This is a genomic window from Citricoccus zhacaiensis (assembly GCF_014645315.1).
In the GTDB taxonomy this organism is placed as follows: domain Bacteria; phylum Actinomycetota; class Actinomycetes; order Actinomycetales; family Micrococcaceae; genus Citricoccus; species Citricoccus zhacaiensis.
Window position 1 is genome coordinate 173,014 of record NZ_BMLQ01000004.1, and the last position, 57,671, is coordinate 230,684.

General features: G+C 69.2%; 45 protein-coding genes, 1 tRNA gene and 2 pseudogenes (2 of these 48 only partly in view). 15 read left to right on the forward strand and 33 right to left on the reverse strand.

Annotated features, from left to right (window positions below; genetic code table 11):
• The 10 genes from IEX49_RS08120 to IEX49_RS08165 form a co-directional block, all read right to left on the reverse strand.
• Positions 1–646, reverse strand: the 5' portion of a protein-coding gene (locus IEX49_RS08120) for an HTTM domain-containing protein (protein ID WP_229672421.1). The gene continues 275 nt to the left of window position 1, outside the view; 646 of the gene's 921 nt are visible here — the first part of the coding sequence; its start codon is at positions 644–646; the stop codon falls past the left edge of the window.
• Positions 643–1,440 carry a hypothetical protein gene (locus IEX49_RS08125; RefSeq protein WP_188805668.1) on the reverse strand — a complete coding sequence of 266 codons (798 nt, stop codon included), beginning with the start codon at positions 1,438–1,440 and terminating at the stop codon, positions 643–645. The genes IEX49_RS08120 and IEX49_RS08125 overlap by 4 nt, the downstream gene beginning before the upstream one ends.
• Positions 1,441–1,586: 146 nt before the next feature.
• Positions 1,587–3,080 carry a phytoene desaturase family protein gene (locus tag IEX49_RS08130; RefSeq protein WP_188805669.1) on the reverse strand — a complete coding sequence of 498 codons (1,494 nt, stop codon included), beginning with the start codon at positions 3,078–3,080 and terminating at the stop codon, positions 1,587–1,589.
• 97 nt (positions 3,081–3,177) lie between these two features.
• Positions 3,178–3,609, reverse strand: a complete 432-nt coding sequence (locus IEX49_RS08135; protein WP_188805670.1) for a cation:proton antiporter — start codon at positions 3,607–3,609, stop codon at positions 3,178–3,180.
• Positions 3,609–3,887 carry a monovalent cation/H+ antiporter complex subunit F gene (locus tag IEX49_RS08140; protein ID WP_188805671.1) on the reverse strand — a complete coding sequence of 93 codons (279 nt, stop codon included), beginning with the start codon at positions 3,885–3,887 and terminating at the stop codon, positions 3,609–3,611. The genes IEX49_RS08135 and IEX49_RS08140 overlap by 1 nt, the downstream gene beginning before the upstream one ends.
• Complete coding sequence (locus tag IEX49_RS08145; RefSeq protein ID WP_188805672.1) at positions 3,884–4,354, reverse strand: Na+/H+ antiporter subunit E; 471 nt, start codon at positions 4,352–4,354, stop codon at positions 3,884–3,886. Before IEX49_RS08145 ends, IEX49_RS08140 begins: the two co-directional genes overlap by 4 nt.
• A complete protein-coding gene (locus tag IEX49_RS08150) occupies positions 4,351–5,970 on the reverse strand; it encodes a proton-conducting transporter transmembrane domain-containing protein (RefSeq protein ID WP_188805673.1) in 1,620 nt (539 codons plus the stop codon). The genes IEX49_RS08145 and IEX49_RS08150 overlap by 4 nt, the downstream gene beginning before the upstream one ends.
• Positions 5,967–6,425, reverse strand: coding sequence for a sodium:proton antiporter (locus tag IEX49_RS08155; RefSeq protein ID WP_188805674.1), 459 nt, complete (start codon positions 6,423–6,425; stop codon positions 5,967–5,969). Before IEX49_RS08155 ends, IEX49_RS08150 begins: the two co-directional genes overlap by 4 nt.
• Position 6,426: 1 nt before the next feature.
• A complete protein-coding gene (locus IEX49_RS08160) occupies positions 6,427–9,558 on the reverse strand; it encodes a DUF4040 family protein (RefSeq protein WP_188805675.1) in 3,132 nt (1,043 codons plus the stop codon).
• A gap of 87 nt (positions 9,559–9,645) precedes the next feature.
• The gene (locus IEX49_RS08165; RefSeq protein ID WP_188805676.1) at positions 9,646–10,731 is read right to left on the reverse strand and encodes a serine hydrolase domain-containing protein; all 1,086 of its coding nucleotides are present in this window, start codon (positions 10,729–10,731) and stop codon (positions 9,646–9,648) included.
• 74 nt (positions 10,732–10,805) lie between these two features.
• Between IEX49_RS08165 and zupT the strand changes: the two genes are divergently transcribed.
• A complete protein-coding gene (gene zupT / locus IEX49_RS08170) occupies positions 10,806–11,609 on the forward strand; it encodes a zinc transporter ZupT (RefSeq protein WP_188805677.1) in 804 nt (267 codons plus the stop codon).
• 9 nt (positions 11,610–11,618) lie between these two features.
• Positions 11,619–13,031 carry an MFS transporter gene (locus IEX49_RS08175; protein WP_188805678.1) on the forward strand — a complete coding sequence of 471 codons (1,413 nt, stop codon included), beginning with the start codon at positions 11,619–11,621 and terminating at the stop codon, positions 13,029–13,031.
• Between the two features lie 107 nt (positions 13,032–13,138).
• Here the strand turns inward: IEX49_RS08175 and IEX49_RS08180 are convergent, their stop codons facing one another.
• Together IEX49_RS08180 and tpx are read right to left on the reverse strand one after the other, a co-directional pair.
• Complete coding sequence (locus IEX49_RS08180; RefSeq protein WP_229672422.1) at positions 13,139–14,458, reverse strand: S1C family serine protease; 1,320 nt, start codon at positions 14,456–14,458, stop codon at positions 13,139–13,141.
• 48 nt (positions 14,459–14,506) lie between these two features.
• Positions 14,507–15,007, reverse strand: a complete 501-nt coding sequence (gene tpx, locus IEX49_RS08185) for a thiol peroxidase (RefSeq protein ID WP_115931671.1) — start codon at positions 15,005–15,007, stop codon at positions 14,507–14,509.
• A gap of 31 nt (positions 15,008–15,038) precedes the next feature.
• On the opposite strand from tpx, the gene IEX49_RS08190 reads away from it, so the two are divergent.
• Entirely contained in the window at positions 15,039–15,932 is an 894-nt protein-coding gene (locus IEX49_RS08190; RefSeq protein WP_188805679.1) for a patatin-like phospholipase family protein, read from the forward strand.
• Between the two features lie 31 nt (positions 15,933–15,963).
• On the opposite strand, the gene IEX49_RS08195 is transcribed toward IEX49_RS08190, so the two are convergent.
• Positions 15,964–16,521: a PACE efflux transporter gene (locus tag IEX49_RS08195; protein WP_229672424.1), complete on the reverse strand. Its 558-nt coding sequence runs from the start codon at positions 16,519–16,521 to the stop codon at positions 15,964–15,966.
• A gap of 381 nt (positions 16,522–16,902) precedes the next feature.
• On the opposite strand from IEX49_RS08195, the gene IEX49_RS08200 reads away from it, so the two are divergent.
• Positions 16,903–17,877: a diaminopimelate dehydrogenase gene (locus tag IEX49_RS08200; protein WP_373286700.1), complete on the forward strand. Its 975-nt coding sequence runs from the start codon at positions 16,903–16,905 to the stop codon at positions 17,875–17,877.
• A 381-nt stretch (positions 17,878–18,258) separates the two neighbouring features.
• Complete coding sequence (locus IEX49_RS08205) at positions 18,259–19,332, forward strand: DUF808 domain-containing protein (RefSeq protein ID WP_188805680.1); 1,074 nt, start codon at positions 18,259–18,261, stop codon at positions 19,330–19,332.
• Between the two features lie 14 nt (positions 19,333–19,346).
• Here the strand turns inward: IEX49_RS08205 and IEX49_RS08210 are convergent, their stop codons facing one another.
• The gene (locus IEX49_RS08210) at positions 19,347–19,796 is read right to left on the reverse strand and encodes a VOC family protein (protein WP_188805681.1); all 450 of its coding nucleotides are present in this window, start codon (positions 19,794–19,796) and stop codon (positions 19,347–19,349) included.
• A gap of 239 nt (positions 19,797–20,035) precedes the next feature.
• Here IEX49_RS08210 and IEX49_RS08215 point away from each other — a divergent pair, with 239 nt between their 5' ends.
• Together IEX49_RS08215 and IEX49_RS08220 are read left to right on the forward strand one after the other, a co-directional pair.
• Positions 20,036–20,884, forward strand: coding sequence for a patatin-like phospholipase family protein (locus IEX49_RS08215; RefSeq protein ID WP_188805682.1), 849 nt, complete (start codon positions 20,036–20,038; stop codon positions 20,882–20,884).
• 129 nt (positions 20,885–21,013) lie between these two features.
• Positions 21,014–21,949: a macrolide 2'-phosphotransferase gene (locus tag IEX49_RS08220; protein ID WP_188805683.1), complete on the forward strand. Its 936-nt coding sequence runs from the start codon at positions 21,014–21,016 to the stop codon at positions 21,947–21,949.
• 107 nt (positions 21,950–22,056) lie between these two features.
• Here the strand turns inward: IEX49_RS08220 and IEX49_RS08225 are convergent, their stop codons facing one another.
• The gene (locus IEX49_RS08225) at positions 22,057–22,869 is read right to left on the reverse strand and encodes an alpha/beta fold hydrolase (protein ID WP_188805684.1); all 813 of its coding nucleotides are present in this window, start codon (positions 22,867–22,869) and stop codon (positions 22,057–22,059) included.
• Between the two features lie 67 nt (positions 22,870–22,936).
• Between IEX49_RS08225 and IEX49_RS08230 the strand changes: the two genes are divergently transcribed.
• Positions 22,937–24,832 (forward strand): BCCT family transporter, encoded by a 1,896-nt coding sequence (locus IEX49_RS08230; RefSeq protein WP_188805685.1) that lies wholly within the window; start codon positions 22,937–22,939, stop codon positions 24,830–24,832.
• On the opposite strand, the gene IEX49_RS08235 is transcribed toward IEX49_RS08230, so the two are convergent.
• Positions 24,796–25,770 (reverse strand): SRPBCC family protein, encoded by a 975-nt coding sequence (locus IEX49_RS08235; protein ID WP_188805686.1) that lies wholly within the window; start codon positions 25,768–25,770, stop codon positions 24,796–24,798. The genes IEX49_RS08230 and IEX49_RS08235 overlap by 37 nt on opposite strands.
• A gap of 2 nt (positions 25,771–25,772) precedes the next feature.
• Positions 25,773–26,183 (reverse strand): ArsR/SmtB family transcription factor, encoded by a 411-nt coding sequence (locus IEX49_RS08240; protein ID WP_188805687.1) that lies wholly within the window; start codon positions 26,181–26,183, stop codon positions 25,773–25,775.
• A 160-nt stretch (positions 26,184–26,343) separates the two neighbouring features.
• Between IEX49_RS08240 and IEX49_RS08245 the strand changes: the two genes are divergently transcribed.
• Complete coding sequence (locus IEX49_RS08245) at positions 26,344–27,210, forward strand: SurA N-terminal domain-containing protein (RefSeq protein WP_188805688.1); 867 nt, start codon at positions 26,344–26,346, stop codon at positions 27,208–27,210.
• A gap of 28 nt (positions 27,211–27,238) precedes the next feature.
• Here the strand turns inward: IEX49_RS08245 and IEX49_RS08250 are convergent, their stop codons facing one another.
• Together IEX49_RS08250 and IEX49_RS08255 are read right to left on the reverse strand one after the other, a co-directional pair.
• On the reverse strand, positions 27,239–28,021 hold the full coding sequence (locus IEX49_RS08250) for an SCO1664 family protein (RefSeq protein WP_229672426.1): 783 nt from the start codon (positions 28,019–28,021) through the stop codon (positions 27,239–27,241).
• Between the two features lie 27 nt (positions 28,022–28,048).
• On the reverse strand, positions 28,049–28,711 hold the full coding sequence (locus IEX49_RS08255) for a histidine phosphatase family protein (protein ID WP_188805689.1): 663 nt from the start codon (positions 28,709–28,711) through the stop codon (positions 28,049–28,051).
• Positions 28,712–28,912: 201 nt separating this feature from the next.
• Here IEX49_RS08255 and IEX49_RS08260 point away from each other — a divergent pair, with 201 nt between their 5' ends.
• Positions 28,913–30,514 carry a sigma 54-interacting transcriptional regulator gene (locus tag IEX49_RS08260; protein WP_229672427.1) on the forward strand — a complete coding sequence of 534 codons (1,602 nt, stop codon included), beginning with the start codon at positions 28,913–28,915 and terminating at the stop codon, positions 30,512–30,514.
• Positions 30,515–30,549: 35 nt separating this feature from the next.
• Here IEX49_RS08260 and IEX49_RS08265 read toward each other — a convergent pair whose 3' ends face one another.
• Positions 30,550–32,469 (reverse strand): HNH endonuclease signature motif containing protein, encoded by a 1,920-nt coding sequence (locus tag IEX49_RS08265; protein ID WP_188805690.1) that lies wholly within the window; start codon positions 32,467–32,469, stop codon positions 30,550–30,552.
• Between the two features lie 449 nt (positions 32,470–32,918).
• Here IEX49_RS08265 and IEX49_RS08270 point away from each other — a divergent pair, with 449 nt between their 5' ends.
• Together IEX49_RS08270 and IEX49_RS08275 are read left to right on the forward strand one after the other, a co-directional pair.
• The gene (locus IEX49_RS08270) at positions 32,919–34,925 is read left to right on the forward strand and encodes a vWA domain-containing protein (protein WP_188805691.1); all 2,007 of its coding nucleotides are present in this window, start codon (positions 32,919–32,921) and stop codon (positions 34,923–34,925) included.
• A 98-nt stretch (positions 34,926–35,023) separates the two neighbouring features.
• Positions 35,024–36,898, forward strand: coding sequence for a bifunctional 3'-5' exonuclease/DNA polymerase (locus tag IEX49_RS08275; protein ID WP_188805692.1), 1,875 nt, complete (start codon positions 35,024–35,026; stop codon positions 36,896–36,898).
• Positions 36,899–37,014: 116 nt separating this feature from the next.
• On the opposite strand, the gene IEX49_RS08280 is transcribed toward IEX49_RS08275, so the two are convergent.
• The 5 genes from IEX49_RS08280 to IEX49_RS08300 form a co-directional block, all read right to left on the reverse strand.
• Positions 37,015–38,160 carry an acyl-CoA dehydrogenase family protein gene (locus IEX49_RS08280; protein ID WP_188805693.1) on the reverse strand — a complete coding sequence of 382 codons (1,146 nt, stop codon included), beginning with the start codon at positions 38,158–38,160 and terminating at the stop codon, positions 37,015–37,017.
• Between the two features lie 60 nt (positions 38,161–38,220).
• A complete protein-coding gene (locus IEX49_RS08285; RefSeq protein ID WP_373286707.1) occupies positions 38,221–39,447 on the reverse strand; it encodes a tellurite resistance/C4-dicarboxylate transporter family protein in 1,227 nt (408 codons plus the stop codon).
• A gap of 19 nt (positions 39,448–39,466) precedes the next feature.
• Positions 39,467–41,815 carry a transglycosylase domain-containing protein gene (locus IEX49_RS08290; RefSeq protein ID WP_188805694.1) on the reverse strand — a complete coding sequence of 783 codons (2,349 nt, stop codon included), beginning with the start codon at positions 41,813–41,815 and terminating at the stop codon, positions 39,467–39,469.
• Positions 41,816–41,929: 114 nt separating this feature from the next.
• Complete coding sequence (locus IEX49_RS08295; protein WP_188805695.1) at positions 41,930–42,658, reverse strand: thymidine kinase; 729 nt, start codon at positions 42,656–42,658, stop codon at positions 41,930–41,932.
• On the reverse strand, positions 42,655–42,816 hold the full coding sequence (locus IEX49_RS08300; protein WP_188805696.1) for a hypothetical protein: 162 nt from the start codon (positions 42,814–42,816) through the stop codon (positions 42,655–42,657). Before IEX49_RS08300 ends, IEX49_RS08295 begins: the two co-directional genes overlap by 4 nt.
• 167 nt (positions 42,817–42,983) lie before the next feature.
• Here IEX49_RS08300 and IEX49_RS08305 point away from each other — a divergent pair, with 167 nt between their 5' ends.
• Positions 42,984–43,592, forward strand: a complete 609-nt coding sequence (locus IEX49_RS08305) for a GNAT family N-acetyltransferase (RefSeq protein WP_188805697.1) — start codon at positions 42,984–42,986, stop codon at positions 43,590–43,592.
• A gap of 22 nt (positions 43,593–43,614) precedes the next feature.
• Here IEX49_RS08305 and IEX49_RS08310 read toward each other — a convergent pair whose 3' ends face one another.
• The gene (locus tag IEX49_RS08310; protein WP_229672430.1) at positions 43,615–44,937 is read right to left on the reverse strand and encodes a Na+/H+ antiporter family protein; all 1,323 of its coding nucleotides are present in this window, start codon (positions 44,935–44,937) and stop codon (positions 43,615–43,617) included.
• 160 nt (positions 44,938–45,097) lie between these two features.
• Here IEX49_RS08310 and IEX49_RS08315 point away from each other — a divergent pair, with 160 nt between their 5' ends.
• Positions 45,098–45,811 (forward strand): hypothetical protein, encoded by a 714-nt coding sequence (locus tag IEX49_RS08315; RefSeq protein WP_188805699.1) that lies wholly within the window; start codon positions 45,098–45,100, stop codon positions 45,809–45,811.
• 2 nt (positions 45,812–45,813) lie between these two features.
• Here the strand turns inward: IEX49_RS08315 and selB are convergent, their stop codons facing one another.
• From selB to IEX49_RS08330, 3 genes are all read right to left on the reverse strand, one after another.
• Positions 45,814–47,628: a selenocysteine-specific translation elongation factor gene (gene selB / locus IEX49_RS08320; RefSeq protein WP_188805852.1), complete on the reverse strand. Its 1,815-nt coding sequence runs from the start codon at positions 47,626–47,628 to the stop codon at positions 45,814–45,816.
• 1 nt (position 47,629) lies between these two features.
• Positions 47,630–49,105 (reverse strand): L-seryl-tRNA(Sec) selenium transferase, encoded by a 1,476-nt coding sequence (gene selA / locus IEX49_RS08325; RefSeq protein WP_188805700.1) that lies wholly within the window; start codon positions 49,103–49,105, stop codon positions 47,630–47,632.
• Between the two features lie 85 nt (positions 49,106–49,190).
• Positions 49,191–49,285 (reverse strand) — tRNA-Sec (locus IEX49_RS08330).
• A gap of 81 nt (positions 49,286–49,366) precedes the next feature.
• On the opposite strand from IEX49_RS08330, the gene selD reads away from it, so the two are divergent.
• Positions 49,367–50,377, forward strand: a complete 1,011-nt coding sequence (gene selD / locus IEX49_RS08335) for a selenide, water dikinase SelD (protein WP_188805701.1) — start codon at positions 49,367–49,369, stop codon at positions 50,375–50,377.
• On the opposite strand, the pseudogene IEX49_RS08340 reads toward selD, so the two are convergent.
• The 4 genes and pseudogenes from IEX49_RS08340 to fdh all read right to left on the reverse strand — a co-directional run.
• Positions 50,334–51,793: pseudogene (locus IEX49_RS08340) on the reverse strand (sugar porter family MFS transporter). The gene selD and the pseudogene IEX49_RS08340 overlap by 44 nt on opposite strands.
• 82 nt (positions 51,794–51,875) lie before the next feature.
• Positions 51,876–53,030 carry an NrfD/PsrC family molybdoenzyme membrane anchor subunit gene (gene nrfD, locus IEX49_RS08345; protein ID WP_188805702.1) on the reverse strand — a complete coding sequence of 385 codons (1,155 nt, stop codon included), beginning with the start codon at positions 53,028–53,030 and terminating at the stop codon, positions 51,876–51,878.
• Entirely contained in the window at positions 53,027–54,259 is a 1,233-nt protein-coding gene (locus IEX49_RS08350) for a 4Fe-4S dicluster domain-containing protein (protein ID WP_188805703.1), read from the reverse strand. Before IEX49_RS08350 ends, nrfD begins: the two co-directional genes overlap by 4 nt.
• Before the next feature lie 129 nt (positions 54,260–54,388).
• Positions 54,389–57,671, reverse strand: a pseudogene (gene fdh, locus IEX49_RS08355) (formate dehydrogenase); its annotated part runs 101 nt beyond the window's last position; the annotation flags it as partial.

The window sequence follows — 57,671 nt, forward strand, 5'->3', positions numbered from 1 at the left end:
TCCCGTCCACGGCGATCTGGCCGCGCAACACGTCTCCCCCGGCCCACTTCAGTCCGAGCGGTCCACGGACCTTCGCCATGCCGGAGATGAAGTACACGGCCACGGTGGCCACGTTCATGGCCGTCGGCACAGCCCCATAGGCACGGTCGAAGCGCTGGGGGAAGAGGGTACCCTCCCGCAGCAGTGAGTCGATGCTGAGGGCGTCCGCAGACCGCGTGGCGCCCAGGACCATCTGGTGCATCGTGAGCATGTTGTCGCTGTGCAGCAGCATGGTCCAGGAGTTGCGATAACTGATGGTCCACAGCTGCAGGGCCGCATTGAGCGGTCCGGTGATCCTGTGGCCGATGCCGAGGGTGGCGGCGATGTTCACGGCCTGGGCCGCGTCGAAGATCCCGTCGGCCACCCGCGGTGGCAGGGGCTTCCTGAGGATCTTGACCACCCCCACCGGGGTGAACTGCGAGGCGTCCTGGGCGTGGAGCGTGCGGAACATGGTCCGCCGCCTGATGTTGTGGGCGGCCGAGAAGATGCCGGTGGCCACCCGCAGCACCGCGGGGCGGATCGGCTGGGCCGCGGGCCGCAACAGGTCGACGGCCTTCTGGAACGCCGGTGATGCGAAGGACGGGAAGGGGTGCTCGGTGCCGGTCACTGGGATGCCTCCTGCTCGGTTGCGGGCTGTGCGATCGGGGATGTGTTCCGGGGTGCGGACTGGGAAGCGGCCACGGACGCGTTCTGGATAGTGTTCTCGGTGACATAGTCGCCCGCGGTGTTGCCGGTGCCGAGCGGCCGCGGCGGGATGTTGCCCAACTCGGAGCGGGCCATGGGTCCGGTGGGCGGCCCCTGCGCATCCTGCGCGTCGTCATGACGAGTCTCGGACACGGCCGTCGCGGTCCCGCCGACGTCGGCCCGCGCATGGACGGTCTCCATCTGCGGTGTGGTGTTGCCGGCAAAGTAGGTGTCGAAGAAATACCGCGACCGCACGATCTCCACGCGGACGATGCCGGCCTCCTTGCGCCGCCGCAGGGCCGCAGGGCTCTTGCCCTGGCCTGCGGATCGGCGTTGCTGTTCGGCCAGGGCGTCGGCGTAGCGCTGGGCGACTTCCACGGCGCGGCCTTGGCGGACCATGCGGGTGATCTGTTTGCGGACCTGGTTCAGCCCGCCGGCACCGAAGTGGCTGTAGTGCGGAACGATCCGCTCGCCGCCGGCGGTGAAGCCGGCCACATGCGGGATCCGGGTCCGGTCCTTGCGGTCGTCGGAGAACATCGGATAGGTGGACAGCGGGAAGGAGTCCTGCTCGTTCTTGTCCTTGCCGTTGAAGTAGTGGCGGACGGGAGAGAGCAGCACGGCCGCGAAGGCGACGCCGGCCGCCAGCGCCCAGAGGTCGCGCTCCGTCGCGCGAGGCGAGGGAGCGATGGCCAGGTGGTACGAGAGGTCGATGGTCACGATCGATCCTTCCGGTGTGGGTGCGAGTGGAAACGGATACGGGTGGGTACGGATACGGGTGGGTACGGATACGGGTGGGTACGGCTGAGCCGGTGTGGGTGTGGCGAGCAACGGGTCTCGGGCGGCACGGCGCGGCCCGGACCGCGTCAGCGGTGTGCGGCGGCGTCGGCCATGGCGGCCCGGGCAGCGTGCAGTCCGGCCATGCCGTGGACTCCTCCACCGGGTGGCGTGGAGGAGGAGGCCAGGTACAGGCCGGGCGTGGAGGTGCGGTGTGGGCTGAGGACCGGGGCGGGGCGCAGGATCTGCTGCAGCCCGCCCATGGACCCTCCGGCCACGTCTCCGCCGATGAGGTTGGGGTTCCAGGACTCGAGGGCCGACGGCGGAGTGGCCACCTGGTGGACGATGCGATCCCGGAAACCGGGGGCGAACCGCTCGATCTGCGCCTCGATCAGGTCATCGACCGGGGCGTCGTAGCCGCCGGGCACGTGGGCATAGGTCCACAGCACGGTCTTGCCGGCGGCCTCACCGGTGGCCCGGGACGGATCCGCGCCCTGCTGCTGGCAGACCATGACGAAGGGCTTCTCCGGGATCCGTCCGGCCTTGGCCTCGCGCTCGGCGTGCTCCATCTCGGCGAGCGACCCGCCCACGTGGACGGTGCCGGCACCACCGACCCGCGGGTCCGTCCACGGGACCGGTCCGTCGAGCAGATAGTCGATCTTGGACACCCCGGTGCCGTATCTCCACCGCTTGAGATGGCCGGCGTACCGATCGGTGAGGTCGGCGCCCTTGAGCTGCAGCAGCTGCCGAGGTGTGAGGTCGAGCAGGACCGCATCGGCACCAGCGAACTCACCGAGGTCGGTGACCTCGTGGTTCAGGTGGATGCGGCCCCCGTGGGTGTGCAGGACGGAAACCAGCGCGTCCACGATTCCCTGGGAGCCGCCCCGGGCGACGGGCCAGCCGCGGGTCATGCCGAGGGCCCCGAAGATCAGGCCGAAGGCCGAGGTCAACAGGTGTGAGGGCGGCAGGATGGCATGGATGGAGGATCCCGCGAACAGGGCCCGGGCCGGCTCGTCCCGGAAGATCGTGCGGCCGAGGGCTCCGGACGGCCAGAGCGCACGCGCTCCGAACCGAACCATGCTGAGCAGGTGCGGAGGCAGGCGGACCAGGGAGGGCCCGAGGATGTTCTCCAGGTGGGCGTCGATGTTGCCGACCAGGGGCGCGTGCAGTCGCTGCCAGGCCGCTCCGTCACGGCCCAGCCCGCTGACCGTCGCGTCCATCGAGTCCTGAAGGAGAGCTGCGGGCTGTCCGTCGAGCGGGTGCGCCATCGGGTATTCGGGGTGGAGCCATTCCAGGCCGTGGTCGGTCAGCCCCAGGTCGCGGAAGACGGGACTGGCCACGCCGAAAGAGTGCCCGGCGGCCCCCAGGTCCACGATCGTTCCCGGGCCCAAGAGGTCTGTCGAGGCGGAGGCGCCGCCGTAGGCTGAGTGGCGCTCATAGACGTCCACCGCCCAGCCGGCCCGGGCCAGCACGGCGGCCGCGGTGAGCCCGTTGGGCCCGGAGCCGACGACGACGGCTCGCCGGCCGCCGCTGGTACGCGCCGCCTGCGCACCTGCACTGTTCTGCGGTGTGTGCTGAGCCATGGAGTCTGCTTCCGTCCTTTGAAGATCCTGTGAATATCCTGCAGGGCCGGAATGAGACGTGGATGAGCCGTGGATGAGATATCGATGAATGCCGCGCTCAATCGTCAGTTGCCGCCCAGCCTGTCCTCTCTGCTGGCTCTCCTGCCTCCGCTGACTCGGCTGACTCTTGCGGACCCGTGCCGGCGTCGGCCAGGTCCTGCGGACGGGTGGCCGGGTCCAGGGGCGCCCCGGACTGGTAGACGGCACGCGCCAGGGTGTTCGAGGCCAGGGAGGACACGATCACCAGGGCGCAGATCGTCACAGCCGCCATCAGCAGCGTCCACCACTCGAAACGGTCCCGGCCGGTCAGGTGGACGAAGATCCCGATGACCACCAGGGGCAGTCCCATCCCGGTGGCCGGGGAGAAGACGTTCATCATCTGCAGCGCGTCGTTCGCCCGGAGCATGGACACGGCGGAGAGCAGCACCAACAGGGCCCCGCCGAGGATGAGCACGGAGGCGATCAACTCATAGACTTCGAATCCAGCCATCAGCGTTCCCCCCTCGTCAGGATGCGGGCCAGTGCCACGGTCGCCAGGATGCCCAGGAAGGCTGCCAGCATGGCGGCGTCCTGGATGATGGCCGAGCCGGTCTGGATGCCGATGATCATCAGGATGCCGATGGCCGCGAAGTAGACGAGGTCACCGACCACCGCCCGTTCGGCGGCCGAGGTGGCGGAATAGATCCGAAACAGTCCCAGCACCACCGCGGCGGCGAGGACGCCCATGGCCAGGACCAGCAGGAGGTCAGGGACGGAGTCGATGCTCATGGGCGCCGCCCCCTTTGTGCTCCGGGCCCTGCTCCGGGCCCTACTCTGTGCCCTGCTCCGGGCCCTGCTCCGGGCCCTGATCCGGAGCCCCCTCCGGATCGGCCTTCCCAACCGCTGCCCCGAGTCATCCTCAGCAACCGGTCCTCCATCTCCTGCAGCCCATCACGCACGGAATCCCGGTCCGAGTCGAACACGGAGTGCACGAAAACCGTGGCCGGTTCGGTGTCCGTGCCGTGCGCCGTGCCGACCACCAGGGTGCCCGGGGTGATGGTGATGGACGAGGCCATCCACGTCACCTCGAGGTCCGTGGCGCAGCGCAGGGGGAATCCGACGATCGATGGTTCGGCGAACGTTCCGGGCGTGAGGGCCCGCCGCGCGACCTGCAGCGAACCTGAGATGACCTGCCCGATCAGCCAGACCAGATAGCGCACCATGTTCCAGATGCTGAAGCGCCAACGGTCACTCATTCGATGCCACCTCCCAGGACAGCCTCCACATAGGGGCCGGTCTCGAACAGGCCGGCCGCGGCCGTCTCGATGAACGGCATCAGCGTACCGGCGAAGACGAAGAGCAGCACGGAGACCCCGATCATCACGACACCGGGAGCCAACAGTCGGCCGGGGATCCGAACGGAGTCCGGCACCGCTTCCTCGGGGCCCCGATCCCGGCTGCCGTCGGCCAGGACCGGCCGATACATGCGCAGCGGCTCGCCAGCGAAGGACCTCCCCCACAAGCGTTGCAGGGCCACCAGGGTCGCCACGGAGGCCAGCACGATCGCGGTCAGGAAGACCGGGGCATACCACGCGGGGTTGCCGCCACCACCCTCGGGATCCACCACGGAGAGTGCGAGCCCCAGCTTGGCCCACAGGCCCGAGGTCGGCGGGAGACCGGCCAGGGACAGCAGGCCGAGGGCGACCACGACGGCGGCCAGCCGGTCCCGGTGCAGCAGTCCGGAGAGTCTGCCGAGGATTCCGGTGCCGTAGGTCTGCTCGACGGCGCCGGCCGTGGTCAGCAGTGACGCCATGGTCACCACGTGGTGGATGAGGTAGAACAGGCCGGCGGCCACGGCAGCGGGTGAGGCGATGGCCACGCCGATGAGGATGTGGCCGACCCCGGCGATCATCTGGAAGGCCATGACCCCGCGGAAGCGGCTCTCGCCGAGGGAACCGAGGGCCCCCAGCACCATGGTGGCGAGCACGACGACGGCGATCACCACCGCGACCGTGGTCGCGGTGCCGTGGGGGGCCGGCGTCGTGACCGTGCTTCCGGCCGTGCCGGCCGCGCCCCCGGGAGCGAACGCGGTGAAGTAGATCCGGAAGATCGCGTACAGCGCGACCTTGGTGTGGAGTGCGGAGAACAGCGCCATGATGCCGGCCGACGTGCCCGGATAGGCGCGCGGCATCCAGCCGTGGACGGGGACCACGCCGGCCTTGATGGCCAGGGCCAGCAACACGACCGTGACGGCCAGCGCCACCTGCGGGTCCTCGCCGGCGCGCCCGGCCAGGGCGGCCAGGTTCACGGTGCCGGCTGAGCCGTAGACGAGGCCGACGCCCATCACCAGGATCGCGCTCGTGACGAGGTTGACGATCACGAACATGCGGCTGATCCCCAGCCGGCGCCAGGTGCCGGTCACGGCGATGAGCGCATAGGAGGGCAGCAGCATGACCTCGACGAACACGAAGAGGTTGAACAGGTCCCCGGTCAGCAGGGCGCCGTTGACGCCGGACATCAGCATCAGGGCCAGGGCGGGGACGAACCGCAGGCGGTCCTCGCCGGAAGCGGTCAGGAACCAGCACGAGGCGGCGGTGGCCAGGCCGGTGGTCGCCAGCATCACCGCCGTCAGGGTGTCCGAGACGAACGGGATGGCGATCCCGCCCTCATAGCTGCCGATCGCGCTGGCCAGGACCGGGGTGTCCCGGTGGTGGACCATCAACGCGACGGCGGCGGCCAGCACCAGCACCGGAACGGCGATGATGAGGACGCGGTCCAGCATGCGGCGGCGCAGGATCACCGAGACGCCGGCGAACAGGAGTGGCACGGCCACGAAGAGCGGCAGCAGGGAACCGATGAACTGGTCGGTCATGCGTGGTCCACCCCCTGCTGGCCCCTGGACAGGCTGGCGGCCTGGTCATCTGGCTGGCTCTCGTGCTGGCTGTCTGGCTGAGCGTCTGGCTGAGCGTCTGGCCGGTTGTCCGGCTGGTCGTTGTCGCTGACGGTGGGCGCGCTCTCCTGGTCGTCGTTCCGGCCGATGACCGCCAGGGCGAGCATGAGGATGGTGGTGGCCATGGCGATGACGATGGCCGTCAGCACGAAGGCCTGCGGCAAGGGGTCGGCGGCCTCGGCTGCGGTGGTGCCGTCCATGAGCGGCTCGTGGCGCCAGCCGGGCACCCCGCTGGCAAGCAGGAGCAGGTTCGCGGAGTGGGAGATCAGGGTGAGCCCGAAGATGGCGCGCACCATGTCCCGCTGCTGCAGCAGCCAGACCCCGGCGGTGGTCAGCACGCCGACCGTGATGGCAAGGACGAAGGTGGAGTCGAACATGTCACCGCCCCCATTCTTCGGGCGGGACACCCGAGGAGATGTGCTGTGTCTGGGGCCGGACGGGGATGGAGCTGGTCACGGGTTCGGCTTCCTCCGGGGTGTCCGGTGCCGGGGTGTCCATCTCCCCCAGGAATGCCTCGTCCACCCGCTCCCGGGTGCTCTCGCCGCCCTCCTGCTCAGCGGAGGCCGACGCTGTGCCGAGGACGTTGAAGGCGAGCATGACCAGCCCGATCACGGCGAGGTAGACGCCGGCGTCGAAGATCATGGACGTGGTCACATGCTGCCCCAGGAGATAACCGTGCTGGGGCTCCATGTAGGTCCCCGTGAAGGCCATGTTCACCAGGCCGATGGCCACGGCCATCACCACACCGCCGCCGATGAGGTACAACGGGGCGCGCGGCGGGCCGATCTGACGGTCCTTCGAGGTCGAGAGGTACAACAGCCCGACCACGGCCGAGCCGACCAATGCCGCGATGAACCCGCCGCCGGGCTCGTTGTGGCCGCGCAGGAAGAGGATGGCGGAGACGACGGCCAGGATCGGCAGGATGACCTTGAGCATCAGCTGCAGCTGGCTGGTGTTGCCCCACGAGTCCAGGATGGCGCGCCGGGCGGTCGGGGTGCCAAGGTCGGGACCCTCCGGGGCGTCGGAGCCGTCGTCCTCGCCGGGGGTTGCCGGGATCAGTTCCGGGTCCAGGTGGCGGTTGCGGATGGTGGAGAGGATGGCGGCGATGGCCACCCCGGTCATGCCCAGTACGGAGAGTTCCCCGAGGGTGTCCAAGGCGCGGAACTCCACCAGGATGACGTTGACAATGTTGACCCCGCCGGTGATGTCCTGGCCGTTCTCCAGCAGGTACGTGCCGACCTCCGACTTGTCCCGGCGGCTGGTCAGCCCCCAGACGGCGAGGCCGGTCGCCAGACCGGCGCTCACGGCGATGAGGGCGGCCGGCACCGCGCGCCGGGCGCGGACGCGCCGGAAGGTCCGTGGCAGCTTCTGCAGGACCAGCATGATCACGATGACGGTCAGGGACTCCACCAGCAGCTGGGTGAGGGCCACGTCCGGTGCGCCGAGGGAGACGATCTGCACGGTCACCAGGATCCCGACGGCGGACAGTGCCACGGTGGCGCCGAGGCGGGAGCGGGCCATGGCCACGCCCAGCGCCGAGATGGCCAGCAGGATCAGCAGCACGACGTCGGACGCCCGGTTGAGGTTCGACTGCAGCGGAGGCAGGTCTCCGCCGGCGTTCAGCAGGAGCACGCCGGGCACCACGATCGCGGCCAGGGAGAGCACCATCATGGCCGCGTGGGAGGCGGCGGCGTCCCGGGCGGTGAGGCGGTTGACGCCCGATCCGAGCGCCGTCAGCGCCGAGGTGGCGGACTCGATCAGCCCGGCCCCGCTGAACGGCAGTTGGGTGCGTTCCAGTGCGGGCCAGAGACGGTGGCGGATCGCCAGGGTGCCCAGGCCCACAGCCAGTACCGCCACGGTGGTCAGCAGTTCCGGGGTGACGCCGTGCCACAGGACGAAATGCGGGTGCACCTCCGCTCCGGGCAGTGCCGCCGTGGCCGCCGCGCCGACGGCGGTGTCCAGCAACGGGAGGACGAAGAGGGCGGCCACGGAGGCCAGGATCGGCAGTGCGGTGGCACCGACGAGGATCGCACCGGGTGCGTGGCCGGCGTCGTGCTGGCCGTCCGCGGCCGCTTCGAGAGCCGGCTCAGGAGTCCGCGCTGGGTCCCAGAATCCGCCCACCACGATCTTGGCGCAGTAGGCCACCGTCAGCACGGAGCCGAGGGCCGCGCCGGCCAGGGCCACCGGGCCCGCCCAGGCGGGCAGGGTTCCGGCGGCACCGCTGGCGGCTCCCCCGGCCGCACCTCCGGCTGCCACCCAGTCCGTGGCCCAGGCGTTGAGCGCGGTGAAGATGGACTCCTTGGAGACAAAGCCGATCAGCGGCGGGATGCCGGCCATGGCCCCGGCGCCGAGCACCGTCACCGCGAAGGTGCCGGGCAGGGCGCGGCGCAGCACGGGCATCTGACGGAGGTCGCGAGTGCCGGTGGCGTGGTCCACCACCCCGATCATCATGAACAGCCCGGACTTGAACAGTGCGTGCGCGATGGTGTGGATCAGGGCGGCGGCGATGCCGGCCTCGGTGCCGGTGCCGATGGCCGCGACGATGAGCCCGAGCTGGCTCACCGTCGAATAGGCCATCAGCTTCTTGAGGTCGTGCTGCTGCAAGGCGCGCCAGCCGCCGACGAGCGCGGTGACGAGGCCGGCGATGACGAGCAGGACGGACCACAGCGCGTTGTCATGGAACGCCGGGGAGAACCGCAGGAGCAGGAAGATGCCCGCCTTGACCACCGCGGCGGCGTGCAGGTAGGCGGACACCGGCGTGATGGCGGCCATGGCGTCCGGCAGCCAGGAGTGGAACGGGAACTGGGCGGACTTGGTCATGGCCGCGAGAGCGATGAGCAGCCCGATGGTGGTGGTGAACGCCGGATCGGATGTCCACAGGCCACCAGCAGCCTCAGGGTCCAGGATCACCGAGAGGTCGGTGGTGCCGGCGCGCACGGCCACCAGGACGACCGCCACGAGCAGGGCCAGCCCGCCGAGGAATGTCACCAGCAGGGTGCGCATGGACGGGGCGAAGGCGGCGCGTCCGGAGCGGGCGATGAGCAGGAACGAGGCCAGCGAGGTCAGCTCCCAGCACAGGAACAGCACCATCAGGTCATCGGCCGTGACCAGGCCGACCATGGACACCGTGAACAGGGTCATGCCGAGGTAGAAACTCAGGTAGGCCGAGGGCGGCATCCCGGCGTCGAGGTACCGGGTCGAGTACACCAGCACGACGGCGCCGATGAGCAGGGAGATCAGCGTGAAGACGCTCGAGATGGGGTCAGCGGCGAAGGACAGGTCGATCCCCCACGCCGGGATCCAGGGGATGGACCACGCGTTGGCAGCCGACTCGGCTTCGCTCCCCGTTCCGGCGGGTCCGCCGGCCTGCAGGGCCGGAAGGTAGAGCACCGCGGCACCCAGGTAAACGGCGGCCAGCGGCCAACCGGCGTTGCGTCCCAGCCAGCGGCAGAACAGCGGAGTGAGGATGAGTCCGACCGCCAGCAGAGCAAGCGTGAGGGCGATGGACATGCAGTTCACCCTACCCAAGCAGGGTGGCCGGCGCGGCCCATGTGGGCACCGTCCGGCCGGATTCGGCGGTGGCCGGCGCGACGCCCTTTAAGCAGTCACGATTCTGGGACGCCCCTCGGGCCTGTTCGCTGCCAGCGAACGAATGGCGTCGGAGGCCTCCACCAGGAGCCTCCGATCTGCCGGGTGGCCGCTGGCCCGGTCGGTCACCAGACCGACGGCCAAGTCCAGGTCCGGGTCCGCCCACCCCAGGCAGACATCCGATCCGTTGTGCCCGAAGGTCCGTTCGGTGCTGGTCTCCCCCAGCGGACATCCCGCTCCGGTGCCGCCCAGCTGCACCCCGGTCCCCCAGCGGGTGGGCAGTCGCGTCCAGCCGTCGGGGCCCCCATCCGAACTCGGCGTACACAGCGCCTCCCGCTCCGGGACGTGGAGCAGGTACCGGTAGAACCGTGCCAGCTCCAGCGCGGTCGTGGAGATCCCGGCCGCCGGGATGTGGGCCTGTCGGACGACCCGGCGGTTCAGCAGGGCAGCAACCACCGGCCCGCCCGGGGCAGCGCGGAGGGAACCGTCGAATGGCAGGCAGCGGCGCAGGTCGGCATCCGGCACGCCAGGATGGACATCCTGGAGTCCGGCCGGCTCGAGGACCAGTTCTCGCAGCAGCCCGGCCCAGCCCAGGTCTCCGTCCCCTCCGGCGGCCCGCCGGGCCACCTCCGCGAGGATGAACCCGAAGTCCAAGGGCTGGTAGGCGGGTCCGGCACCGTATCTCCGGTCCCGACGGCGGCCTCTCGCCACCCGCTGCAGGGAGACCTCGGTGCGGTGCATGGCCACCACGGCGGCCGGATAGGGTCCGGCCGAGGGGACGGCGGAGCGGTGGGTCAGCACGTCCCGGACGGTAGTCCCGGCCTTCGAGGTCCTCTCGCTCCGCGGCCACCGGCGGCCGGCGCCGTAGTCGGGCCAGTACGTGGCGACGGGCGCGTCGAGGTCCAGCAGGCCTTCGCCGGCGAGCCGGTGCACCAGCAGGGACGTGAAGGGCTTGGACGCGGAGAACAGCCAGCCCAGGGCGTCGGGCCGGCAGCGGACGGCCCCGTCCACCACGGTCTGCCCGCGGTGGATCACCGCCAGCTGCACCGAGGCCCCACGGGAAGCCGCCAGCTCGAGGAGATCGGAAGCATGCACGGGCCCAGCGTAATGAAGCCCATCGCCCCATGTCCCGCACCGGCATCGGGGCCTGGCCGCCCTAAACTCGGCTGGTGGAGAACTTCTGGCTGGCCTTCGGGCTGACACTGCTCGCCGGCCTCTGCACCGGTATCGGTGGGCTGATCTCAGTGGTCCCGCGGCGCGCGTCCGGCGCGTTCCTGTCCGTCTCGCTCGGCTTCTCGGCCGGCGTCATGCTCTATGTCTCCTTCATGGAGATCATGCCCAAGGCCCTGGATTCCTTGACCGCGGCCAATGGACCGGCTGCCGGACCATGGGCGGCCGGAGCCGCGTTCTTCGCCGGAATCCTGCTGATCGGCGTCATCGACCGCCTCGTCCCGGAGCAGATCAATCCGCACGAGCCCGGGCTGGTCCACGATCCGGCCGCGGCCGTGAAGCGCCGCCGGATGATGAAGACCGGCACCGTGACCGCCTTGGCCATCGGCGTGCACAACTTCCCTGAGGGCTTCGCCACGTTCATCGCCGGACTGACCGACCTGCAGGTGGCACTGCCCGTGGCCCTGGCGATTGCCCTGCACAACATCCCGGAGGGCGTGGCCGTGGCCGTGCCGATCCGCGAGGCGACCGGGTCCCGCCGCAAGGCCGTGCGGTGGTCCTTCCTCTCCGGCCTGGCTGAACCTGCCGGGGCGTTGATCGGCTTCGCCCTGCTGATGCCCTTCATGAACGACTTCACCCTGGGACTCACCTTCGCCCTGGTGGCCGGCATCATGGTGTTCATCTCCCTCGATGAGCTGCTGCCCACTGCCCGCGAGTACGGCAAGCACCACCTGGCCATGTACGGGCTCGTGGCCGGCATGGCCGTCATGGCCGTTTCGCTGTTGCTGTTCGCGACGCTGTAGAACTGACCCATGACCACCGACCCCGGCACCAACCCCAGCACCAACCCCAGCACCAATCCCGGCACCGCCGCCGAGCGAACCCCCGGCGATTCCCGCGTCCCCACAGCCGGACCGGGTGGACCGGCTGGAAAGGATGGGAAGGGCGGACAGGGTGGACGGGGTCGGCCGGGTCAACAGGCGATCACCGGCCGCCGGGCCGTCGGTTTCACCCTGGCTGTACTGGCCGTGGTGTTCATCGCCCTCAACCTGCGTCCGGGGGCCACCGCCCTCGGACCGGTCCTGGCCGAGGTGTCCGCCTCCCTGCAGATCAACGGCACCGTTGCCGGGGTCATCACGGCACTGCCGGGGCTGATGTTCGGGCTCGTGGGATTCGTGGCCGTGAGCCTGGGTCGCCGGGCCGGGCTGTCCCTGACCATCGCCCTCAGCCTTATCGTGATGGTCCTTGGCCTGCTGTTGCGCCCCTTCGCCCCGTCCATCTGGGTCTTCATCCCGTTCACCGCCCTGGCCCTGGCCGGGATGGCCGTGGGCAACGTCCTGGTCCCCGCCTGGATCAAGCGGCACGGAGGCGCCCGCACGGTGGCCCTGATGACCCTGTACAGCATGTTCCTCACCGTGGGCGGATCCGCAGGCTCGGGCCTCGCCGCACCCCTGGCCGAGGCGGCCGGGACCACGCTGTCCGCCGGTGACCCGGCCGAGGGCTGGAGGTGGTCGCTCGGATTCTGGGGGCTGGCCGCCGTCGTCCCCCTGGTGTTGTGGTTGCTGGTGGCCCGCCGTACGGGGCACGACTTCCCGGGGACCCCGCCTCAGGATGAACCGGACCGGCCCCTGCGGTCCTCCCCCACGGCCGTGTTCCTCATGGTGCTGTTCGGAGTCCAGTCCATGAATGCCTATGTACAGTTCGGCTGGCTGCCACAGATGTACCGGGACGCCGGGCTGGACGCCAACCTGGCCGGGGCCCTGCTGTCCGTGGTCGCGGCGCTGGGCGTGGTCGGCGGGCTCGTGATGCCCACCGTGATCGACCGGTCCCGGACGCTCGCACCGTGGATGATCGGCTTCGGCATCGCCACCGCCGGCGGATGGGCCGGGATGCTGCTGGCCCCGGCCGAGGGTGGCCTGTGGTGGGCCATCCTGCTGGGCCTGGGCGGCTTCGCCTTCCCGACGGCGATCGCCCTGATCCCCGCCCGCAGCCGGCAGCCGCATGTCACCGCACGGCTGTCCGGATTCGTCCAGCCGTACGGTTACATCGTGGCCGCGATCGGCCCGATGACCGTCGGGTTGATCCATGCGGCCACCGGGAACTGGACCCTGGTGCTCATCCTGCTGGCCTGCTCCGGACTCGTCATGGCCCTGGCCGGACTCCGCGTCTCCGCCCGCGTCTATGTGGACGACGAGATCACGGTGCAACGGGTTGATCAGAGCTGACATTGGCTGAGCTGCTGACACTGGCTGGGCTGATGCGGGCTGCCGCGCCGGTCAACAGGTCAACAGGTCAACAGGTCAACAGGTCAACAGGTCAACAGGTCAACAGGTCAGTAGACGACGGCCTCCTGCAGGGTGGCCTCACCCGAGCGGTCCTCGCCCGCCTCGGTGGTCCACTCGACCATGATGACGTCCCCCACGTTGTGGTCGTTGACGATCTGTGAGAGTTCGGCGGCCGAAGTCACGGGCTGGCCGTCCACGGTGCGGACGATGTCCCGTTCCCGGAGACCGAGTTGTTCGGCCGAGGAGCCCGGCGTCACCTCGATCACGACCGCCTGCTCCTGCTCGGTGCCCACCACGATGCCCAGGGCGCCGTCCACCCCGATGCTGACGGAGTCCGTCTCCTCACCGGAGAGGACCTGCTCCACCACATCCAGGGCTACGGTCACCGGAATCGCATACCCGTCCACCTCCTCGGCCGTCTCCCCTTGGGACGCAGCCGTGGTGATGCCGATGACCTGACCGTCCCCGTCCACCAAGGGGCCACCCGAGTAGCCCGGAATCACGTCCGCGCTGGTCTCGATGAGTCCCGACAGCCGGGACATGTCATCGGGAGCACCGGAGGAGGCCACGATCGACTCGTCCAGTCCCGTCAGCTCACCGGTCACGGCGGTGAGGTAGCCCTGCCCACCACCATTGCCGACGGACGCCGTGGGCTCGCCCCGGTCCGGGAGCTCGGTATTGATGGAGGCCGTGGCCAGGGAGGGTGCGTCCTCGATCTGCAGCACGGCGACATCGTGCAGGGAATCGCGCCCCAGCACCGTGGCCGTGTAGACCTCACCGGAATCCGCGACGGTCACCGAGACCTCGGAGGCGTCCTCGACAACGTGGTAGTTGGTGATGGCCAACCCGTCGCCGGTGAGGACGACGCCCGTGCCGGTGCCCATGCCACTCATCAACTGGGTGTCCACCATGAGCACCCCCGGGGCGTCCGTGACCCGGGAGCCCTGGTCCAGGCCGGCATCGTCCAGGTTCGGGCCGGCCGCCCAATCCACCTGGATCCCGTCGTGGCTGTGCTGCAGGGCCTCGCCGAGGGGAACGCCGCCGGTGGCCGGTAGCGCCGGCCCGTGGTCCTGCGCCGCCACGATGTCCTGGATCTCCTCGAAGATCAGCAGGCCCACGCCACCGGCGAGGATGGCTGCGGCCAGGAAACCCGAGGCGACGATCAGGCGGTAGGCGGGGCTCCGGCGTCGGCGGCGTGGCTGGAGGTGCGGGGGCAGGTACCGCTGCGGGGACTGGTACTGCTGTGGGGACTGAAACTGCTGCTGGGGCACCCCATAGATCGGGCCGACCGCGGGGGGCCGGTCCGGAAGGGGCGGGATCCCGACCGGCGGACGGTCGGGATCCCCCGGGTTCTCAGGGTCGTTCACGGTACTCCGGTGATCAGGACAGGACGTGGTGGACCGGGCGGAACCAGATCAGCCGCGGACTGCGGCCAGTGCGGAGTCGTAGTCCGGTTCGGTCGTGATCTCAGGGACCACCTCGGTGTAGGTCACGGTGCCCTGCGGGTCGATCACGATGACGGCGCGGGCCAGGAGCCCGACCATGGGACCGTCAGCCAGGGTGACCCCGTAGTCCTCGCCGAAGGTGGAGCGGAACACCGAACCGGTGGTGACGTGGTCGATGCCCTCGGCAGTGCAGAAGCGGCCGGCGGCGAAGGGCAGGTCGGCGGAGACGGCCACCACGGTGGTGTTCTCCAGGTCCGCAGCCGCCTTGTTGAACGTGCGGACGGACTGGGCGCAGACGCCGGTGTCCATGGAGGGGAAGATGTTCAGCACGATCGTGCGTCCGGCCAGGGACTCCAGAGTGACCGGAGCCAGGTCGGACCCGGTGAGGGTGAAGGCGGGGGCGGGGGTGCCCTCGGCGGGCAGCTCCCCGACGGTGTTGACGGGGCTGGACTTGAATGCGGTGGTTGCCATGCGCTCCAACCTAGCGGTTTAGGCTGGCGAGGTGGAACTGCGCAGCAATGTCACCGATACCGCACTGCTCTTCGAGGGCGGTGGGATGCGGGCGTCCTATACGTCCGCCGTGGCGGTCGCCCTGCTTGAGGCGGGCATCCACCTGGACTTCGTGGCCGGGATCTCGGCCGGGTCGTCCAATACGGCCAACTACCTGGCGCGGGATCCGTGGCGGGCGCGGCATTCATTCGTGGACTTCGCCGCCGACCCGAAGTTCGGCAGCTGGAAGACGTTCCTGCGCGGGGACGGCCTGTTCAACGCCAAGTACATCTATGAGGAGACCGGCCTGCCGGACCAGGCCCTCCCCTACCCCTGGGAGACCTTCCTGGCCAACCCTGCGACGCTGCGTCTGGGTGCCTTTGACGCGGAGTCCGGACAGCCCGTGTGGTGGGGCCGCGAGGACATCCAGGAACTCCCCGACCTGATGGTGCGGGTCCGCGCCTCCTCCACGATGCCGGTGCTCATGCCGCCGGTGCTGCTGGACGGGCGGACCTACGTGGACGGGGCCCTGGGCCCGGACGGCGGGATTCCCCTGTCCGCTGCCGTCGACGCCGGCCACGACCGGTTCCTGGCGGTGCTCACCCGCGAACGCGACTACGTCAAGGCCCCCGAACGGTTCCCCCGGTTCTACCTGCGCTACTTCCGCAAGCACCCGGCGATCGCCGAGGCCCTGCTCACCCGGTGGCAGCGGTACAACACGACGCGGGAGCGGTTGTTCGAGCTCGAGCGGGAGGGCCGGGCCTACCTCTTCGTCCCGGAGACCATGCCGGTGTCCAACGGCGAGAAGGACGTGGTCAAGCTCGCCGCCGCCCACGAGGCCGGGCTGGCCCAGGCCCGCCGGGAACTGCCGGCCATCCGGGAGTTCCTCGGCCTGCCGGCGGTGTGATGACTGCTGGCTGACCGCTACTGACTCACCGCTACTGGGCGGAGTCGGGCAGCCCGAACACGCGGTCGAAGAGCCAGGCGTAGACCGCGTTGTAGATGAGGAAGAAGATGATCAGGGCCGCCTCGTAGAGGAAGGCCTCCCACAGGCTGACCTGCAACAGCAGCGCGACGGCCGGCACCAGGACGATCACAAGGCCGAGCTCGAACAGCAGCGTGTGCAGCAGGCGGATCCGCAGGGGCCGGCCGGTGTGGCCGGAGCGCCGCTCCCAGCGCTCGAAGAGCGTGTTGAACACCATGTTCCAGATCAGCGCCACCACGGAGGACAACACCCCGACGGCGGCGCTGGCGCCGGCCGGGTTGCCCATCAGCGCGAGGATGACCGTGGTGAAGCCGATGGCGAGCGCCTCGAAGACGACGGCGTAGACCACGCGGCGAACGGCCGGCGTCGGGAAGACGCGGCGACCGATCAGGGCACGGCGGCCGCCGGGGGCCATCGGCACGTCACGTTGGATGGCGTCTGACGTGGGGGTAGTGGGGCCGGTGGGCTCGACCGTGGGCTCGCTCGTGGAGTGGGGCACAGAACCGGACATGGCGAAATGACCTCCAAGATGTGTCCATGGGAAGTCCTCGACCGGTTTCGCGTCCATGGAAGCGGATGCTCGGCGTCGTGGACCGATCGACCGGCAGGCCCGGGGAAAACCCGAGTTGACCGGATGCGGATCGATGGGGACCGGTGGTCCCGTGACGCCGTGTGGTGATTCTACCAAGCTTGAACCCCTGGTCCGACGCGGCTATTCCCTGTCTCTCTCTGTCTCTCTCTGTCACTCCCTGTCACGGCTCGTTGGCCGTAGTCCCCGCCGCTCGGGTCCTGGGCCCGGGTCAACACCTACGATGAGGACAGACACCAACAGGCTTGAACAGACACACCTGAACGCTCCTGTACCCAGCTGAACAGAAAGAGGCTCCCACCCATGTCGAGCTCACCCATGACCATCCGGGCCGCCATCGTCGGATATGGAAACCTCGGCAAGAGCGTGGAGAAGCTGATCCGCGCCCAGCCGGATATGGATCTGGTGGGGATCTTCTCCCGACGTTCTGAGCTGGGCACGGACACCCCGGTGTTCCCGGCTGCCTCGGCAGCAGATCATGCGCAGGACATCGACGTGCTGTTCCTCTGCCTGGGCAGCGCCACCGACATCCCGGAGCAGGCACCCGGCTACGCTCGTCACTTCACCACGGTGGACACCTATGACAACCACCATCTGATCCCGGACCACTACGCCACGATGGACGCCGCAGCGCGTCAGGGCGGGAACGTCGCCATGATCTCCACCGGGTGGGATCCGGGCCTGTTCTCCCTGAACCGCACCCTGGCATCCGCCCTCTTCCCCGACGCGCAGCAGAACACCTTTTGGGGCAAGGGACTCTCCCAGGGCCACTCCGACGCTGTCCGCCGGGTACCCGGGGTGCGGCGGGGCGTCCAGTACACGATTCCCAACGAGGAGGCCATCGTGGAGGCCAAGGCCGGCCGCGGCGCCGAGATCAGCGCCACCTCCGCGCACGTCCGCGAGTGCTACGTGGTGGCCGACGAGGCCGACCACGCCGCCATCCGGGAGGCGATCACGACCATGCCGGACTACTTCGCCCCCTATGACACCACCGTGCACTTCATCTCCGATGAGGTCTTCGAGCGCGACCACCAGGGCATGCCCCACGGCGGCCACGTGGTCACCTCCGGCGACCTGGGCGGTTCGCGCAGCTCGGTCGAGTTCGTCCTCGAGCTGGAGTCCAACCCCGACTTCACCGCCGCCTCCCAGGTCGCCTACGGCCGGGCCGCCGCCCGCCTCAAGGCCGAGGGGAAGACCGGAGCGTTCACCGTGCTGGAGGTCGCCCCGTACCTGCTCTCCCCCGTCGCCCTGGAGGAACTCATCCGCCGGGATGTGTGACGGAACGAGTTGACCGAACGGCGTCGGCCGAACGGCGTCGGCCGAACGCGCTGATCGAAACGCACTGATCGAAACGCACTGATCGAACGCGCTGATCGAACGGCGTCGACCGAGCCAGGTGACCGGAGCGCCGCCGGCCCTGTCATGGGCCGGCGCGCCGCCGTCGTCGTATGCTCTGAGCATGCCGATCACGCGAGATGACCGCGAGACCCCGCCCACCTCGGTAGCCGCTGTGCCCCCGACGCACCCGGCGCACCCGGCGCACCCGGCGCACCCGACGCCACCGGACCCCTCCGCAGTGCGATCCGCGCGGCGCGTTCAGTCGCGGGACGCTCAGTCACGGGACACCCAGTCACGGGGCAGCCAGTCACGGGGCACCCGGTGAGCGGCGGTCTGGTCGCCCTCCTGGACGACGTCGCCGCCCTCGCCCGCATCGCGGCGGCCTCGGTGGATGACATCGCCGCCGGGGCCGCGAAGGCCGGCTCCAAGGCCGTGGGCGTGGTGATCGACGACGCGGCCGTCACCCCGCAGTACATGTCCGGGGCGGACCCGTCCCGTGAGCTGCCGATGATCAAGAGGATCTTCTGGGGCTCGCTGCGGAACAAGCTCCTGATCATCCTGCCGGCGCTTCTGCTGGTCAGCGCGTTCATCCCGTGGATCATCCCCTGGATCCTCATCCTGGGCGGCACGTACCTCTGCTACGAGGGCGCCGAGAAAGTCTGGCACAAGCTCCGCGGCCACCATGCCGAGAAGCAGACCCCGGCCACGGAGAAGGGCCCCGAGGCCGAGGACAAGGTGATCAAGGGGGCCATCACCACCGATTTCATCCTCTCCTGCGAGATCATGGTCATCTCCATGAACGAGGTCGCCGACGAGAGCATCTGGTTCCGCGCCCTCATCCTGGTCGTGGTGGCGGTGGCGATCACCGTGCTCGTGTACGGCGCCGTCGCGCTGATCGTCAAGATGGACGACGTCGGCCTGCACCTCGCGCAGAAGGAGGGCCCCGGAACCCGGCGGTTCGGCGAGGTGCTCGTCAAGGCCATGCCGAAGGTCCTGGCCGGCATCACGTTCATCGGGACCATCGCGATGCTATGGGTCGGCGGGCACATCCTGCTGCAACAGTCGGCAGAGCTGGGGCTGCACGCCCCGTACGACCTCGTCCATGCACTCGAAGCCCCCGTGGCCGCGCTGCCTGCCGTGGGCGCGTTCCTCGGCTGGCTGGTCAACACGCTGTGCTCGGCCATCATCGGGTTGATCTGGGGACTGGTTGTCATGGCCGTGCTGCATCCCCTGCTCCGGCTGCTGCCCATCGGCAAGTCCTCCGAAGCCGGGGAGGATGCCGGCCACGAGGAGGGCTCCCTCCGGGCCGCTGTGGCCGGTCACCGCCCGGGCCGCCGGTCTACAGCGCAGGGCTCGGGTCCGGTTCACGGCCCGGAGTCCGAGCCGCCGGTCTAGCCGGTCTAGCCGGACTAGCCGGTCGCTTTGCCGGATTCGCCGGATTCGCCGGACTCAACAGAGAAGGCCCACATCACGCCGAAGCGGTCGAAGACCTGGCCGTACCAATCACCCCAGGGGGCCTTCTCGAACGGCATGTTCTCTGACCCGCCGCCGGAGATCAGCTTGTCGATCAGCTCTCGGGCCAGCTCCGGGCTCTCCACCGTGTAGAGCAGGGAGTAGGCCGTGTCCCGGATCGGATAGTCCTTGTCATCCATGACGTCACCGCCGGTCAGCTCCCCGCCGGGCAGGGAGAGCGCCACGTGGGCCACGGCCTGGGGATCCGGCTCGAACGGCATGCCCTCCATGGGGGTGTCTCCATAGCGCATCAGGTTCAGCTCACCCCCGAAGACCTCGTGCCAGTGCTCGAAGGCCTCAGCGGTGGTACCGGGCAGGGAGATGTAGGTGGCGAGGGAGGTGCTCATGGAGTGCTCCTGGTTCTTGAGGCGATGTCGTTGTCTGAGCGGTGTGGTTCTTGGGGCGGTGTCGTTCTTGAGGCGGTGTCGCGCCCACCCCCGAGTTGGTGCAGGTTGTGACACCAGCATGTTCCCTCGGCGAGAGGGCCGCACCTCCGATCCTGCGCAGCCGGACGGACACCTCAACGTGACCCGCGGCTCGAGACCGGGGCCTTGGACTGTCCGGACGGCCGGAATACAGTCGAAGCGTGAGAGCGACGTCGTCGGGGACCGCCTTCGTCTTTGCGGGCGGAGGTGTTCGCGGCGCCGTGCATGTGGGGCAGCTGAGAGCCTTGTTCGAGCGTGGCATCACCCCGGATCTGGTCGTCGGCACCTCGGTCGGGGCCATCAATGGCGCCGTCGTGGCCCGCGACCCGCACCCGGACGTCGCCCACGAGATGCTGCAGATGTGGCAGACGGACGAGGCCCGTGCCGTCTTCGGCCAGGCCTGGACCCGCCAGGCCGGCCGGGTGATCCGTGGCCGCACCTACACGCTGTCCGCCAGGCCCCTCGTCGACCTGATCTCCATGCATTTCCCGCCCCGCACCCAGATCGAGGACCTCGACCTGCCCTTCGTCACGGTGGCCACCTCGATCGAGCGGGCGGCGGAGCGCTCCTTCGACACGGGACCGCTGGTGCCCGCCGTCGTCGCCTCCGCCACGGTGCCGGGCCTCCTGCCGCCCGCCGTCATCGATCACGAGCACTACTTCGACGGCGGCCTGGTCGCCTCGGTGCCCCTGGGCCAGGCCGTCCGCCGTGGGGCCACGACGATCTACGTGCTCCAGGCCGGCCAGCTCGACCATCAGATGACGGTCCCCACCTCCATGGTGGAGACGCTCAACGTCTACGTGGACATCACCCGCCGGCACAGCTTCACCCACGCCCTGGAGCATGTCCCCGAGGGGGTCACCGTCTACGTGCTGCCCACGGGCGGCAAGCCCAAGGTCCGCGGCCTCAAGGCGCTGATGTCCCTCGAACACACCGCGGAGCGGGCCGAACTGGCCTACCAGGCGACCTCCGTGGAACTCGACCGGATCGCCGGCATGCACCCGGCCTAGACGTCCCCACCACCTGTCCCGGTCTCGTCCTCCGTCTTCCTCCCCGCCTTCCTCCCCGTCTCCCTCTCTGTCTCCGCCGAACTCGCCCAGGGCCGTGACAGGACGGGCAGGGGATGCCACCGTGGAGGGATGCGCAGTCCTGACCTCACCACACCACTGCTGGACCTCGCGGCAACCCATGGCCTCGATCTCGACCCGTCCACGCTGTCCATCAACGAGATGGGCCTCGACTTCCGCGTGGCGCTGGCCACCACGGCATCCTCCAGCGCCACCAGTCCGAACGACTCCGCCGGGGAACGCTGGGTCCTCCGGGTCCCGCGCCGCCCGGATGCCCTGAAGCGAGCCGAGGTCGAGTCCCGGCTCCTGGACCTGGTCGGACCGCAGCTGTCCGTGGCTGTTCCCCAGTGGCGCGTCCAGGCCACCGACCTCATCGCCTATCCAGCCCTCCCGGGGGATCCAGGACTCACCCTGGACCCCGACGGCGCCCCCGTCTGGCATCTCGATGTCACCTCCGAGCGGTATGCCCGGTCCCTCGGGGCGTTCTTGGCCGAACTGCATGCGATCGATCCCGCAGAAGCCGCCGCGGCCGGCGTCGAGGTCCGCGATCCGGATCAGGTGAGGACCCAGTGGGCGCAGGACATCGCGCAGGTGGGTGCCGAGTTCGAGGTGTCCACCGCACTGCAGGACCGCTGGTCTGCGTGGCTGGCGGAGGACAGTTTCTGGCCGGAATTCTCGGTCGTCACCCACGGGGAGGTGTACCCGGCCCACACCCTCGTGGTGGATGAGGAGATCACCGCGGTGCTGGATTGGACGACGGCGTCCGTGGGCGACCCCGCCAAGGACTTCGCGATCCACCATGCCGTGGTGCCACCGGAGGAGTTCGCCGCCACGCTGGATGAGTACGTCCGCCGCGGTGGGCGCATCTGGCCCCGGCTGGGTGAACATGGCGCAGAGATCATGGCGGCCGGCCCGGTGGCCTATGGATTGTTCGCCCTGCAGTCCGGTGTGGCCGAGCACCGGCAGGCGGCGCAGGCCCAGCTCAATCCGGATGCTGCCGCAGGCTGAGATTCACGTGGCCGTGCTGGTGGACAGGGCGGTGCAGGTGTAAATGGCCGCGCAGGTGGACGCGCAGACGGCGGCCAGGGGCCGGCGTCGAGCGCACAGTCGGATACTCAGCTGTGTTCCAGGAAGCCGCGGAGGACCTCGACGAACTTCTCGGGTGCTTGGGAATGCACCCAGTGCCCCGCCTCGCGGATCGTGACCTTGTGGGTCTTGGGGAACAGGGCCCGCATGGTTGCCGTGTGCTCATCGCGGACGTAGTCCGAGCGGCCGCCGGCCACCCACAGCACGGGGCGATCGAACGTGGCCGGGCCGGTGTCCGGGAAGCCGCCGATGGCGTCCAGGCTCGTGCGCAGCAGTTCCAGGTTCGGCTCCCACGTGTAGCCGTCCGGCCCGCTGCGCAGGTTCTGCAGCAGGAACAGCCGGGTGGTGTCCCAGGGGATGGGATCCTTGAGCGCCTCGTCGGCCTCGGACCGGCGTTCGATGGCACTCAGGTCCACGGCGGCCAGGCTGTCCAGCAGGTGTGCGAACTCGCCCTCCGCTCCCCCGGCCTGCGTGGGCGCGATGTCCACCACGATGAGCCGGGAGACCAGCTCCGGGTGCCGCAGTGCCAGCACCATGGCCACCTTTCCGCCCAGGGAATGCCCGACGACGGCCACGGGCCCGTCTGCGGCGACGCCGGCCCTCAGGGTTTCGGCCACGGAATCGGCCATCTGCCGGTAGTCGACCACGTCGGTCCAGGCGGACTCACCGTGGTTGGGCAGGTCCACCAGCAGACTGAGGTACTCCGGCGCCAGGTCTTTGGCGATCCGGGTGAAGTTCTTGCCGCGGCCGAACAGTCCGTGCAGGAAGACGATGCTGTCCCCGGCGGTCTCGGCATCGCCGATGCGACTGGTGTGCAGGGTGCTTGCAGGAAGGTCAGACACGGTCCGAGCCTAGCCCGGTGGGCCCTTCAATAGGATCCTCGTTACCGGCCGGTTTAGGGTGGAGACCATGTCATCCATCGAATCCGCCGGCGGAAATCCGCCGGGCACGAGCGAGAACACGACCGAGAACACGACCGAGAAACCTCCCACGGGCAGTGACGCCGGCACCGGGAATCAGTACAGCACCCGGCTCATCCCGTGGGTCCTCTGGCCCACGCTGATCATCATCGTGCTGTTCGTCGGTGTGACGATTGCCTTCCCCGAGGCCATGGAGTCCGGGATCTCTGCCGTCCAGCAGACCGTCATCAGCAACTTCAGCTGGTGGTATCTGATCCTGGCCTTCGGATTCGTGGTGTTCTGCGTCTATCTCGGGTTCTCCCGCAAGGGCAACATCAAGCTCGGCCGGCCCGAGCACGAACCCGAGTTCTCGACCCTGTCCTGGCTGGCCCTGCTCTTCGCGGCCGGCATGGGCATCGGTCTCGTGTTCTACGGCATGACCGAACCGCTCATCCACTTCGCCACGCCCCGGCCTGGCCTGGAGGCCACTGATCCCTCGACGGGTGCCATGGCCGAGGACGCCCTCGCGCTGACCTACCTGCACTGGGGCCTGCAGCCCTGGGCCATCTACGCCGTCGTCGGGCTCGCCATCGCGCACGCCATCCACCGGCGTGGACGGCCTCTGTCCATGCGCTGGGCCGTCGAGCCACTGATCGGCGAGAAGGCGACCCGGGGCGGATGGGGCCACGCCATCGACAGCTTTGCCTTGATCGGCACCGTCTTCGGCGTGGCCACCTCGCTCGGACTCGGCGTCACCCAGATGGCCGCGGGTCTGCGTTCCATGGGACTCGTCGGCGAAGGCGACCTCTGGGTCGAGTACGCCATGATCGCCGTCGTCACCGGCTTCGTCATCTGGTCCGTGGTGTCGGGCGTGAACCGCGGGATGAAGTGGCTGTCCAACACCAATATGATCATCGCCGCCGGCCTGGTGCTGTTCCTGCTCATCGTGGGCCCCACCCAGTACCTGGCCAAGGAGATGGTCCAGACCTTCGGCCACTACCTGCAGAACTTCATCGGCAACTCCCTCAATTCCTCCGCCTTCTACGGCGCAGAGGGAGATGCGTGGCAGGCCAGCTGGTCCACCTTCTACTGGGCCTGGTGGATGTCCTGGACTCCGTTCGTGGGCGTCTTCATTGCGCGCATCTCCCGCGGCCGCACGGTTCGTGAGTATCTGCTGGGGGTCATCCTGGTGCCCACCCTGATCTCCGTGGTCTGGTTCGGCGTCCTGGGCGGCACCGCCATCTTCTACGAGAACACCAGGCCCGATTGGTACACCTCGGTGGTTGCGGCCGACGGCTCCGTGGACGTCAACTCGGCGCTCTTCCAGGTCCTGGAGCAGCTGCCGGGCGGCGCCGTCCTGGTGGTCGGCGCGATCCTGCTCTCGGCGATCTTCTTCATCACCTCGTCCGACTCCGGCTCACTCGTGATGGCCATGATCGCCACGGGCGGCAACCCTGAGCCCCCGAACCGCATCCGCGTGATGTTCGCCGTGGCCACCGCCGTGATGGCCGCCGCCCTGCTGCTGGCCGGCGGACTGTCCGCCATCCAGACACTGGCCATCACCATCGGCCTGCCGTTCACGATCCTCATGGTCCTGATGTGCATCGCCGTCTTCAAGGCGCTGCACGTCAACGTCCAGCGGACCGAGGCCATTCGCCGGATGGCGTTCCTGGCGGACATCTCCGACCGATTCGGTTTGGAGAGCGACGACGACGCCGTGGACTCTGGCCCCGTCTCGGCCAACACGTGGTGGTCCTCCCTCAGCCGCGAACGGCAGAAGGAGATCCACCAACGCGTCGGTCCGCACACCGGGCGGCGTGTCCGCCGGGCGGCCGGCACGGCAGGAGAGGCCAACCGGGACGACACCTCTCAGCCGGACAACACCTCGGACTCCAGCCGCGCATAGCTGGTCTCCATCCCATCGGCCATGCCGGTGGCGAGGATGGTTTCCCGTAGTGCCGCGTCCGGATAGGTGACGAGGAGGGACAGAAGGGTGCCGCCGTCGACCGGGGTGAGCGTCAGCTCGTTGGTCGTGGCGGTCTCCTCCTGGCCGATCATGGCCTCGGTGGTGACCGACCGGTGCGGTGCCTCGATCTCGAGGACCGTGCCGGTGAATCCGAAGCGGTCCTGACCGCCCTCGCGCTCCCATTCATAGCGGTAGGTCTCCCCCACCGCTGTGCCGACCTCGCACACCGGCATGGTCCAGCCCTCCGGTCCGAGTTGCCACCGGCGGAGCAACTCAGGATCGTGGTGGGCCTTCCACACCTCGTCGAGGGTGCCTCGGATGACCCTGCTCAGCCGGACCTGATGTTCCCCGATGAGCTGGGTTGTCACGGCCTGGCCGGCGGCGAAGGACTGCAGGTCCGCCACCACGGCATCGATCTGGCTCATGGCCGAGAGCGTGCCCTCTTCCATGCCCATCTCGAGGATCTGCTCCAGCTCAGCGGCGGAGTTGAAGTGGGTGGTGTGCACCAACCGGGAGCCCTCCGTGGTCTCCTCGAAGGCGAACACCATGCGCATGACCGGTGATTCGAGGTCCCGGCTTCCGTCTTCCTTGCTGAAACCGTCCAGGACCTCGAAGGACTGCCCCTCGGTGACGGCGATGAACTCGAACCAGGCGGCTGGTCTCTCACCGTCCGGACCGGTCATGTAGTACTGCGATTCACCACCCGGATACATGTCGTGCCGGGTGAAGGTGGCCGGCCAGCCCACAGGTCCCCAGAACTTCTCGAGCTGGCGGGGATCGGCGTAGGCGTCCCAGAGCCGGCGCACGGGGACGGGAAAGTCGGCCACGATGGTCATCGTCATGGCCTGGGGGTCTTTGGAAACGTTGGTGACGGGCATGGTCATGCCTTTCCGATGGGGCTATCTGGTTCCGGGCCCGATTCGTCCGACAGCAGGGCATCCAGGCGTCCGATCCGTTGGCGCCACAGCTGTTCATAGCGGTCCAGCAACTGTTGGGCTTTCCGGACGGTCTCCGGATCTCCGCTGACGAGCCGCTCGCGGCCCTTCTTGTTCTTCTTCACGAGACCCGCCGATTCGAGGACGGAAACGTGCTTCTGGACGGCCGCGAACGACATGTCGTAGTCATCGGCCAGCACGGAGACGGACAGCGGCTCCGTGAGGGTCCGGCTCAAGATGTCCCTGCGGGTCGAGTCGGCGAGGGCCTGGAAGATCCGGTCCACCTCGTCGTCGCCCAGTTGCCTCCAGGGAACCTCAGTTCCAGACGTGGCGTCGGCTGCTCTATGTACAACCATGTGGTTGTACATTAGTGAGCTGAGCTGGCCGCGTCAAGAGGTTTCTTGCCGCTGTTCACATCGCTGGTGCACCTGAACGCGGGCTGGTCACCACCTGACCGCATTTCCCAGACTCGCTTGCTAGGTTGCCTAGGCCACCATCGAAAGGACGGTATTCGCAGTGCCACTCACCACGCGATCCAGTGCACGAATCAGCACGAGCAAGAAGCTCCTGACCAGCGTCGCCCTGGTCGGTTCCCTGTTCGGTCTCGCCGCGTGTGGCGGCGGCGGCGATGCCGGGAGCTCCGCCGAGGCTGACGGCAGCCAGGGTGCCAGCGCTGGCGCCTCCCAGCCGGCTTCCGAAGGTGCCCAAGCGGCACCCGAGGATGCCCAGCCGTCCATGCCGGAACCGGACGTCGAGAATGTCCCTGACGTCGTGGCCACGGTCAACGGCGAGGAGATCACCGGGGAGGAATTCACCGCGGCGTATCAGGCACAGTTCCAGCAGATGGCCATGCAGTCGCAGATGTCCGGCCAGGAGATGAACCAGGACGAGATGAAGAAGCAGCTGGCCGAGTCCCTGGTGGGCACGGAGCTGTTGGTTCAGGACGCAGCGGAGCAAGGCCACTCGGCCAACGAGGAGGACGTCAACGCCTTCCTGGAGGAGACCGCGAAGTCCAGTGACTTGGCCTCTGTGGACGAGCTGATGGCCACGTTCGAGGAACAGGGCTACCCCGAGGACCAGGTCCGCACTGACGCCCAGAAGCAGCTGATGCTGGACAAGTCCATCGAGGAGATGGACATCCCGGACCCTTCTGACGAGGAACTCAAGGAGCTCTACGACTCCTCGATCGCAGCCCAGTCCGAGGCCCAGGGAGGCGCGAGCGCCCCTGCGGAGGACGGCGAAAGCGCCCAGCCTGAGACCCCGTCCTTCGAGGAACTCAAGCCTCAGCTGCAGGAGCAGGTCAAGTCCCAGAAGGAGAATGAGGCCCTGACCCAGAAGATGCAGGAGCTCCGCGAGGGAGCTGACGTCGAGGTGAAGCTCTAGTCCGACTCACCCCGCTACGGGGCTCGCTTCACACCAGCGGCCACGGGAACCTCATGCCGGTGGGATCCTCCGGGAGCACCTGCTCCTCGAGCAGGTGCTGCACCCGCTGCTGGAGTGCCGCTGCCTCGAACCACGTGAGGTGTTCGGCCAGTGCCGCAGGCACCTCATCGGCGAGCGGGGCGACGTCGGCCAAGAGGCCGGCGTCGATCCGTTCCCCGGCGAAATCCCAGATCACGGTGCGCAACTTGAACGGTGCGGCAAAACAGAGCCCGTGGTCGATTCCCCACAGACGACCGTCCGTGCCGTGCAGGACATGCCCGGCCTTCCGGTCGGTGTTGTTGGCCACGACATCGAAGACGGCCAGGCGCCGCAGCTCGTCGAGGTGGGCGGGATCGCCGTCGATCAGTGTGTCGACCAGTGTGAAGTAGTGTTCGGCCGGGTCGTGTTCGATGAACAGCTGCAACGAGCCGACCCCGAAGGGTCCTTCCTCCCGGATGACGGTCGGCGGGACCACACCCCACCCCAGCGACTCGCTGAGCAGGAAGGCGGCACGCTCACGGCGGTACAGCCCGGGCGGAAAGTCCCTCAGCGGCCTTTCGCCCCACTCCGGCTTGTAGATCGCCCACAACCGCTGCGTTACGGGTGAGGTACCAGTCTGGTCGGGGCCATTGACCACCTCGACGAGAAACGTCTCGTTACTGCTGTGGGCCAACTGGCCGAGGGGCCGGATCGAGCCCCGTTCGAGCAGATCGAGGTCTCGGTCAGCGCATCGTGCGTCACGCTTTCCATCCGGCCGGTCCATCTCGCCCATGGCTCGCTCCCTCCCCAGGCCGGACGCCTACGACGCCCTGAGCTGAGCCAGGGTGTCCTGCGTCGAGTTGACGGTGAGCACCACAGGATCGCGTCCGTCCTGGTAGGACAGCGCGGAGACCGAGCAGGGGCCGATACTCAATCGTTGGAATCGGTCCAGCGGCGTGCCCATGGCGTCGGAAACGGCCACTCGAATGGGGTCCGCGTGGGAGAAACAGACGACCGTCCCACCGTCATGGGCGTGCCGTAGCCGCTCCAGGGTGGCCGTCATGCGGTCCCGGATCTCCACGAAGCTCTCCCCATCGGGGAACCTGAAGGCCGAGGGGCGTTGCTGAACGGTCTTCCATTCGGGCTTGCGGTACAGGTCGGCGAGCTCGGCCCCCGTCCAGGTGCCGAAGTCCCCCTCCAGCAGGCCATCGTCCTCGAGAAGGGGCACCCTGGTCCGGGCCGACGTCGGGAGCGCCGTTTCGAGGGTTCGCTCCAGGGGTGAGGCATAGATCGCGGCAATCGGCAGCACCGCGAGCCGCTCGGCAACCCGACGGGCCTGCTCCACCCCGGCCTCTGAGAGGTGCAAGCCGGGCGCACGGCCTGGCAGCACCCTCCCGGTGGTCGGTGTCTGACCGTGCCGCACCAGCAGGATCAGGGTGGTCGGGGACTCTGGTGGGGAGGACGGCGTCTCGTCTCGTGGCATCCCGGCCAGCCTAAGCGGGCGACCGGGAACAGTCACGATGTGGACCCCATCCGTCCACATCCTCTCCATGGGCCCTGGTCCGAAGCGGGTCCTGGCTGCTCCGCAGCGGGTCCTGACGCGATTCAAGCCAGCCCATGATGTGACTCTGGGGACGATCTGGGTCTCTGTACGCGCCGGGCCGCCGCCGATAGCGTGAGCATCATGGCCACTGTTCCTGATCCCACGCCGCCCACGGTCCTTTCGCCGTCGGCCACCTCGCCCGAGACGGCCCCACCCTCCATCGGCACCCTCGCCGAATTGCGCGCCGCCGGCCACGAACAGCGGTCCCTGCGGGAGGAGATCCGCGCCAACCTCCTGGCAGCCCTGGCCGCCGGTCGGAACCCGTGGCCCGGATTACATGGCTTCGACCGCACGGTCATTCCGCAGCTGGAGAGGGCACTGATCGCCGGGCACGACGTCGTCCTGCTGGGTGAACGAGGCCAGGGCAAGACCCGGCTGCTGCGAACCCTGAGCGGATTGCTCGACGAATGGTCGCCGGTGATCGCCGGGTCCGAACTCAACGAGCACCCCTATGAGCCGCTCACCTCTGAGAGCGGGGCACGGGCCGCGCGCGACGGCGGCCGGTTGCCCGTGGCGTGGAGGCACCGTTCGGAGCGGTATGTGGAGAAACTCTCGACGCCGGACACCTCCGTGGCCGATCTGATCGGCGACGTGGATCCGATGCGCGTGGCCGAAGGCCGCCGCCTGGGCGACCCGGAGACGATCCACTATGGCCTGGTTCCCCGGTCCAATCGTGGGATCGTCGCTCTCAACGAGTTGCCGGACCTGGCCGAACGGATTCAGGTGGCCCTCCTGAACGTCATGGAGGAACGGGACATCCAGATCCGGGGTTACGTGCTGCGTCTGCCCCTGGATGTGTTGGTGGTCGCCTCCGCCAACCCGGAGGACTACACCAACCGTGGCCGCATCATCACTCCGCTCAAGGACCGCTTCGGAGCGGAGATCCGCACTCATTACCCCCGTGAGCTGGCCCACGAGATCGCGGTGATCCGGCAGGAGGCACGGCTGACCGCGGAGGTCCCGGACGTGGTCCTGGAGATCTTGGCCAGGTTCACCCGTGCCTTGCGTTCCTCGAGCGCTGTCAATCAGTCCTCGGGAGTCTCTGCTCGTTTCGCCATTGCCGGTGCCGAGACCGTCGCCGCCGCAGCCCGCCATCGGGCGACCGTTCGAGGCGACGAACCGGTGGCGCGACTCGTGGACCTGGAATCCGCGGCGGAAGTACTCGGTGGCAAGATCGAGTTCGAGTCGGGTGAGGAGGGCCGGGAGGACGAGATCCTCGAACACCTGTTGCGGACCGCGACCGCCCAGGCCGTGCGGGAGCATTTCGCCGGCCTCGACTTCGCACCGCTGGTCGACGCCTTCGACGGGCACCGCACCACCACTACCGGAGAACGCGTCACTGCGGCCGAGTTCCTGGCCGATCTGCCGGAACTCGAGGACCCGACCTTGTACGACGAGATCGACCGACGGCTGCGCGCCCCGGCCGCCCCAGTTTCCACCCTGCAGACAGACTCCAGAGGAGGCCCCACAGCAGGAGGCCCCACGGCTGGAGGCCTCCCAGAAGGAGGACCCACAGCAGGAGACCTCACAGCAGGACACAACACTGGAGGACAGACACCGGATGCGTCCGCCGGGCAGGCCCTCGGGCATCGGGCCGGCGCCATCGAGCTGGCTCTCGAGGGCCTGTACCTGGCTCGCGAACTCTCCAAGGAGTCTGACGACGGACAGACCATCTACGGATAAGGGTGCCGTTGGCCACCCCACCGCAGCGAACCGGATCACGCCGCACCCTGCTGGTCTGCTTCGTCCTCGCCATCGACGTCGTGGCTGTCGTCGCGCGCACCGCAACCGTGGCCGTTACCGTCATCCTTGTTTGAAGGTCTGTCACCATTCGTCGTGGTGGAGTTACTGGAGCCCGTCCGCCAATAGTGATTGCGACGCGGCGTCTGGGTGGGGTCGTGATAGCGAGCCGGAATGAACCACGGAATCCCGTCGACGACCTGGATCTCCCAGGATCCGGCATGCACGGCATGGTGGTGATGCGAACAGAGCAGGACTCCGTTGTCCACACTCGTGGGACCGCCGTGTTCCCAGTGCTGGATGTGGTGCGCTTCGCACCACGGGGCATAGATGGAACAGTCCGGTGCCGCGCAGCCGCCGTCCCGGGCCGTGATCGCCCGTCTGAGCTTGCGCGTGAAGAGCCGTTGGGAGCGTCCCACGTCCAGCACCTCACCCTTGCCGCCGAGCACGATCGGTATCAGGTCACTGTCACAGGCCAGCTGCCGGATCCTGGCCGGACTCACCGGCCCGGTATAGGCAGCCTGGGAGAGCAGATGACCGGTGGCTTCCGGCGAAACGGTGGCTTGGCGCTCCCGGAACTGTCCGGCCAGGGTCTGGTAGTCGATCGTCACCAGCACCTGGGGCCGTGACCCACCGCCAGCGTCCGGCCCGTCGGTTCCCACAGCGCCCACTGACCCATCCCTCGACCACGGTGACTGCGTCGAGGTGAGGGCCAATGCGCCGGTCAGCGCACTCACCAGACCATCGAGCCGTTTCTGCGCCGGACTGCGTGGATCCAGGGCCGACATCTCTCGGACCTGGCCGGCCCAGGGCTCCGCAGCGGTCTCGATTCCCGAGTCATCCGCGCTTCCAGTCGCCGTTCCACTCTCGTACGCAGTCAACGCACCGGAGTCGATTTCTGTACTCGTGCGGTCGGCCATGCCCTCGTCCTTGCGCGGGTCCTTGCGCGGGTCCTTGCGCGGGTTGCTGGCATCGGCGGCGATGGTCTGCAGGACCTCATGCTGGAGATCCGTAGCCATCAGCAGCCACCGATGCAGGTTGGCTTGGCCTCTACCCTGGTAGAACAACCCTTGAGCTGCGTTGGCCTGGGCGTCCGTCGGCTCCAGGCCATCCGGGTTGACCAGCGCATCGAAGCGCTGGCGCCAGTGCGAGCAGACCTTCTTCACGGTTTCAGGATCCGACTGGCAGGCATGTCCGACGAGGATCCGCTCCCCCTCCGTGACCAGGCCGTGGACGATGTCTGCATCCGCACCGGCCAGCCCAGCATCCCGGGCAGCCTCAGCCAGGGTTGCCGCCACGGTGTCCACCGAAGCCGAATCCATGGTTGCCTCGGCCACGGCCCGAGCCAGCTCTGGCATTTTCGGAGCGATCACGGCATCGGGCTGCAAGCTGGTCGGGTCATGGCTGGCCAGCACGCACTGCGCCCGCGCCACTCTCTTCTTCGCCTCGACTCGGTGGATCCGCAAGGTCTGCCGGAGATAGTCCGCGCCATTGCGGTATGCAGTCTTACCCTCCGGTATCCCCAACACCTCACGCCGAGTGGTGTGGAGGTCGAAGATCCGATCCGTATGCCCCGCCAATCCGGTTCGAGCCGAGTCGAGCCACCGGGACAGTTCCTCCACCTGAGCCAGGACGATGGGCAAGGACGCCGCCGAAGCCTGGCTTGGAGGGATGTCAGCACCAGGACCGGCCGCCGTCTCACCGGGTGCCTCGTGGGCACCATGGACATAGAGTCCCCACTGCGCGGACCGATCGACCTCCGGCTCCTCAGCGAAGCGGTCGAGGTCCCCCAACAGGTCGGGATCAGCGGCCCGTGCCGCCACCTCCGCCACCAGCACGCGGGCTGCCGCCAGGAGTTCAGGCAGGTCCAGAGCGGACGCCTCATCCTTATCGATCAACACTGTCCTTCACCCCATTCCCCCTCGTACCGGCACTGCCCATCCATGTCATGCCCGAAGACGCCGGCTATTCGACAGTTGAGAGGCCGCCGATCGATGCCCACTGGATTGACTAGTACACATATTCGAACACACGGGACGGACATGATAAGAGGCCTCCTCCTTGGCTTGGGGACGACACTCCGAGCATGGGATTCCTGTGCAGGCGGCTGGCGCCGCGCGCCGCGCAGGACAGCGGTGAGCTGCCGGCGACCCAGGGCACCCCCCCCAGACCACCGCGACGGAATCGGAGAACCTGATGGTGCCGGCGTCGGGAAGATGACAGCCCCGGAGAACCTAGTGGCACCGGCGTCGGGAAGACGGGCCCGGAGAACCTAGTGGCACCGGCGTCGGGAAGACGTAGAGTGGCGGTGGAAGGCTGAGGCCCCTCGTCAGGGGAAGGAGTCACTGTGAGACACCACCAGTCCTCGCGTTATGGCCGCTACGACGGCGGCCCCGATCCACTCGCACCGCCGATCGACCTCTCCGAGGCACTCGACGCCGTGGCCGATGACGTCATGGCCGGATACTCCCCCGCGCAGGCCCTGCGCGAGTTCTTGCGCCGCGGCGGACGGACGATGGCCGGTCTGGACGAACTCGCCGGCCGCGTCCAGCAGAAGCGCCGGGACCTGCTCAGCCGTCACCGCCTGGACGGCACCCTCCAGGAGGCGAAGAAACTGCTGGACGAGGCCGTGCTCGAGGAGCGCAAACAGCTGGCCCGCGACATCCGGATGGACGACACCGACCGGGCATTCCGGGAGATGCAGTTGCAGAACCTCCCTGCCTCCACTGCCGCCGCCGTCACGGAATTGGCCGATTATGACTGGCAGTCGGACACCGCGCGCCGCGCCTTCGAGGAGATCAAGGACCTGCTCGGCCGCGAGCTGCTCGACCAGCGGTTCGCCGGCATGAAGAGCGCGCTGGAAAACGCCACCGAGCAGGATCGGACGGCGATCGCCGCCATGCTCCGGGACCTCAACGATCTGCTGGACAAGCATGCCCGCGGCGAGGACACCCCCGAGGACTTCCAGAACTTCATGGCCCAGCACGGTGACCAGTTCCCCGAAGACCCGAAAGACATTGACGAGCTGATCGATACCCTCGCCGAGCGCTCCGCTGCAGCCCAGCGCATGCTCCGCTCCATGTCCCCGGAACAGCGTGAAGAACTGATGGCCCTGTCCGCACAGGCCTTCGGCTCGGCGGACCTCCTGGACCAGCTGAATCGTCTCGACGCCAATCTCCAAGGCCTGCGCCCCGGCGAGGACTGGGCCGGTTCCGAACAGTTCGACGGCGACCAGGGGCTCGGCCTCGGAGACGGCACCGGGGTCTTCCAAGACCTGGCCGAACTCGATCAGCTCAGCGACCAGCTCTCCCAATCCTCTCCCGGTTCCACCCTGTCAGATGTGGATGTGGACCGGCTGTCCCGCCAGCTCGGGAACGAGGCCGCCGCCGACGCCAGGACCCTCGAACGACTTGAGAAGGCCCTCAGGGACAGCGGCCTGCTGCAACGTGGCACCGACGGTGACTTGAGGCTCTCTCCGAAGGCCGTGCGCAAGCTCGGCACATCCCTCCTCAAGGACGCCGCCGGCCGCCTCTCGGGCCGGCAGGGCCAGCGGGATACCCGACTGGCCGGGGCTGCCGGCGAACTCACCGGGTCGAGCCGGGCGTGGCAGTACGGGGATGTCGAGCCCTGGGACGTCACCCAGACCATCACGAACGCGATCAGCCGCACGGTCGCCGAGGGTAGGAATCCCCGGACCGGCCTGCGGATCGAGGTGGCCGACGTCGAGGTCCAGGAGACCGAGGCCCGCATCCAGGCCGCCGTGGCGCTCCTGGTGGACACCTCGTTCTCCATGGCGGCCGAGGGACGCTGGGTGCCCATGAAACGCACCGCGCTGGCCCTGCACCACCTCGTCGCGACCCGGTTCCGCGGCGACCAGCTGCAACTCGTGCAATTCGGCCGCTACGCCCAGCGAGTGGACATCGACGAGCTCACCGCCCTGCCGCCCATGCGCGAACAGGGCACCAACCTGCACCACGGGCTGATGCTCGCCACCCGCTTCTTCCGCCAGCACCCCACCCTGCAGCCGGTGCTGCTCATCGTCACCGACGGCGAACCGACCGCGCATCTCCTGCACCACGGCGGGGCCGGCCCCGAGGCGTGGTTCTCCTATCCGCCCGACCGCGAAACTCTGCGCGCCACCATCGCCGAACTCGACCGCGTCGGCCGGCTCGGTGCTGAGACCACGTTCTTCCGGCTGGGATCCGACCCGGGGTTGGTGGACTTCCTCGCCGCCATGGCCCGCCGGGTGGACGGCCGCGTGGTGGCACCGGACGCGGATGACCTGGGCGCCGCCGTCGTGGGCGAGTTCCTCCGCTCGCGCTCGCACCCTTCGGACCGCCTCGGTCCGGACTGACGGACTGAAACCAACTGGCTGGCGCCGGCCCCCAGCGCGTCCGCCTGTGTCCAGGGGCACCTGGAGTCATCTTGGCCCGGATCGGGTTGAATGGATGGATGCACATCGTCCTGGGCCCGGCCCCTGAACCGGCACCCGGCTCGAGCTCCGGGCCATCCGGCCCATCGGGGCAGGACCGCCGGCCCGAGCGACCCGGGCACTCCGGTCAGTGGCTGCCAGTGCTGGTCGACGACGGCCGGATCGAGTCCCTCTCGCCGGTCACCGCCGCCGCGCTGCCCGATCTGGTGCGCGTACTGCCCGGTCGGCTCGGAGTGAACCCCGAGGCCGTGCGCTGGGTGTTCGCCTCAGTGACGAGGGACTACCGGCCGCTGCTCGAGGCAGGCGTGGAGATCGGCCGATGCTGGGACCTGAGTCTGTGCCAGCGCATCCTGACGACCGCAGCCACCAACACCTCCACCGGCCCCGCCGGCACCACCGTCGGCACCCCCACCGGCACCACCCCCACCGGCACCCCCTACTCCCCCACCGTCCCCGTCCCCGTACTGGAACCCGAGCCGTGGGCAACAGAGCCTCCAGCCGCACGGGTGGATCAGGGAACGTTCTTCGATCTGCCCCCGACCAACCGCCGAGGGCATGACACCCCCACCACGCCCGAGCTGGCGAACGAACTGGTGGCCCAGCTGGACGCGGTGTCGGGATCTCGACACCGCCATCGGCTCAAGTTGCTGTTGGCCGCCGAGTCCCAAGGCGCCCTCATCGCGGCGGAGATCCTGCACGAGGGTCTGCCCTGGCGCCGGGACCTCCACGAGCGGATGCTCGCCGAGGTGCTGGGACCGCGTCCCGCGGAGGGACAACGCCCCCGACTCCTGCAAGAGCTCGCGGAGGACATCGCCGTCACCCTCGGAGTGCCCGGCCTCAATCCGGATTCACCCCAGGACCTGTTGCGCGGGCTCAACCTCGCCGGCATCCGGGTGGCGTCAACCCGCGCCTGGGACCTGAAGGGCTGGGCCGCTGAGGGCGGCGCCGACTCGCAGCGGCGGGCCGGGTTGATCTCCGGCGTTCTGGAGTACAAGCGTCTGTACCGGCTGTGGACGGCCAACGGGTGGCATTGGCTGGACGAGTGGGTGCGGGACGGCCGTTTCCATCCGGCCTATTCCGTCGGCGGGGTGGTGACGGGCCGGTGGGCCGCCCACGGCGGGGGCGCCATGCAGATCCCGGCCGCGGTCCGGGACGCTGTCCGAGCCGATCCGGGGCATCTGCTCACGGTGGCCGACGCATCCCAGGTAGAGCCGCGCATCCTCGCCGCGATGTCCGGGGACCGCGCCTTGGCCGAGGCCGGCTCCGGTCACGACCTCTACCTGGCCGTCGCCGAGCAGGGCCGGCGCGCCGGCTCCGAGCTCGGCGAGCGCTCCCGGGCGAAGGTCGCGCTGCTGGGTGCCATGTATGGCGCGACGACGGGTGATTCAGCGGCGCTGATGCCCCACCTGCGCCGGTTGTTCCCCGAGGCCATCGGCTTGCTGGAGCGCGCGGCGCGGCGCGGCGAGGAAGGCGGACAGGTCTCCACCTGGCTGGGGCGAACCTCCCCGCCGGCTGCACCGGAGTGGCTGGAGGTCACCGGCAACGTGTCCACGGCCGAGGCGGAGGCGCGGGCCCGGACCGTGCGACGGTCGGCCGGCCGGTTCACCCGCAACTTCGTCATCCAGGGCACCGCTGCAGAATGGGCCCTGTGTTGGATGGGTGAGATCCGCCGGCGGTTGCGCGTCGGCGGCGCTGACGGAGTCCCGATGCAGACCCGCCTGGTGTTCTTTGTCCACGATGAGGTGGTCCTGCACGGCCCCGCCGAGGAGGCGCCCACCGTGCATCAGATCGTCACGGAAGCGGCCCAGGCCGCTGGGCGGCTGCTGTTCGGGGTAGCCCCGGTGGAGTTCCCGCTCTCGATCTCCGCTGCCGAGTCCTACGCCGCGGCCCACTGACGCGCCCGGTACGCCGGAAGCGCCCGGTGCGGGCAATGCGGGCAATGTGCCCGATGTGCCCGATGTGCCCGCGGCAGGAGAACCCGATGTCCGAATCTCCGAACGAGGCCCTCGGTTCAGAGCCCGAGATCGCGCCCGATGAGCTCCTTCATGATCTCGTTGGAGCCGGCCCAGATCTTGTTGACGCGGGCATCCTTCCAGGCGCGGGCCACCCGGTACTCGTTCATGTAGCCGTAACCGCCATACAGCTGAACGCAGTGGTCGATGACCTCGTTCTGCACGTCCGAGGCCCAGTACTTGGCCTTGGCCGCATCCACGGCAGAGAGCTCGCCGGCGGTGTGGGCCATGATGGCGTCGTCGAGGAAGGCCTGGGTGACCTCGACCTTGGTCACGAGCTCGGCCAGCAGGAACTTGTTGTGCTGGAAGGCGCCGATCGACTGCCCGAAGGCCTTGCGCTCCTTCGCGTAGCCGATGGTCTCGTCCAGGATCTGACGGGCGTGGGCGAGCCCGTAGACGGCGGCTCCGAGCCGTTCCTGCGGGAGGTTCTTCATCATCTGGATGAATCCGGTGTCCACCTGGCCGATGATGTTCTCGGCCGGAACGCGGACATCCGTGAAGAACAGTTCGGCGGTGTCCGATTCAGGCTGGCCGACCTTGTCCAGCTTGCGGCCCCGCTCGAAGCCTGCCATCCCGGTCTCCACGCCGAACAGGGTGATGCCCTTGGCCTTCTTCTCCGGGCTGGTACGGGCAGCGACCACCACCAGGTCTGCGGAGTAGCCGTTGGTGATGAAGGTCTTGGAACCGTTGACGATCCACTCGTCGCCATCGCGCACCGCGGTGGTCTTGAGGTTGGCCAGGTCGGAGCCGCCGGACGGCTCGGTCATGGCGATGGCGGTGACGGTGGAGCCCTCCGCCACTCCGGGCAGCCACCGGGCGTGCTGCTCGGGTGTGCCGAGGTCCACGATGTAGGGCGGGACGATGTCCGCGTCGATGCCCACGCAGGAGGAGATCGCGAAGCTGGCCCTGGCCAGTTCCTCGAAGACCACGGCGTTGAAGCGGTAGTCCTGCGGATAGCCGCCACCGAACTCCTCCGGGACCTCCAGTCCGAGCAGGCCCTGCTGGCCGGCCTGGAGCCAGAACTCCCGCGGCAGGCCCTTGGCCTCGGCCCAGGCCTCGATGTTCGGGGTGACCTGGCGGCTGACGAACTCGGCTACGGCATCACGGAAGTCTTCATGTTCGGTCTCGAATATGCGGCGGCGCACGGTGATCCTCCCGGAGCGGTGGCGACTGGGTGTGATACCAAGATACTACTCATGAGTAGCTTAGGTTTCGAGACCTGGCATCCTCGGGTGGTCCAGGCTGGGGCGGTCCGGGTCTGGCTGGCCCGGACTGCGATGGTCCGGACCGCGATGGTCCGGACCGCGCTGGTCCGGACCGCGGTGGTCCCGGCCGGGATCCACCCCATGGCCCCGGCCGCCGGAGAACCAGGACCACACCATCGCGACCGTCGTCACCGTCCACGCAACCAGCCCGACCCAGATCCACTGCTCTCCGATCCACGCGACGATCGGCAGCGCATCCGCCCGGCCGAGGTACATCCCGGCCACCGCGTACATCCCCAGAGGGAAGACGATGCTCCACCACGTCGGGTCGTACACCAACGGCACCCTCTTCACCCGGTGGCGCCAGATGCCGGCCGCCACGAGGGCCGGGATGAGCCAGGTGGCGAAGCACCACAGCACCACGGCCACCCCCGCCACGAGCCCGCGGACCGCGTCCACCATGGGCGTGCTCTGCATCTCGACGATCCGGGATCCGGCCACGATCGTGATGGCCAGCGCTCCCATGGACACCCAGTAGGGCGGTGTGAAGTCCTCCGGGCCGAGCCGGAAGGCCAGCATCCGGTACACCACGAGGATGGCCACGGCCGCATACAGCACCAGCCCAACGGACCAGGCGAAGACCGCGAGGATGGACAGGCCACTCCGGGCCGCCGTCAACCGGGGTTCCAGCGTCGCGGCCAGGACGGCCACGGACTGGCTGGCCACCACCCAGATGAACCAGGTTCCATTCGCCGCGGCGGTGACTGGCCGGACCGACCGGCCCAGCACGGCCGCCCACGGAATCGAGTAGCCCAGGATCAACCAGCTGACGGCCCCGATCGCCAGCAGCACGGCGGCCACTCCCAAGGCCCCGAAACCGGCGAGCGCGGTGGCCACGACGTTGACGGCGGCCACGAAGGTGAAGACCAGGAAGGCCTGCGCCGAGTCGTGCAGGTCCCGTTTCAGTGCGTCCCGATAGCCCAGGAACCGCCACGCGTTCAGGACCACCAGAAGCACCAGCCCGACGCCGGCCAGCACCAGCAGCGCGCGGGCGAGCCCGTCCCAGCCCCGCTGGGACGCACCGATCGACAGGATGCCGGTGCCCATGACGAAGGCGAAGTAGCCCGGGGACAGGTGCTCGGGGGTCAGTCGCCTGCGGGACGGTACCGGCGTCGTGGTGGTAACCCTGTCGATGCTAGGCCGTCTGAGAGGGCCGCCGTCCGTCAGTCAGCCGCACGCCCCGGGCCTACGGCGCCGCGGGCGCACCGGAACCCGACGGCGCCGGACTCGGCGATCCGGACTCCGAGGGAGCCTGACCCGGGGATCCGGACTCGGAGGGCGTCGGGTCCGAGGCCGACCCGCTGGGCGCGGGACCGGAGGGTGAGTCCGCATCGGGGTTGTCCGGAGTCCCATCAGCGGCATCGCCGGGCCGCTCGGGTTCGTTGCCCGGTTCGGTGCCGTCTCCGCCCATCTGGTAGCGGTCACGGGATCCCGGGTTCTGGATCGGTGAGTCCTGGGCCGCCCGGAACTCCTCGGCCGGGAACCGCTCCGCCGTCTCGCCCATGTAGTCGAACCACTGGGGTGCCGCGAGCGTGCTGCCCCAGAAGTCCTCGTGGCGCTGCCCGTTGACGGGAACGCCGGCCAGGGACTTCAGGTCCTGGTAGCGCCCCACCCAGCTGGCCGTGGACAGCCCGGAGGTGTACCCGATGTACCAGGTGGAGGACTGTGCGTTGTTGGTGCCGGTCTTGCCACCCATCGGAGCCTGCTCGACCGTCTCGGTCTGGCCGGTCTCGTCCGCGGTGCGCTGGGCGATGTTGGTGAGCGTCTCGTTCAGCTGGGCGACCACCTCGGGATCGAGCGCCTGGTCGCATTCCGGTGCGCCGACGTCGTACTCCTTGCCGTTGGTGTCCTTGACGGAGACCAGGGAGCGCGGGGCGCAGTACTGGCCGTCATTCGCGAAGGCCGCATAGGCGGCGGCCTGGGTCATGGGCGCGAATTCCTCTGAACCGAGGATGAAGGACGGGTTTGCGGGATTCAGGGGCTGGCCGTCGTCCGCGCGGTGCACGCCGAGGCGCGTGGTGACGTCCGTGATGTCACACAGGTCCAGCTCCTCCGCCATGTTGACCATGACGGTGTTGGTGGACCAGTAGAGGCCGAAGTCCGCCGTCATCTCCCGCTTCATGTTGTCGATGACGTTGTTGACCTTCCAGTCCTCCGAGATGGCGGTGGACCCGCCCTCCAGGCAGGAGGCTTGGAATTCCGAACCCGCCGGCCAGTGGTCCTGGGAGGCATCCACGATGTCATACATCGACCGGCCGCTCTCCAGCCAGGACGCCGCCACATAGGGTTTGAGCGAGGAGCCGCCCTGGAAGCCGTTGCCGCCACCCTGGGCCGCGTCCACGTTGAAGTTCAGCACGGTGTTGCCGGCGCCCTCGCTCTCCTCCGGCGAGTAGTTGGTGTTCTGTGCCATCGCTTTGATGTTGCCGGTCCCCGGCTCCACCGTCACGAGGGAGGCACCCGCACCCGAGGCGTCCCCGGCGGGGGCGGTCTTCTCCACGGATTGCTGGGCCTGGTCCTGCAGGCCGGAGTCCAGCGTGGTGGTGATCTCCAGGCCGCCGCGGTTCAGCAGCTGCTCGCGGGACTCGACGTCCGGTCCGAAGGCCTCGCTCGCGAGGATCTCGCGGTGAACGTAGTCGCAGAAGTAGGGGGCCTGGGAGGCGGAGATGCAGCCCGTGGCCTCCTGGTGGATGTCCAGGCCGAGCTCCGCGTTGGTGGCCTCCTCGTGCTCCTGCTCGGTGATCTTCCCCTGGGACAGCATGGAGTTCAGCACGATGTTGCGCCGCTCCACGGATGCCTCGGGATTCGTCTCCGGGTTGTAGCCGTTCGGGGACTTCACCACCCCGGCGAGGGTGGCCGCCTGGGCGATGTCCAACTCTGCGGCGGGAATGCCCCAGTAGTACTGTGCGGCCGCCTCCACGCCGTAGTTGCGGCCGCCGAACAGCACGATGTTGAGATATCCCTCGAGGATGTCCTCCTTGGACATCTCCTGCTCCACCGAGACCGCCAGCTTCATCTCCTTGAGCTTGTCCGCATACGTCTTCGTGCCGGAGATGGTCAGCCGCTCCTCCCCCCGGAGCATGTCCGCATTGATGAGCATGTTGTTCACGTACTGCTGCGTGATGGTGGAGGCACCCTGCTGGGACCCCGAGGAGGCATTGGTGACCAGAGCGCGGCCGATGCCCTGCGGGTCCACCCCGCCGTGCTCGTAGAAGCGCTCGTCCTCGATCGCGATGATCGCGTCCTGCATGTTCTGGCTGATCTGGTCCAGCCCGACCGGCTGGCGGTTCTCCGCATAGAACGTGGCCAGCTCCGTGCCGTCCTCCGCGAGGATGCGGGACGGCACGCTGACGGGCTCCTCCCGCAGCTCCGCAGGGAACTGCTCGATCATGTCCGAACCCGTGGACGCCGTGGCCCCGCCGGTGACGGCCAGCGGCAGGAACAGCCCCGCCACGAGGAGTCCGGCGAGCGCGCTCACCCCGAAAAACGCGAGGATCTTGCCGAGCGTGGTGGACGTGGCTCTGCGGACAAAACTCATTTGAGTCACGTTGTCAGGGTTTTCTGAACGAAACCTTGGCGTTCGGCGGGCGGTCCCGGTGTCCGAGCGCGCACCGCGTCAGTCCGGTGTGAGCACGCGTGCCGGATGTACTTCTCAGCGGTGCCGGCGGCACCGTGCCTGGTACTGCTCCGCCCCACCCACGTGCTCCGCCGTGGCCACGAGGGAATTCCCGACGCCGGCGCCCTCACCTTCCCCGGCGACCAGCACCGCGGTCTCGGTGCCCTGCGCCGCCGGATCAGCTCCGGACGCCTGACCGTCCGCGCCCGACGACCCAGCCCTACCGGGCCTGTCGACCCGCCGGTGGAAGGCCGCATCGGCCCCACACACGGCGCAGACGGCCAGTAGCTTGGTGACCGACTCGGCGGAGGCCATGAGTGCCGGCAGAGGATCGAAAGGCTGGTCATCGAAGGTCAGGCACAGCCCGGACACCACCACGGTGACGCCCCGGTCCGCCAGATCGATCGCCACCGGCACCAGGTCCGCTCCGAAGAACTGGGCTTCGTCGATGGCCAAGAGATCCAGGGTGCCTCCGTCAGGGTCGTCAATGCGGTCAGTGCCGACAGTGAGGTCAGTGCCGCCAGTGCCGTCCACCATGGTCCGTAGATCCGCCGAGCCGTTCACCGAGTGGGCCGAGATCCGACCGCCTGCGTGCGAAGACACGATGCTCGCACCGCGCCGGTCGTCCAGGGCGTGGTTGACGACCAGCACCCGGAGCCCGGCGATCGTGGCCCGCCGGACCCGGCGCATGAGTTCCTCGGTCTTGCCAGCGAACATCGGACCGGTGATGACCTCGATACGGCCGCGGCCGGCGTCGTGGCTCATGCTGTTCCTTCCGCCATCTCGCCGGCTATCGTCCAGCGGACATCCGTGGCCATCCTGCCGGCCACGTCGATGTGCCGGCCACCGGCCCAGACCGGGAGTTCGTTCACCAAACCGATGCGCGGGCCGTTTCCGTCGTCGTCGGGTCGCCGGATCACCATGGACTCATGATGGCACCAGGGGTGTGGTCCAGGCGAGGCCGCGAGGGACGATCGGAAGAGGGAAGGACGGACGACGGCAAGAGGGGAAGGGGAAGCCGGACAGCACTAGACGTTCACGGCCATCCCTGCACATTCTGGGAGAGTTTCTGACTGTTTCGGGAGGGCCCATGTCCGCGACCGCACCGACCACCGAGGACCAGTTCGAGTGGGAGACCCATCCGGTCACCCCGGACCGCTTCGAGGACTTCGCCGACGTCATCAACGTCAACCGGCGGGACCGGCACTGCTGGTGCCTCTCCCACCGGCTACGAGCCCCTCAGATCGAGGAGCTCGGCGGAGGAGATCGCGAGACGGCCATGCGCCGGCTCTGCGAGCGGGAGAACCCGCCCGGGGTCGTCACGTACCGGGACGGCATCCCGGTCGGCTGGTGCAGCATCGGCCCCCGCGCGGAGATCCCCCTGCTGGCCGCCTCGAAGCTCATGCGCCCGGTGGACGAGGTCCCCGTCTGGAACATCATCTGCGTGGTGGTCCGATCCGGACACCGCCGGCAGGGCGTCACCGCGCGGATGCTCGAGGGCGCCGTGGCTTACGCCGCGTCCCGGAGCGCCCCCGCCGTGGAGGCCCATCCCGTGGATCCCGCGGGACGCATGGATCTCACCATGGCTTTCGTGGGCACCCGCTCCATGTTTAAGAACGTCGGATTCCGCGTCATCGGGACCACCGATGCCAAGGCCAGCAGGCTTCCCCGGCTGGTGATGCGCCGGGATCTGACCTGACGAGCCACCGTCCGCGAGACGGCTACAGCACCATCGCGGCGATAATGCCGCCGAAGAACAGCGGGATGTTGAAGTGCACGAACGTCGGCACGCAGGTGTCCCAGATGTGGTGGTGCTGGCCATCCACGTTCAGGCCGGAGGTCGGGCCGAGCGTCGAGTCCGAGGCGGGTGAGCCGGCGTCGCCGATGGCCCCGGCCGCGCCCACCAGCGCCGCGGTGGCCAGGGGGCTGAATCCGACGGCGGCGCACAGCGGCACGAAGATCGCCGCCAGGATCGGGATGGTGCCGAAGGACGAGCCGATGCCGATGGTCACCAGCAGGCCGACGGTCATCATCACGACGGCGGCCAGCAGCTGGCTTTCCCCGATCCAGCCGGTCGCGGAGGTGACCAGGTCATCCACGGCCCCGGTCTCGGTGAGTACGGAGGCGTAGCCCGACGCCACGAGCATGATGAAGGCGATGGTGCCCATCATGGTCACACCACCGTGGGCGAGCTCGTCGGAAGTCCGCCAGTGCTCGCCGCGGAACACGAAGATGACCAGCACGCCGCCGAGTGCGGCAATGACCAGTGAGCCGAACACCAGTTGGAGCACGAGGGTGACCGCGAGGGCGATCAGCACGACGATGTGCTGGCGCGTCCACCCCGTGTCCGATCCCGAGGCGCCGTTCGTGCCGAAGGCCCCGACCCCGAGGCCCGGCGTGGCGTCCCGGTACTCGCGCGGACGCCGGTAGGTCACCAGGATCGCGATGACGAGGCCGACCACCATGGTGGCCACGGGAATGGCCATGGCCAGCGGGATCTGGGCGAGCTCGATCTCCATGCCGTTGGCGGCCATCTCCCCCACGATGATGTTCTGGAAGATCAGCCCGAACCCGAGCGGGATCAGCATGTAGGGCGCCTTGAGTCCGAAGGTCAGGGCGGTGACCACGGCCCGGCGGTCGATCTTCATCCGGTTGAACACCGTCAGCAGCGGCGGGATGAGGATGGGAATGAAGGCGATGTGGACCGGAACGAGGTTCTGGGACAAGCAGGCCAGCCCAGCGATCCCGAACAGGGTCATGGCCCGCTTGCCCTGAATCCGCGGCAGGATCCAGCGGATGAGCTTCTCCGTGATGCCGGAGCGGGCCACCATGACCGAGAGGATGCCGAGCAGGATGTAGCTCAGCGCGGTCTCGCCCTGGCCGCCCAGCCCGCCGACGAGCGTGGACATGGTGTCCTCGATGCTCAGCCCGGACATCAGCCCGGCCACGAGGGCCGCGATGAGCAGGGCGACGATCACGTTCACCCGGGCCAGGCTCAGGGCCGCGAGGACCACGACGGAGACGACGACGGGATTCAGGAGCACGGTGGTGGGACCTCGGTTTCGTGGGGGCGCAATGTGCGCCCCGAAGAGTGTACCGGCAGGGCCCGGCCACCACTCCACAGGGCGCCGCCTGGGTCGTTGCGTCCACAGGGCACCGACTGCCCGTCCCTGCCCTGAGGTGGACCACGGCACAGTGGGTGACATGACCAACGTGGACCACCGAGCCATCTCCCCGATCCGCCATGGGCAGCCGTGGACCGAGCAGGACTTCGCCGAGGTGATGCAGGCCGTGAGAGAGGGGTGTGCCCTCGAGGAGATCGCCGAACGGATCGGCCGCAGCGTGAACGGACTGCGCAACCAGCTGCGGCGCATGCTGCCTGCCGACGAACGCCACCTGACGGCGGACGTGGTGCTGCTACGCCTCAGGCAGCTCAACCAGTATGACGACTACGACTGGTTGGCCGCCATGGCCGAGCAACCGAAATCGGACTGGCAGCTTCGACACGAGGCTGAACAGCACTCCCGCGAGACGATGCTGGAGAACGCCCGGGTCGTCGGCATCGGTGCACTTCCCGAGGAGCATCTCCTCACAGTGGCCGCCGCCCTCGTGGACACCGGTGAATCCGTGCCTTCAGACCTCAGGCTGATCCTGGCGAAGGAGATCAGTGAACGAGGCCTGCTGGGCCGACTGGCCGACCGGGCTCGGGACCGGATGGACGGTTCACTGGCAGCTCTCCTCGGGATGGAGCCGCCGTTCCAGAGGGACGGAGAGACCTACGGAGAGCGCTACGGCGAGCGGTATGGCGAGTGGGGCGACGATGCGCATCGAGGGCGGTACGACGCGTGGGGAGACGAGCCCCATGTGGCCTCGGCCCTGGACCACTACTCCGGTGAGGTCGGCCACCGGGGGTTCTGAGGCTATCGAACGATCTCACGGTGGCTGCCGTCCACCCGGCGCGTCCAGCCGCGGGAGTCGAGGTGCTCGAGCAGCGGGATCGCCACCCGCCGGGAGGTCCCCAGCGCCTGGCGGGCCTGGCTGGTGGTGAAGGGCTGCTTGAGCCCGGCCAGCTCGCGCATGGCCAGGGCCGGGGCGGTCGGGAGCAGGACCACTGAACCGTCCAGCCGCATGATCCGGCCGGCTCGTTCGGCAGCCGCCAGCTCCTTGGCGCCGAGGTTCAGGGCGGTGAGGTCGTCGCCCTCGGGGGCGTCGAAGGGGTGTGCCGCGAGGCGGTGTTCCAGGGTGGCGATGGCCTGTTCCGCCGGTCCCAGCACTGGGCCTTGGCCGGGCAGGCGGACGTAGCCGCCCCGGTGCTCCAGCCCCGCCAGCGCGATGACGGCGTCCAGGAGAGTGTCGTCCCCGTCCGCGTCGAGCAGAGCGCCCGCCGCACCCTGGCTCAACCCGGCGGCCAGGGGGTCGCTGCCGGCCAGCTCCTCCACGGCATCCCGCAGTCGCGCCGCCCACCGGTCCACCACGGGTGCGTGGACCCACCAGTCGCCGTAGACCCGGACGTCCGCTGGAATTCCGTTCCCTGCACCAGACGCCCCCGCCTCCGGACCCACCAGTCCGAGTCGCTGGAGGAATGCCACCCGCACCGCGCCCCGGCGCACGACCTCGAGGCGGGCGTCGCCGCCGTCGGGCACCGTCTCCAGGTAGGCCGCGTGCCGGGTGCCGGCCCCACGCCGGGTGAGTTCCGGCGGGTCCACATCCAGCACCTGGGCGCCACCGAAGACCGCACGGCTGCCGGGATCGCGCAGGACGAGCCGGTCCCCCGGCACCAGCGGCAGGTTCCGCTCGAACGTGAGGCGGGCGTGCCCGGCGTTGAACGGCCGCACGTGCGCCGGCACCGTCGCCGTGCCCACGTGCACCAGCAGCTGCCCGGGCGCCTCCGTGAGATCGGCGCCGGTGGTGCGCCGGATATCCACGACGCCGGCCACCGGCCAGGCCCCGGGCGTCACCAGCGCGTCGCCCCGGTGGACCTCCTCGGCGGTGATGCCGCGCAGGTTCACGGCCACGCGCTGGGTCGGAACGATCGATGGGTGCGGGCGATTGCGGCTGTGCAGCGCACGCACCGATACGGCACGCGGGGAGTCGGCACCGATCACCTCGAGCCGGTCGTTCTCGGCCAGGGACCCGGTGGTCAGGGTGCCGGTCGCCACAGCGCCGGCTCCCTTGACGGTGAACGAGCGGTCCACCCAGAACCGGACACGCCCGGTCATCGCGGGCGCGGGAAGGCCCGCCAGCACTCGGCCCAGTTCGTGCCGCAGGTCCTCCAGCCCAACCCCGGACACCGCGGAGACGACGACGGCTGGTGCCCCGGCCAGCGCGGTTCCGGCGAGCTCGGCGCGGGTCTGCGCCAGCACGGCGTCCACCCGCTCCGGGGCGCGGTCCGCCTTGGTGATCACGATGAGCCCGTGTTCGATCCCGAGGGCGGCGATGGCATCCCGGTGGTCAGCGGACTGGGCCTGCCAGCCCTCGTCCGCCGCGACGATGAAACAGACGGCCGGCGCCGGGCCGAGGCCGGCCAGCATGTTGCCGAGGAACCGCTCGTGGCCGGGGACGTCCACGAAGGCCACATCCTCACCGGAGGGCAGCGGGGTCCAGGCGAATCCGAGGTCGATGGTCAGCCCCCGGCGTTTCTCCTCGGCCCAACGGTCCGGTTCCATGCCCGTCAGGGCGCGGACGAGGGTGGACTTGCCGTGGTCCACGTGCCCGGCGGTGGCGACGACGTACATGTCAGCGCCCGGATCCGTGCGGGTGTTCGGGTTCATCGTCAGGACGGCCGGGGACGCCTGCACTGCCGGGACTGGCGGGGTTGCCGGGGCCAGCGGTCCTGCCGGCACTGGCGAGCCGCGCCTGGGCGTCGCGGATAGCGGCGGCCAGCCGGCCGTCGTCGGGCTCGGGGATGCAGCGCAGGTCCACCAGGCACGCCCCGTCATGGACGCGGGGCAGCACGGCTGGTTCCCCGGTGCGCAGCAGCGGCGCCAGTTCCTCGGGGAAGCGGACCGCCCACCCGGCCAGGGGAACCCCCGGGGCGCCCCCTCCCCCGACGCGGCCCTCGTGCGCCACCACCGGTGCACCGACGGCGACAGCGAGCCGGTCCGCGCGCTCACGCAGGCGCGCGGGTTCCGCGTGCAGGGACCGAGTGACCGGGTTGGACCCGCCGGTGAGGGTGGCCTCCAGCGCGGCGAGGGTCAGCTTGTCCGCCCGCACGGCACGGGCGAGCGGGTGCGTGGCCAGCCGCTGGATGGTGCGGCTGCGGCCCAGCAGGATCCCGGCCTGCGGCCCGCCGAGCAGTTTGTCCCCGCTGGCGATCACGACGTCGGCCCCCGCCGTCAGGGCGCCGGCCAGGTCCGGCTCGTCCGGCAACAGGGGATCCGGTGTGAGGAGGCCGCTGCCGATGTCCACGATAAGCGGCAACGACCGGCCGTCACTATCGGCCGCCGCCTCGTCCACCAGCGTGCGCAGTTCCTCGATCGAGACGGCGGAGGTGAAGCCGTCGACGCGGAAGTTGCTGGGGTGGACCTTGAGCAGGCCGGTGGTCTGCGGGCCGATGGCGCCGGCGTAGTCGGCCCGGTGGGTGCGGTTGGTGGTGCCGACCTCACGCAGCCGGGTCCCGGTGGAGGTGATGAGGTCCGGCAGGCGGAAGCCGGCACCGATCTCCACGAGTTCGCCGCGGCTGACGATGAGCTCCCCCGTCCCGGTGAGGGCCGTGGTGGCCAGGACGAGGGCCGCGGCCCCGTTGTTGACGACGAGGGCGTCCAGGCCTTCCGGAATGGCCTCGTGCACGGCAGCGGGGACTGCGGCGAGCAGGGCCTGCCGGGTGCCGGTGCCACGTTTCGCGCGCTGGCCGTTGGCCAGGTCCAGTTCCACGTCCACGTAGCCGCTGGAGGCGACGAGGGCCTCCACGGCGGGAGGTGAGAGCGGGGCCCGGCCGAGGTTCGTGTGGACCACCACGCCGGTGGCGTTGAGGACCGGCCGGAGGGTCGTAGCGGTGCGGTCGGCGACGGCGGCGCGTACGGACGGCGCCACGTCTTCGGGCGTGATCTCCCCGCTCCGGGCGCGGGACTGGGCCTGCGTGATCAGCGACCGGAGAACCGCCTCGCTGAGTCGGGACCGCGCGTCGACGACCTCCGGCAGGGCCAGCAGCGTGTCCGTCCGCGGGATCCGGCGCCGGGGATCCTCCGAGCGCCCCGGTGGTGCAGCGGTCACGGGTTCTCCTTCCGGTACCGCCCTGCGGTGATGGTGATCGACCAGGCCGTGCCGGCGGGCGTGGGGTGACGGCGTGGGGTGACATTGGCGGAAGCGGACGGGAATCGAACCCGCCAGACCGAGATACTCGGTCTCACCGGTTTTGAAGACCGGGGTGACCACCAGGACACAGACGCTTCCGCCCCTGAAACTACCAGCAGATCCACAGCGGGCCGGGCAACGGGCCGGACAACGGGTCAGGCAGCGGGCTAGGGTGTGGCCATGGAGCCCAACGCGACCACTCTTGATGACGTCACCCAGATCCGGCTCACCCAGTACGGCCACGGCGGCGGCTGCGCGTGCAAGATTCCGCCGGGTGAGTTGGAGGAGGCCGTCCGTGGTCTCGGCGGCCAGACGAATCCCGGGGTCATCGTGGGCCTGGATGACGGTGACGATGCCGCAGCGGTGCTGATCCGGGACGGACTCGCCGTCCTGTCCACCGCGGACTTCTTCACCCCCATGGTGGACGACGCCTACGACTGGGGCCGGATCGCCGCCGCCAATGCGCTGTCCGACATCTACGCGATGGGCGGCACCCCCGTGGTCGCGATCAACCTCGTGGGCTGGCCCCGGGGCGTACTGCCGATGGAGGTCCTGACCGAGGTGCTCCGCGGGGGTCTCGACGTGGCCCGGCTCGCCGGCACCCCCGTCATCGGCGGCCACACCATCGACAACCCCGAACCGATCTACGGCATGGCCGTGACCGGCACCGCCCATCCGGACCGGCTGCTGCGCAACGACGCCGCTCAGCCCGGGCTGCCGATCACCCTGACCAAGCCGATCGGCGTCGGGCTGTTGAACAACCGGGTGAAGCAGACCGGAGAGCCCTCCCCGGCCGCCATCGAGTCGATGACCTCCCTCAACAAGGACGCCGCCGAGGCTGCCCTCGCCGCGGGCCGCACCGCCGCCACGGACGTCACCGGCTTCGGGCTGCTCGGACACCTGCACAAGATGGCGCGGGCCTCCGGTGTCGGCGCCGTGATCGACCGTGCCGCCGTGCCCCTGATCGAGGGGGCCGCCGAGGCGCTGCGGGACGGCTACGTCTCCGGCGGCACGCGCCGCAACCTGGACTGGGTGCGGCCGCACGTCTCCATCGGGGCCGGCATCACCGAGGACGACCTGCTGCTCCTGGCTGATGCACAGACCTCGGGCGGCCTGCTCGTGGTCGGTGAGGTGCCGGGCTACCCGGTCATCGGGGAGACGGTGAGCGGGTCCGGGATCGCCGTGCGCTGACCGAGTCGGTCATCTCCTCCAATTCCCGGCCCTTGGTCTCCGTCACGAACCTCCACACGAAGACGAAGGACAGCGCCGCCATCGCCGCGTAGAGGCCGTAGGCCAGGCTCAGGCCGAGGTCGGCCAGCATCGGGAACGTGGTGGACACGGTGAAGTTGGCCGCCCACTGGGCTGCGGCGGCCACTGCCAGGGCACCGGCGCGGATCCGGTTGGGGAACATCTCCCCCAGCAGGACCCAGACGAGGGGCCCCAGGTGGCACCGAAGAACACCACGAACGCGTTGGCCGCCACCAGGGCCACCGTGGCCCAGGCTCCGCCGAGCTCGGCGCTGGTGGTGCCGTCCGGGGCCGTGGTGGTGGTGGCGAAGGAGAACGCCACAGCCATCAGGGCGAGGGAGACGGCCATGCCGACCGAGCCCACCAGGAGCATGGGACGCCGGCCGACCTTGTCCACCAACAGGATCGCGATGATCGTCACCACGATGTTCGTCACCGAGGTGATCACCGTGACGGTCAGGGCATCGGATTCCTCGAACCCGACGGAACGCCAGAGCGTGGTGGAGTAGTAGAAGATCACGTTGATGCCGACGAACTGCTGGAACACCGAGAGGGCGATGCCGACCCACACGATCGGTTTCAGGCCCATCAACGATCCGGCCAGGTCACGCAGGGACTCCCGTTTCTCGGAGTCCAGGGTGTCCTTGATCTCCTGGATCTTCAGGTTGACCTGCTCCACGCCGGTGAAGTCGTACAGCACCTGGGCGGCTTGATCCAGCTTGCCCCGGCCCACCAGGAACCGCGGTGACTCGGGCAGCCGGAAGGCGAAGATCCCGTAGAGGACCGCGGGGACGGCCTCGGCCATGAACATCCACCGCCAGGCCTCCAGCCCCCACCAGTACGGTTCGGCGGCGCCCCCGGCCAGGTTGGCGAACATTGCGTCGGAGAGCAGTGCCACGAAGATGCCGGTGACGATGGCCAGCTGCTGGAGGGATCCCAGCCGGCCGCGGACCCCGGCGGGGCTGACCTCGGCGATGTAGGCGGGGGCGATCACCGAGGCCGCTCCGACGCCCAGGCCGCCGATCACGCGCCAGACGATCAGGTCCCAGACGCCGAAGGCCAGGCCGGAGCCGATCGCGGACACCAGGAACAGCACGGAGGCCAGAAGCATCACCGGCACACGGCCGAGCCGGTTGGCCACGGGTCCGGCGAACCAGGCGCCCACGGCACAGCCGATCAGAGCCGAGGACACGGCGAAACCGGTCAAGCCCGCCCCGAGCGAGAACTGTTCGGACAGGGCATCGACGGCGCCGTTGATGACCGAGGTGTCGAAACCGAACAGGAAACCGCCCAGCGCAGCGGCGATGCAGATGCCGATGACGCGGGCGTTGAGCCTGCTGGTGGGGTCTTTGGTGACCATGGGATTCCTTGCGGTGACGAGGGCAGATGGTGTGATGTGCAACACCGTACGCCTTGCCCCCGGTGATTCGAAGGGACAGCCGCTAACGGACGGTCGTGATCGAGTCGTCCGTGATGCCGGCCCGACGGCGTGCGGCCAGGCGCCGCTTCTGCGGCTCGACCGTGAACCTCGGGTCCTGGGCGGAGTCCTTGCCGGCGTAGAACACCCCGAAGCGGGTGAACGCGGAGGCCGTCACCAGGGCGGCGCCGGACACCGCAGCGACCACGCGGTGGCGGCCGCCCAGCAGGGTGCCGATGCCTCCGGCGATCGCCAGCCGCTCACTCCACTTCATCAGCATCCCGGGGCGGCCGGTCTCCAGGGGTTCCACCGCGACCGGGTCCATCCGGGCCTCCATGTAGCGGGTGGCGACCACATCGGCCACCACGCCGAGCACCGCGAGAGCCCGGGCGGGCGCGGTCTGGCGCACCGGCGTCGTGATCATCGCTATCCCGGAGGCGGCGATGGAGGCAGAACTGACGAACACGAACGGCAGGTCATCCTTCGCATCGTTCCAGGTGGGCATGGCCGTGTCCGAGAGCAGGACCGCGGTGTACCCGGCCAGCGGGGCCCCGAGCAGCGCGGCCAGTCCGCCGGCCGGCGCCTCGACGGCACGCAGCATCCCGCGCAGCGGCCCCAGGGGCAGCTTCTCCCCCAGCATCCGGTCCACGTCCGCCGCTGCGGCCACACCGGCACCGGTGCTGAAGCCGGCCAGCACCCAGGAGCCCAGGCTCATCGGCGAGGACAGCTTCACGGTGCGCATCATGTTGTAGAACCGCTCCGGGCGGCCGAGGTCCGCCACGAGGGCCACGGCGCCGACGCCGGCCGCGGCCAGCGCGGTGATGCGCGTGTTCCGGCGCAGTACATCACGGCCGGTCAGCTGGGCACCGAAGGCCAGCAGGGAGGATCCCCCGGCGATGCCACCGCACACGAGATAGGCGGCGACGCGCTCGTCCCACGGCGGAGCTTTGACGATGGGACGGCCGTAGTAGGAGTCGGAGGCGGTGGTGCTGAACTGCGGCTCGGGCACCATGGCCATCTCGCGTCCGCCATCCGAGGTGGACGGGGCCAGGCCACTGCGGTGCCGGCGGTTGCCCTGTTCCCGGCCGCCCGCTTTCTCGTGACCGTCCGGGCGGTCTCTGCGCCGGCGCCGGCGGGGTTCCTCGGGCGGGCGGTAGCTGTCGAACTCGGAGGTCGTCACCGGCGACCTCCACCGAGGAACGCCAGTCCGGCGGCGGCGACCATGCCGGCCATGGCGATCCCGGCGCGGGCGTACATCCGGGGCAGATCCCGGGTGGGGACCCGGGGGTCCGGTGGCAGGCCGTAGACCTCGGGCTCGTCCAGGAGGAGGAACACGGAACCGGTGCCACCGACGCCGTCCTTCGGGTTCGCACCGTAGAGGCGGGCTTCGGTGCGGCCCTGCGCGTGGAGTTGGGCCACCCGCTCCTGGGCGGAGACGACCATGTCCTCCCGCTCGCCATACCGGATGGAGGTGGTGGGGCAGGCCTGGGCGCAGGCGGGGGTCTGCCCGTCCGTCATGCGGTCGTAGCAGAGCGTGCACTTCTGGGCGACGCCGGAGTTCTTGTTCTTCTTCGGCTTCTCGGCCTTGTCTGCCTTTTCTGCCTTGTCCGCCTTCGACGGCTTCTCGGCGTGCACGCCCGGCGCCGGTGACCGATCCGTCTTGGGCTGGGCGATGCCGTCCTTGCGGCGCTCGATCACGCCGAACGGGCAACCGGCCACGCAGGTGCCGCAGCCGTTGCAGACGTCGTCCTGAACCACCACGGTGCCGTGCTCGGTGCGGAACAGGGCGCCCGTGGGGCAGACGTCCAGGCAGCCGGCGTTGGTGCAGTGCTTGCAGACGTCCGAGGACATCAGCCAGCGGAACTCGGGAGTGTCCGGCGGGGTGATGTCCACGGCCGAGGAGTCGACCGCCGAGCCGAGGGAGGACAGCACGTCCAGACCGCCCATATCGGGTCCGGCCTGCAGACCGCCGACCAGGCCGGCGTCGATCGGGCCGTCCAACGGACCCGAGCGGGCACCGGTGCGGGCGCTGGGACGGATGGCGCCGGCGTCCGCTCCCCCGGTCCCGCCACCGGGCGCCCGGAGGGTGGGCATGCCGAGGCTGACCAGCGCGCGTCCCGATTCGCGGGCCTCTTCCACGCGCTGCCGGTCCTGCTCGACGAACGCCACGTGGCGCCAGGTGTCCGCGCCGAGGCCCTCGGAGTTGTCGAAGGAGGAGTTGGAGAGCGTGTAGTCCGAGTCGACCGGGTTGCGGTTCCACTCCTTGCAGGCCACCTCGCAGGCCTTGCAGCCGATGCAGATGGAGGTGTCCGTGAAGAAGCCCTTGCGCGGGTGCGGGTGCTCGTAGTGGGCGTCCGCCGTGGGGTTGCCCTCCACCGCCGCATCGGGCCCCTGGGTCAGCTGCACCATCTAGTCCTCCCTTCCTGTGCGTGGTTCTGTGGCTGGAGGTTGCCGGCTGGGTTGCTGGCTCGGTTGTTGACTGTCCCGCGGGCGCGGCTTTCGGCCGAGCGGGCCCGGTGGATCGTGCGGCACCACCGGCCCGTCCGCGGGCGGATGCGGCCGTGCGCTCGTCATCTCCGGGGGTGCCATCGGGTCCGCCTCCGGGCCGGCGTCCTCACCGGTCCCCGTGACGCCCTCGTTGCCGCTGTCCACCGTCAGGCCCGCCCGCCGCTGGTAGCCGGCGACGAAGTCCAACAGGTCGGTCCCGCGGGGCCGACGGCCCGGGATGATGTCACAGGCACCCACCTTGGACCCCTGGATGAGAACGTTCGGGTCCAGGGTCACACCGATCAGGTCGTTGGCGGAATCCCCGCTGACCACGGCGTCGCCGCCCACGCCCCAGTGGTAGGGCAAGCCGATCTGGTGGACGGTCTGCGCGTCCGCCCCGCCGATCCTCAGCGGTCGCATGCGTTCGGTGACGAGCACCTTCGCCTCGATGGCCGCCCGCGGTGAGACGATGGTCGCCCAATCGTAGGGCTCCAGTCCGCGCTCTGCTGCCAGCTCCGGTGAGACCTCGCAGAACATCTCGGGCTGCAGCTCGGACAGGTAGGGCAGCCAGCGGCTCATGCCGCCGGCCGTGTGGTGCTCCGTCAGCCGGTACGTGGTGAAGAGGAACGGATACACGTCCGCGCCGGGCATCCCGGCACTGGGCTTGCTGTAGTTGTCCGAACGCGGCACGGTCACCCGGGTGGGGTTGTGCTGCTGCGCGTACATCACGTTCGGGACCGGCGACTCCTGGGCCTCGTAGTGCGTGGGCAACGGCCCGTCCACCATGCCCTTCGGTGCGAACAGCCAGCCCTTGCCGTCGGCCTGCATGATGAAGGCGTCGTCCCCGGCCAGGGCCGCAGGACCGCCGGCTTCCGGGTCCGGTATGGTGCCGGGGGCCAGGGTGACCGGGAAGTCGGGCACATCGTTGCCGACCCACCGGCCCTCATCCTCGTCCCACCAGACGAGCTTCTTACGCTCGCTCCACGGCTTGCCCTCGGGGTCTGCGGAGGCGCGGTTGTAGAGGATGCGGCGGTTGGCCGGCCAGGCCCAGCCCCACTCCTTGCCGGCGGGGCCATCCGCCACACCGGTCTCCCGGTCCGCGGCGTGGTTGATGCCGTCCGCGTAGACGCCCGTGTAGATCCAGCAACCACCCTCGGTGGAGCCGTCCGCCTTCATCTCATTGAACGTGGACAGGTGCTTGCCGGCGTCGGGTCCGGTCAGGTGCCGGCCGTTGATCTCCTGCAGCACGGCATCGCCGTCCGGCTCGCCGTGCTCGTCCACCGGGTAGTCCCAGGTCAGATCCAGCAGAGCGCGGTCTTGGGGATCGGTGGAGCCGGCCAGGCGGGCCCGGATGCGCCGGCCGACCTCGTAGAAGAACTGCAGCTCGCTCTGCGCGTCTCCCGGGGGCTGCACCGCTTGGTGACGCCACTGCACCAGCCGCTGGGTCTGGGTGAAGGTGCCGGCCTTCTCCACGTGGTTCGCCGCGGGGAAGAAGAACACCTCGGTCTCGATGTCCTCGGTGCGCAGCTCGCCGGTCTCGATCTCCGGCCCGTCCTTCCACCAGGTGGCGGACTCGATCAGCTGGAAGTCCCGGACCACGAGCCACTTCAGGTTCGCCATGCCCATCCGCTGCATACGGCCGTTGGCCGAACCCACGGCGGGGTTCTGTCCGAGGATGAAGTAGCCCTCAACCTCCCCGGCCATCATGCCCTCGACCGTCTGATAGGTGCCGTGCGGCCCGGTCAGCCGCGGCAGGTAGCCGTAGCCCCAGTCGTTCTCCTCGGTGGCGGCATCCCCCCACCAGGCCTTGAGCAGGCTGATGGTGTAGGCGTCCGCATTGGCCCAGTAGCCCTTCTGCTTCTTCGAGGCGATCCCGTCCAGGTAGGTGGCCAGGTCCTCCTTCTCCACGGTCGGCATCGGGAGGTAGCCGGGCAGCAGGTTGAAGAGAGTGGGGATGTCCGTGGAGCCCTGGATCGAGGCGTGACCACGCAGGGCCATGATGCCGCCGCCGGGACGGCCCATGTTGCCCAGCAGCAACTGCAGGATCGTGGCGGTGCGGATGTACTGGGCGCCGACCGTGTGCTGGGTCCAACCGACGGCATAGGCGAAGCACGTGGTCCTCTCCCGCCCGGAGTTCTCCGTGACGGTGCGGGCCAGCAGTTCGAAGTCCTCGATGGAGATGCCGCAGACGTCCCGCACCATCTCCGGGGTGTACCGGGAGTAGTGCCGCTTGAGGATCTGGAACACCGAACGCGGGTGCTGCAGCGTCTCGTCCCGCCTCGGCTTGCTCACGTCCAGCTCGGGACCGCCCATGCCGTACTGGTCTCCGGCCGCCTCCACGGACTCCTCGGCGCCGTCCTGCTCGGCCGCCGCGTCGCCGTCGTTCCCCGGATCTCCGGGGTTTCCCGAGTGCGCGGCGCGGTCCGGCTCATAGGACCAGCTGGACATGTCATAGCCGCCGGTCTCCGGGTCGAAACCGGAGAACAGACCGTCCAGGTCCTCGGTGTCCCGGAAGTCCTCGTTGATGATGGACGCGGCGTTCGTGTACGCGACCACGTAGTCGTTGAACCACTTCTCGTGCTCGATCACGTAGTTGATCAGCGCGCCCAGCAGGACGATGTCCGAGCCGGCCCGAATTGGGACGTGCTTGTCCGCCACAGCAGAGGTCCGGGAGAAACGGGGATCGACGTGGATGACCTTGGCGCCGCGGGCCTTCGCCTCGGTCACCCACTGGAAGCCCACGGGGTGAGCCTCGGCCATGTTCGAGCCCTGGATGATGATGCAGTCAGCGTTGGCCATGTCCTGCAGCGTTTGGGTGGCGCCGCCGCGCCCGAAGGAGGTCCCCAGACCGGGAACCGTGGCGGAGTGTCAAATACGGGCCTGGTTCTCGATCTGGATCGCTCCAGCCGCGGTGAAGAGCTTCTTGATCAGGTAGTTCTCTTCATTGTCCAGAGTGGCCCCACCGAGCGAGGCGATGCCCATGGTGCGCCCGAGATGGCGTCCGTGTTCGTCCACGTCCTGCCACTTGTTGCGGCGGGACTCCAGGAACCGGTCGACCACCATCTCCGTGGCCGTCTCCAGGTCCATCTCCTGCCAGTCCTTGGCACGCGGCGCGCGGTACAGGACCGTGGTCTGGCGGGTGTCCGAGTTGACGAGCTGCTCACTGGCCGAGCCCTTGGGGCACAGCCGGCCGCGGGAGATCGGGGATTCCGGGTCCCCCTCGATCTGGACGACCTTCTCGTCCGAGACGAAGACCTTCTGTCCGCAACCGACGGCGCAGTAGGGGCACACGCTCTGGACGGCGCGGTCCGCCGTGGTGGTGCGCGGGGTGATC

Bases quoted from the DNA above. Each gene is read 5' to 3' on its own strand.
- tpx (WP_115931671.1), bottom strand. From the start codon at position 15,007: ATGGCAACCACCGCATTCAAGTCCAGCCCCGTCAACACCGTCGGGGAG.
- IEX49_RS08150 (WP_188805673.1), bottom strand. From the start codon at position 5,970: ATGACCGACCAGTTCATCGGTTCCCTGCTGCCGCTCTTCGTGGCCGTG.
- IEX49_RS08200 (WP_373286700.1), top strand. From the start codon at position 16,903: ATGTCGAGCTCACCCATGACCATCCGGGCCGCCATCGTCGGATATGGA.
- selD (WP_188805701.1), top strand. From the start codon at position 49,367: ATGGAGCCCAACGCGACCACTCTTGATGACGTCACCCAGATCCGGCTC.
- IEX49_RS08220 (WP_188805683.1), top strand. From the start codon at position 21,014: ATGCGCAGTCCTGACCTCACCACACCACTGCTGGACCTCGCGGCAACC.
- IEX49_RS08305 (WP_188805697.1), top strand. From the start codon at position 42,984: ATGTCCGCGACCGCACCGACCACCGAGGACCAGTTCGAGTGGGAGACC.
- IEX49_RS08140 (WP_188805671.1), bottom strand. From the start codon at position 3,887: ATGAGCATCGACTCCGTCCCTGACCTCCTGCTGGTCCTGGCCATGGGC.
- selB (WP_188805852.1), bottom strand. From the start codon at position 47,628: ATGTACGTCGTCGCCACCGCCGGGCACGTGGACCACGGCAAGTCCACC.
- IEX49_RS08160 (WP_188805675.1), bottom strand. From the start codon at position 9,558: ATGTCCATCGCCCTCACGCTTGCTCTGCTGGCGGTCGGACTCATCCTC.
- IEX49_RS08135 (WP_188805670.1), bottom strand. From the start codon at position 3,609: ATGGCTGGATTCGAAGTCTATGAGTTGATCGCCTCCGTGCTCATCCTC.
- IEX49_RS08240 (WP_188805687.1), bottom strand. From the start codon at position 26,183: ATGGTTGTACATAGAGCAGCCGACGCCACGTCTGGAACTGAGGTTCCC.
- IEX49_RS08230 (WP_188805685.1), top strand. From the start codon at position 22,937: ATGTCATCCATCGAATCCGCCGGCGGAAATCCGCCGGGCACGAGCGAG.
- IEX49_RS08235 (WP_188805686.1), bottom strand. From the start codon at position 25,770: ATGCCCGTCACCAACGTTTCCAAAGACCCCCAGGCCATGACGATGACC.
- IEX49_RS08255 (WP_188805689.1), bottom strand. From the start codon at position 28,711: ATGCCACGAGACGAGACGCCGTCCTCCCCACCAGAGTCCCCGACCACC.
- IEX49_RS08250 (WP_229672426.1), bottom strand. From the start codon at position 28,021: ATGGGCGAGATGGACCGGCCGGATGGAAAGCGTGACGCACGATGCGCT.
- IEX49_RS08210 (WP_188805681.1), bottom strand. From the start codon at position 19,796: ATGAGCACCTCCCTCGCCACCTACATCTCCCTGCCCGGTACCACCGCT.
- IEX49_RS08175 (WP_188805678.1), top strand. From the start codon at position 11,619: ATGACCACCGACCCCGGCACCAACCCCAGCACCAACCCCAGCACCAAT.
- IEX49_RS08290 (WP_188805694.1), bottom strand. From the start codon at position 41,815: ATGAGTTTTGTCCGCAGAGCCACGTCCACCACGCTCGGCAAGATCCTC.
- IEX49_RS08295 (WP_188805695.1), bottom strand. From the start codon at position 42,658: ATGAGCCACGACGCCGGCCGCGGCCGTATCGAGGTCATCACCGGTCCG.
- IEX49_RS08275 (WP_188805692.1), top strand. From the start codon at position 35,024: ATGCACATCGTCCTGGGCCCGGCCCCTGAACCGGCACCCGGCTCGAGC.
- IEX49_RS08315 (WP_188805699.1), top strand. From the start codon at position 45,098: ATGACCAACGTGGACCACCGAGCCATCTCCCCGATCCGCCATGGGCAG.
- IEX49_RS08195 (WP_229672424.1), bottom strand. From the start codon at position 16,521: ATGTCCGGTTCTGTGCCCCACTCCACGAGCGAGCCCACGGTCGAGCCC.
- IEX49_RS08155 (WP_188805674.1), bottom strand. From the start codon at position 6,425: ATGTTCGACTCCACCTTCGTCCTTGCCATCACGGTCGGCGTGCTGACC.
- IEX49_RS08145 (WP_188805672.1), bottom strand. From the start codon at position 4,354: ATGAGTGACCGTTGGCGCTTCAGCATCTGGAACATGGTGCGCTATCTG.
- IEX49_RS08350 (WP_188805703.1), bottom strand. From the start codon at position 54,259: ATGGTGCAGCTGACCCAGGGGCCCGATGCGGCGGTGGAGGGCAACCCC.
- IEX49_RS08300 (WP_188805696.1), bottom strand. From the start codon at position 42,816: ATGGTGATCCGGCGACCCGACGACGACGGAAACGGCCCGCGCATCGGT.
- IEX49_RS08130 (WP_188805669.1), bottom strand. From the start codon at position 3,080: ATGGCTCAGCACACACCGCAGAACAGTGCAGGTGCGCAGGCGGCGCGT.
- IEX49_RS08260 (WP_229672427.1), top strand. From the start codon at position 28,913: ATGGCCACTGTTCCTGATCCCACGCCGCCCACGGTCCTTTCGCCGTCG.